The 55738-nt window shown below is 73.7% G+C and carries 56 protein-coding genes and 1 tRNA gene (1 of these 57 cut by a window edge); 23 read left to right on the plus strand and 34 right to left on the minus strand.

The annotated features are described in order from the left end of the window. Positions 1-184 precede the first annotated feature (184 nt). Positions 185-685, minus strand: a complete 501-nt coding sequence (locus A6V29_RS10835) for an NUDIX domain-containing protein (protein ID WP_137160291.1) — start codon at positions 683-685, stop codon at positions 185-187. 183 nt (positions 686-868) lie between these two features. On the opposite strand from A6V29_RS10835, the gene A6V29_RS10840 reads away from it, so the two are divergent. Next, on the plus strand, positions 869-1327 hold the full coding sequence (locus A6V29_RS10840) for a MaoC family dehydratase (RefSeq protein WP_137160292.1): 459 nt from the start codon (positions 869-871) through the stop codon (positions 1325-1327). 65 nt (positions 1328-1392) lie between these two features. Further along, the gene (locus A6V29_RS10845; RefSeq protein ID WP_137160293.1) at positions 1393-2508 is read left to right on the plus strand and encodes an NAD(P)/FAD-dependent oxidoreductase; all 1116 of its coding nucleotides are present in this window, start codon (positions 1393-1395) and stop codon (positions 2506-2508) included. A 21-nt stretch (positions 2509-2529) separates the two neighbouring features. Here A6V29_RS10845 and A6V29_RS10850 read toward each other — a convergent pair whose 3' ends face one another. The 3 genes from A6V29_RS10850 to A6V29_RS10860 are packed head-to-tail and all read right to left on the minus strand — an operon-like array spanning position 2530 to position 5251. After that, positions 2530-3171 (minus strand): GerMN domain-containing protein, encoded by a 642-nt coding sequence (locus A6V29_RS10850; RefSeq protein WP_170977829.1) that lies wholly within the window; start codon positions 3169-3171, stop codon positions 2530-2532. Continuing rightward, positions 3168-4541: a sensor histidine kinase gene (locus A6V29_RS10855; protein ID WP_137160295.1), complete on the minus strand. Its 1374-nt coding sequence runs from the start codon at positions 4539-4541 to the stop codon at positions 3168-3170. Before A6V29_RS10855 ends, A6V29_RS10850 begins: the two co-directional genes overlap by 4 nt. Beyond that, entirely contained in the window at positions 4538-5251 is a 714-nt protein-coding gene (locus A6V29_RS10860; RefSeq protein WP_137160296.1) for a response regulator, read from the minus strand. Before A6V29_RS10860 ends, A6V29_RS10855 begins: the two co-directional genes overlap by 4 nt. Positions 5252-5387: 136 nt before the next feature. Here A6V29_RS10860 and A6V29_RS10865 point away from each other — a divergent pair, with 136 nt between their 5' ends. Together A6V29_RS10865 and A6V29_RS10870 are read left to right on the plus strand one after the other, a co-directional pair. Beyond that, entirely contained in the window at positions 5388-5741 is a 354-nt protein-coding gene (locus A6V29_RS10865; RefSeq protein WP_137160297.1) for an STAS domain-containing protein, read from the plus strand. After that, entirely contained in the window at positions 5741-6004 is a 264-nt protein-coding gene (locus A6V29_RS10870; RefSeq protein WP_249933172.1) for an STAS domain-containing protein, read from the plus strand. Before A6V29_RS10865 ends, A6V29_RS10870 begins: the two co-directional genes overlap by 1 nt. A 90-nt stretch (positions 6005-6094) precedes the next feature. On the opposite strand, the gene A6V29_RS21275 is transcribed toward A6V29_RS10870, so the two are convergent. The 3 genes from A6V29_RS21275 to A6V29_RS10885 form a co-directional block, all read right to left on the minus strand. Further along, positions 6095-7069 (minus strand): hypothetical protein, encoded by a 975-nt coding sequence (locus tag A6V29_RS21275; RefSeq protein ID WP_502700082.1) that lies wholly within the window; start codon positions 7067-7069, stop codon positions 6095-6097. Positions 7070-7337: 268 nt separating this feature from the next. Beyond that, positions 7338-7595: a hypothetical protein gene (locus A6V29_RS10880; RefSeq protein WP_137160299.1), complete on the minus strand. Its 258-nt coding sequence runs from the start codon at positions 7593-7595 to the stop codon at positions 7338-7340. Then, a complete protein-coding gene (locus A6V29_RS10885; protein WP_137160300.1) occupies positions 7592-7783 on the minus strand; it encodes a hypothetical protein in 192 nt (63 codons plus the stop codon). Before A6V29_RS10885 ends, A6V29_RS10880 begins: the two co-directional genes overlap by 4 nt. Positions 7784-7868: 85 nt before the next feature. Between A6V29_RS10885 and A6V29_RS10890 the strand changes: the two genes are divergently transcribed. After that, complete coding sequence (locus A6V29_RS10890) at positions 7869-8348, plus strand: DUF2975 domain-containing protein (RefSeq protein WP_137160301.1); 480 nt, start codon at positions 7869-7871, stop codon at positions 8346-8348. After that, positions 8348-8599 carry a helix-turn-helix domain-containing protein gene (locus tag A6V29_RS10895; protein WP_137160302.1) on the plus strand — a complete coding sequence of 84 codons (252 nt, stop codon included), beginning with the start codon at positions 8348-8350 and terminating at the stop codon, positions 8597-8599. The genes A6V29_RS10890 and A6V29_RS10895 overlap by 1 nt, the downstream gene beginning before the upstream one ends. A gap of 39 nt (positions 8600-8638) precedes the next feature. Here the strand turns inward: A6V29_RS10895 and A6V29_RS10900 are convergent. From A6V29_RS10900 to A6V29_RS10975, 17 genes are all read right to left on the minus strand, one after another. After that, positions 8639-8726: transfer RNA gene (locus A6V29_RS10900), tRNA-Ser, on the minus strand. Between the two features lie 47 nt (positions 8727-8773). After that, positions 8774-9601 carry a thioesterase family protein gene (locus A6V29_RS10905; RefSeq protein WP_137160303.1) on the minus strand — a complete coding sequence of 276 codons (828 nt, stop codon included), beginning with the start codon at positions 9599-9601 and terminating at the stop codon, positions 8774-8776. 32 nt (positions 9602-9633) lie between these two features. Then, a complete protein-coding gene (locus tag A6V29_RS10910; RefSeq protein WP_137160304.1) occupies positions 9634-12285 on the minus strand; it encodes a putative bifunctional diguanylate cyclase/phosphodiesterase in 2652 nt (883 codons plus the stop codon). Positions 12286-12449: 164 nt separating this feature from the next. After that, on the minus strand, positions 12450-13481 hold the full coding sequence (locus A6V29_RS10915) for an ABC transporter ATP-binding protein (RefSeq protein WP_137160305.1): 1032 nt from the start codon (positions 13479-13481) through the stop codon (positions 12450-12452). After that, positions 13474-14538, minus strand: coding sequence for an ABC transporter ATP-binding protein (locus A6V29_RS10920; RefSeq protein WP_137160306.1), 1065 nt, complete (start codon positions 14536-14538; stop codon positions 13474-13476). Before A6V29_RS10920 ends, A6V29_RS10915 begins: the two co-directional genes overlap by 8 nt. After that, positions 14535-15533, minus strand: a complete 999-nt coding sequence (locus A6V29_RS10925) for an ABC transporter permease (protein ID WP_212719251.1) — start codon at positions 15531-15533, stop codon at positions 14535-14537. Before A6V29_RS10925 ends, A6V29_RS10920 begins: the two co-directional genes overlap by 4 nt. A gap of 16 nt (positions 15534-15549) precedes the next feature. After that, entirely contained in the window at positions 15550-16491 is a 942-nt protein-coding gene (locus A6V29_RS10930; protein ID WP_137160376.1) for an ABC transporter permease, read from the minus strand. Continuing rightward, a complete protein-coding gene (locus tag A6V29_RS10935) occupies positions 16488-18014 on the minus strand; it encodes an ABC transporter substrate-binding protein (RefSeq protein ID WP_137160307.1) in 1527 nt (508 codons plus the stop codon). The genes A6V29_RS10930 and A6V29_RS10935 overlap by 4 nt, the downstream gene beginning before the upstream one ends. Before the next feature lie 132 nt (positions 18015-18146). After that, complete coding sequence (locus A6V29_RS21610; RefSeq protein ID WP_249933164.1) at positions 18147-18575, minus strand: sortase domain-containing protein; 429 nt, start codon at positions 18573-18575, stop codon at positions 18147-18149. A gap of 483 nt (positions 18576-19058) precedes the next feature. Next, positions 19059-20204, minus strand: a complete 1146-nt coding sequence (locus tag A6V29_RS10945; protein ID WP_137160308.1) for a hypothetical protein — start codon at positions 20202-20204, stop codon at positions 19059-19061. A gap of 323 nt (positions 20205-20527) precedes the next feature. Then, the gene (locus A6V29_RS20935) at positions 20528-20683 is read right to left on the minus strand and encodes a hypothetical protein (protein WP_170977830.1); all 156 of its coding nucleotides are present in this window, start codon (positions 20681-20683) and stop codon (positions 20528-20530) included. 12 nt (positions 20684-20695) lie between these two features. Continuing rightward, entirely contained in the window at positions 20696-21490 is a 795-nt protein-coding gene (locus tag A6V29_RS10950; RefSeq protein ID WP_502700083.1) for a class E sortase, read from the minus strand. A 119-nt stretch (positions 21491-21609) separates the two neighbouring features. Continuing rightward, complete coding sequence (locus A6V29_RS10955; protein WP_137160309.1) at positions 21610-22752, minus strand: phage tail protein; 1143 nt, start codon at positions 22750-22752, stop codon at positions 21610-21612. Positions 22753-23047: 295 nt separating this feature from the next. After that, a complete protein-coding gene (locus A6V29_RS10960) occupies positions 23048-24262 on the minus strand; it encodes an acyl-CoA dehydrogenase family protein (protein ID WP_137160310.1) in 1215 nt (404 codons plus the stop codon). Between the two features lie 59 nt (positions 24263-24321). Then, on the minus strand, positions 24322-25179 hold the full coding sequence (locus A6V29_RS10965) for a MaoC/PaaZ C-terminal domain-containing protein (protein ID WP_137160311.1): 858 nt from the start codon (positions 25177-25179) through the stop codon (positions 24322-24324). After that, a complete protein-coding gene (locus A6V29_RS10970) occupies positions 25179-26546 on the minus strand; it encodes a 3-oxoacyl-ACP reductase (RefSeq protein WP_137160312.1) in 1368 nt (455 codons plus the stop codon). The genes A6V29_RS10965 and A6V29_RS10970 overlap by 1 nt, the downstream gene beginning before the upstream one ends. A gap of 71 nt (positions 26547-26617) precedes the next feature. Continuing rightward, the gene (locus tag A6V29_RS10975; RefSeq protein WP_137160313.1) at positions 26618-27928 is read right to left on the minus strand and encodes an acetyl-CoA C-acetyltransferase; all 1311 of its coding nucleotides are present in this window, start codon (positions 27926-27928) and stop codon (positions 26618-26620) included. A gap of 97 nt (positions 27929-28025) precedes the next feature. Between A6V29_RS10975 and A6V29_RS10980 the strand changes: the two genes are divergently transcribed. Together A6V29_RS10980 and A6V29_RS10985 are read left to right on the plus strand one after the other, a co-directional pair. Beyond that, entirely contained in the window at positions 28026-28721 is a 696-nt protein-coding gene (locus A6V29_RS10980) for a TetR family transcriptional regulator (RefSeq protein WP_249933166.1), read from the plus strand. Next, positions 28718-30775: an acyl-CoA dehydrogenase family protein gene (locus A6V29_RS10985; RefSeq protein ID WP_212719253.1), complete on the plus strand. Its 2058-nt coding sequence runs from the start codon at positions 28718-28720 to the stop codon at positions 30773-30775. Before A6V29_RS10980 ends, A6V29_RS10985 begins: the two co-directional genes overlap by 4 nt. A 53-nt stretch (positions 30776-30828) precedes the next feature. Here the strand turns inward: A6V29_RS10985 and A6V29_RS10990 are convergent, their stop codons facing one another. Then, positions 30829-33555 carry a SpoIIE family protein phosphatase gene (locus tag A6V29_RS10990; protein WP_137160315.1) on the minus strand — a complete coding sequence of 909 codons (2727 nt, stop codon included), beginning with the start codon at positions 33553-33555 and terminating at the stop codon, positions 30829-30831. Between the two features lie 176 nt (positions 33556-33731). On the opposite strand from A6V29_RS10990, the gene A6V29_RS10995 reads away from it, so the two are divergent. Together A6V29_RS10995 and A6V29_RS11000 are read left to right on the plus strand one after the other, a co-directional pair. Then, entirely contained in the window at positions 33732-34829 is a 1098-nt protein-coding gene (locus A6V29_RS10995; RefSeq protein WP_137160316.1) for an EAL domain-containing protein, read from the plus strand. 65 nt (positions 34830-34894) lie between these two features. Then, on the plus strand, positions 34895-35068 hold the full coding sequence (locus tag A6V29_RS11000; RefSeq protein ID WP_137160317.1) for a DUF1059 domain-containing protein: 174 nt from the start codon (positions 34895-34897) through the stop codon (positions 35066-35068). 40 nt (positions 35069-35108) lie between these two features. Here the strand turns inward: A6V29_RS11000 and A6V29_RS11005 are convergent, their stop codons facing one another. Next, positions 35109-36032 (minus strand): aldo/keto reductase, encoded by a 924-nt coding sequence (locus A6V29_RS11005; RefSeq protein WP_137160318.1) that lies wholly within the window; start codon positions 36030-36032, stop codon positions 35109-35111. A 275-nt stretch (positions 36033-36307) separates the two neighbouring features. Here A6V29_RS11005 and A6V29_RS11010 point away from each other — a divergent pair, with 275 nt between their 5' ends. Together A6V29_RS11010 and A6V29_RS11015 are read left to right on the plus strand one after the other, a co-directional pair. Further along, the gene (locus tag A6V29_RS11010) at positions 36308-36595 is read left to right on the plus strand and encodes an HU family DNA-binding protein (protein ID WP_137160319.1); all 288 of its coding nucleotides are present in this window, start codon (positions 36308-36310) and stop codon (positions 36593-36595) included. Positions 36596-36725: 130 nt separating this feature from the next. After that, on the plus strand, positions 36726-37982 hold the full coding sequence (locus tag A6V29_RS11015) for a serine hydrolase domain-containing protein (protein ID WP_137160320.1): 1257 nt from the start codon (positions 36726-36728) through the stop codon (positions 37980-37982). 105 nt (positions 37983-38087) lie between these two features. On the opposite strand, the gene A6V29_RS11020 is transcribed toward A6V29_RS11015, so the two are convergent. Next, a complete protein-coding gene (locus A6V29_RS11020) occupies positions 38088-38549 on the minus strand; it encodes a MaoC family dehydratase (protein WP_137160321.1) in 462 nt (153 codons plus the stop codon). Between the two features lie 70 nt (positions 38550-38619). On the opposite strand from A6V29_RS11020, the gene folP reads away from it, so the two are divergent. The 4 genes from folP to A6V29_RS11040 all read left to right on the plus strand — a co-directional run bounded on the left by folP (position 38620) and on the right by A6V29_RS11040 (position 42284). Further along, positions 38620-39480, plus strand: coding sequence for a dihydropteroate synthase (gene folP, locus A6V29_RS11025; protein ID WP_137160322.1), 861 nt, complete (start codon positions 38620-38622; stop codon positions 39478-39480). A gap of 181 nt (positions 39481-39661) precedes the next feature. Then, entirely contained in the window at positions 39662-40045 is a 384-nt protein-coding gene (locus A6V29_RS11030) for a VOC family protein (protein ID WP_137160323.1), read from the plus strand. Positions 40046-40176: 131 nt separating this feature from the next. Continuing rightward, positions 40177-40602, plus strand: a complete 426-nt coding sequence (locus A6V29_RS11035; RefSeq protein WP_137160324.1) for a PaaI family thioesterase — start codon at positions 40177-40179, stop codon at positions 40600-40602. An 86-nt stretch (positions 40603-40688) separates the two neighbouring features. Next, a complete protein-coding gene (locus A6V29_RS11040) occupies positions 40689-42284 on the plus strand; it encodes a 4-coumarate--CoA ligase family protein (RefSeq protein WP_137160325.1) in 1596 nt (531 codons plus the stop codon). Between the two features lie 54 nt (positions 42285-42338). Here A6V29_RS11040 and A6V29_RS11045 read toward each other — a convergent pair whose 3' ends face one another. Continuing rightward, entirely contained in the window at positions 42339-43283 is a 945-nt protein-coding gene (locus A6V29_RS11045; RefSeq protein ID WP_249933167.1) for an AraC family transcriptional regulator, read from the minus strand. A gap of 153 nt (positions 43284-43436) precedes the next feature. On the opposite strand from A6V29_RS11045, the gene A6V29_RS11050 reads away from it, so the two are divergent. Together A6V29_RS11050 and A6V29_RS11055 are read left to right on the plus strand one after the other, a co-directional pair. Next, entirely contained in the window at positions 43437-44111 is a 675-nt protein-coding gene (locus A6V29_RS11050) for an NAD(P)-dependent oxidoreductase (protein WP_137160326.1), read from the plus strand. 9 nt (positions 44112-44120) lie between these two features. Continuing rightward, positions 44121-45113: an NAD(P)H-quinone oxidoreductase gene (locus A6V29_RS11055; RefSeq protein ID WP_137160327.1), complete on the plus strand. Its 993-nt coding sequence runs from the start codon at positions 44121-44123 to the stop codon at positions 45111-45113. A 28-nt stretch (positions 45114-45141) separates the two neighbouring features. Here A6V29_RS11055 and A6V29_RS11060 read toward each other — a convergent pair whose 3' ends face one another. Then, complete coding sequence (locus A6V29_RS11060; protein WP_137160328.1) at positions 45142-46368, minus strand: cysteine desulfurase-like protein; 1227 nt, start codon at positions 46366-46368, stop codon at positions 45142-45144. A gap of 99 nt (positions 46369-46467) precedes the next feature. Between A6V29_RS11060 and A6V29_RS11065 the strand changes: the two genes are divergently transcribed. Both A6V29_RS11065 and A6V29_RS11070 read left to right on the plus strand, forming a co-directional pair. Then, positions 46468-47031 carry a bacterial proteasome activator family protein gene (locus tag A6V29_RS11065; protein WP_137160329.1) on the plus strand — a complete coding sequence of 188 codons (564 nt, stop codon included), beginning with the start codon at positions 46468-46470 and terminating at the stop codon, positions 47029-47031. Between the two features lie 198 nt (positions 47032-47229). Further along, positions 47230-48234: a type IV toxin-antitoxin system AbiEi family antitoxin domain-containing protein gene (locus A6V29_RS11070; RefSeq protein WP_137160330.1), complete on the plus strand. Its 1005-nt coding sequence runs from the start codon at positions 47230-47232 to the stop codon at positions 48232-48234. Between the two features lie 99 nt (positions 48235-48333). Here A6V29_RS11070 and A6V29_RS11075 read toward each other — a convergent pair whose 3' ends face one another. From A6V29_RS11075 to serS, 4 genes are all read right to left on the minus strand, one after another. Continuing rightward, positions 48334-49998, minus strand: coding sequence for a methyl-accepting chemotaxis protein (locus tag A6V29_RS11075; protein ID WP_137160331.1), 1665 nt, complete (start codon positions 49996-49998; stop codon positions 48334-48336). A 106-nt stretch (positions 49999-50104) separates the two neighbouring features. Further along, positions 50105-50908 (minus strand): HAD family hydrolase, encoded by an 804-nt coding sequence (locus tag A6V29_RS11080; protein WP_137160332.1) that lies wholly within the window; start codon positions 50906-50908, stop codon positions 50105-50107. Continuing rightward, a complete protein-coding gene (locus tag A6V29_RS11085) occupies positions 50901-51812 on the minus strand; it encodes an HAD family hydrolase (RefSeq protein ID WP_137160333.1) in 912 nt (303 codons plus the stop codon). Before A6V29_RS11085 ends, A6V29_RS11080 begins: the two co-directional genes overlap by 8 nt. Beyond that, positions 51809-53104 (minus strand): serine--tRNA ligase, encoded by a 1296-nt coding sequence (serS, locus tag A6V29_RS11090; protein WP_137160334.1) that lies wholly within the window; start codon positions 53102-53104, stop codon positions 51809-51811. The genes A6V29_RS11085 and serS overlap by 4 nt, the downstream gene beginning before the upstream one ends. 129 nt (positions 53105-53233) lie before the next feature. On the opposite strand from serS, the gene A6V29_RS11095 reads away from it, so the two are divergent. Genes A6V29_RS11095 through A6V29_RS11105 form a run of 3 tightly spaced genes read left to right on the plus strand, consistent with a single transcriptional unit; the run spans position 53234 to position 55408 of the window. Next, on the plus strand, positions 53234-54661 hold the full coding sequence (locus A6V29_RS11095; RefSeq protein WP_137160335.1) for a GuaB1 family IMP dehydrogenase-related protein: 1428 nt from the start codon (positions 53234-53236) through the stop codon (positions 54659-54661). Between the two features lie 7 nt (positions 54662-54668). Continuing rightward, complete coding sequence (locus tag A6V29_RS11100; RefSeq protein WP_137160336.1) at positions 54669-55016, plus strand: metallopeptidase family protein; 348 nt, start codon at positions 54669-54671, stop codon at positions 55014-55016. Positions 55017-55072: 56 nt separating this feature from the next. Beyond that, complete coding sequence (locus A6V29_RS11105; protein ID WP_249933168.1) at positions 55073-55408, plus strand: GroES family chaperonin; 336 nt, start codon at positions 55073-55075, stop codon at positions 55406-55408. 61 nt (positions 55409-55469) lie between these two features. On the opposite strand, the gene A6V29_RS11110 is transcribed toward A6V29_RS11105, so the two are convergent. Further along, positions 55470-55738 carry the 3' portion of a MarR family winged helix-turn-helix transcriptional regulator gene (locus A6V29_RS11110; RefSeq protein ID WP_137160338.1) on the minus strand. It continues 193 nt past the right edge of the window, so 269 of the gene's 462 nt are visible here — the last part of the coding sequence; its start codon lies beyond the right edge, outside the window; it ends in the stop codon at positions 55470-55472.

Consider the following 55738-nt stretch of genomic DNA (forward strand, 5'->3'; position numbering starts at 1 on the left):
GAGCAGCGCCGCGCAGAGCAGGACGAGGGGCAGCCACAGGCGCCGGCCGGCGTCGCGGGACGCCCGCCGCGCGGCGACCAGGCGGGGCGAGGCCGGCTCGGGGGCGCGATGGCGCGCGGGGCGGGACACGGGGCTCCTCGGAGAAGTTCGGGCTCCGCGCCGTTGTGCCCCGCGTTCGTCCGAATTACGCGTGCGGCCGTCTCCCCCGGCGTGTCGCCGGACCCTCGATCAGCACGCGCAGCCGCTCCAGCGAGGCCGCCAGGCCCGGGTGCAGCGGCACCGCGTGCAGGCCGTCCAGCGGCAGCCAGGCCGCGCCGTCGCTCTCGCCGTCCAGCCGCAGGTCACCGGGCTCGATCGGACGGGCGGGCCGGGCCAGGACCGTCGTGTAGGCCCAGCCGCCGTGGTCGTCGACTGACCTGTCCCCCAGGACGACGTCCTCGGGCCCGAGCCCCAGCTCCTCGCGGACCTCGCGCAGCGCGCCGACGTGCGGCTCCTCGCCGGCGTGCAGCGCGCCGCCCGGCGTCCCCCAGGTGCCACCGTGGTGCGACCAGAGGGCGCGCTGCTGCAGCAGCACCTCCGGACCAGCGGCGCCGTCCCGGTGCAGGAACAGCCCGGCCGCGCCCGCGCGGCCCCAGTGCTGGTGGCCCAGCGCGCACGAGGTCCACCCGTCGGTCGAGAACAGCACGGGTACCAGTCAAGCCGAGATCGGCGTCGCGCGCCGCTGTCCGGGAGCACGGACATGGTGCGGCGGAAGCTCGGTCTCTGCTTCCAGGGGGAAGCAGAGACCGACTCCGGCGGAAACCCTGACGAGGGCAGCACGTAGGTTCCAGGGAAAGCACCCCACCGCTGCGCCTGACGGAGGACCTCCATGAGCACCACCACGACCATGGCCGAGCTGGACGGGCTCGTCGGCACCGAGCTGGGCACCAGCGAGTGGTACGAGGTCACCCAGCAGCACGTGAACCTCTTCGCCGACGCGACCGGTGACCACCAGTGGATCCACGTGGACCCGGAGCGCGCCACCAAGGAGAGCCCCTTCGGCGGCCCGATCGCCCACGGCTACCTGACCCTCTCGCTGCTGGTCCCCCTGTTCGGCAGCGTGCTGCGGGTCACCGACACCGTCATGGGCGTCAACTACGGCCTGAACAAGGTCCGCTTCCCCTCCCCGGTGCCGGTGGGCTCGAAGGTGCGCCTCACCGCCACGCTCGCCAAGGTCGAGGAGATCTCCGGCGGCAAGCAGCTCACCTTCTCCTGCGTCATCGAGCGCGAGGGCGGCGACAAGCCGGTCTGCATCGCCGAGCCGGTCTACCGCTACTACGGCGGCTGACCCCCTCAGGGGCCAAAAGCGTGCTTTTGGCCCCTCATGGGGTGGGTGGGCCTAGCGTCGGCGGGGTGGAGCACTGGGACGTCGTCGTCGTGGGCGCGGGCCCGGCCGGCTCCGCCGCGGCGCTGGCCGCCCGGCGGGCAGCGCCCGGCGCGCGGGTGCTCCTGCTCGACCGCGCCGACTTCCCGCGGGACAAGGTCTGCGGCGACGGCATCGCGCCCGAGGCGATCGACGTCCTGGCCCGGCTGGGCGTCGACGCGGCCGCGCTGACCGACGGGTTCGCCCCCGTGCCGCGGCTGCGGCTGCGCTCCCCCGGCGGCGCGGCGGTCGAGCGGCCGATGCCCCGGCCGGCGCACGTCGTCCCCCGGCAGGTGTTGGACGCCCGCATCCTGGCCGCCGCGCAGCGCGCCGGCGCGGAGCTGCGCCGCCACCAGGTGCGCCGGCTCACCGTGCAGCCGGATCGGGTCGACGTCGACGGCGTCCTGACCGCGGACGTCGTCATCGGTGCCGACGGCGCGGAGTCCGTCGTGCGCCGCGCCCTCGGCCGCCCGCCCAACCGGCCCGACCGGATGGCCGTCGCGCTGCGCGGCTACGCCCCCGAGCTGCCCGGGCAGCGCGGCGTGCAAGTCATCGCCACGACCGAGCAGCGCTGGCCGGCCTACGCCTGGTCGTTCCCGCTCGGCGACGGCCGGGCCAACGTCGGCTACGGCGAACTGGTCTCCGGCGGCGCCAGCCGGGCGGCGCTCACCGAGGGCCTGCACCGGCTGCTGCCGGGCGTCGAGCCCGACGGGCTGCGCGCGCACCGGCTGCCGCTGTCCACCGAGCGGCCGCGCCAGCCCGACGGGCGGGTGCTGCTGGCCGGCGACGCGGCGTCGCTGATCAACCCGCTCACCGGCGAGGGCATCTTCTACGCGGTGCTCTCCGGCGCGTTGGCCGGCTCCGCCGCGGTGCACGGCCCCCAGGCCGGCCGGGCCTACCGCACCGCGCTGCGCCGCCGGCTGGGCCGGCACCTGCGGCACTCCACGGCCGCCTCGGCGCTCAGCCGGTGGCCGCGGATCATGGACGCCGCGTTCCGCGCCGCCGCGGCCGAGCAGCGGGTGTTCGACGACGTCGTCGACCTGGGGCTGGCCGACGGCCGGCTCACCGCGCGCACGCTCGCCGCCGCGGCCCGCCACCTCCGCTGACCCACACGAGATCTGGAGCCGTCAGTCCGCGGGCTCGACCGGCGGCTCGACCGGCTCGGGTGGTGGCGGAGCGGGGGACGACGGCACGAGGACGTCGGCGAAGTCCGCGGCGGTGAGCGGATCGGTGGTGAGCTCGCCGCCGGGCAGCGGTGCCTCGATCCGCTCCCCGTTGAGCTCGAGCAGCACCGCGCGGATGCCCGGCACGCTGGTGGCGGTCAGCACGATCTGCGCCACCGACCGGCGGCCGGCGACCCCGGAGGGCGCCTGGCCGGGAGCGGTGATCCGCACGGTGGCCACCCCGTCGCGCACGGAGCCCACCGACAGGCCCGCCTCCGGGGGCAGGGCGCTGGAGAGCTGCTGGTCCCGCTCGGCCGGGGTGGGGCCTTCGGCCAGCTTGTCCAGCAGCTCGGCCAGCCGCTCCCGGCGCGAGCCGCCGCTGAGCTCCCGGCCGCGGGGCACGAGCACGTCGCCCGGCGAGATCAGGTACACCCGCGAGGTGTCCGGGAGGTCGTCCGGCGGCTCCGTGGTCGCGGACGGGGCGCTGGGTTCGGCGAGGCCGTAGGGGATGTCCGACGACGGGATGGTCGACGGCGCACCACCCGTCGGGACCCCGCACCCGACGAGGAGCAGCCCCAGCGCGAGCACCACGCCCCGGCGGATCACGGGTCCACCGCCGGCAGCGACAGGGAGAAGCGGGCGCCGCCACCGGGAGCGTCGGCCACCCAGGCCGCACCACCGTGCCGGGACGCCGTCTCCGCGACGATCGCCAGCCCCAGGCCGGCGCCGGGCAGCGACCGGCGCGCGGCGCCGGCTCCGCGCGCGAACCGCTCGAACACCCGCTCCCGGTCCTCGACGGGAACGCCGGGCCCGGCGTCGTCCACGGTGACGACGACGGTGTCCTCGCGCCGGCGCACCCCCACGGCGACGGCGCCCCCGGCGTGCCGGTCGGCGTTGTCGAGCAGGTTGCGGACGGCGCGCTCCAGGCTGGTCTTGTCCCCGCGCACGATGGTCAGCTCCTCGGGGTCGGCGCTCAGGAGGTCAGCCGGCCGGCCGGTGACGGCCAGGACCTCGCGGACCAGGGCCGTCATGGGCAGCGGCCGGGCGGACTCCACCGCGGCCGCGTCGTCCAGCCGGGCCAGCTGCAGCAGGTCGTCGAGGGTACGACGGAACCGGCCCAGCTCGCCCTCGACCAGGGTCAGCGCCTGCTGCCCGCGGGGGCTGAGCTCCCCGCGGCGCGCGCCGAGCACCTCGACGCTGGTCACCAGGGTGGTCAGCGGGCTGCGCAGCTCGTGGCTCACGTCGCCGACGAAGCGCGCGTCCCGGTCGATCCGGGCCGCCAGCGCGTCCACCATGCTGTTGAAGCCACCGACGATGGCCACCAGGTCCGGGTCGTCGGTCGGGGGCAGGCGGGTGGTCAGCTCGCCGCCGGCGATGCGGGTCGCCGCCCCGGCCACCTGCTCCAGCGGCTGCACCGCCCGCCGTCCCGCCCACACACCGAAGCCGGCGCCGGCGACGGTCGCCGCGACCGCGGCCGCGCCGAGCACCACGGACAGGGTCCGGAGCACCTCCCCCAGCTCCTGCAGCGGCGCGACCTCGTAGTACTCGACCCCTGCCGAGTGCAGCGGGAGGCCGACCACGAGCGCGGGGCCCTCGACGGTCTCGATGAAGGCCGTGCCGGCGTCGCCACCGGTCACGATGCCGCGCAGCTGCTCGGGGACGTCCCGGGCGCCGACGTCGAGGCTCGAGGAGTACCAGGACTCACCGCTGCGGACCACCACGTCGGCCCCGCCCGAGGGCACCAGCTCGGCCAGGAGCTGCCCGACGTCGGCGCCGGCGGTGGCCAGCCGGCTGTTGAACACGTTGGCGTCGGCGAAGGCCTGCCGGGTGAGCGAGGACTCCCGCTGGTCGAGCAGGTAGCTGCGGGCCGCGAGGAACGTCGTCGCCACCAGGACGATCGAGACGAGCAGGGTCACCGCGGCGAACCCGAGGACGATCCGCGCCCGGAGCCCGCGCGGCCCGAGCGCGAGCCTCACTGCGGGTCCAGCCGGTAGCCCAGGCCGCGCACGGTGACGACGAGCCGAGGCGCGCTGGGGTCGGTCTCCACCTTGGTGCGCAGCCGCCGCACGTGGACGTCGACGATCCGCTCGTCGCCGAAGAACCCGTGCTCCCAGACCCGCTCGAGGAGCGCCTGCCGGCTGAACACCCGCCCGGGCGAGGCGGCGAGCTCGCAGAGCAGCCGGAACTCCGTGAGGGTGAGCGGCAGCTGGGTGGCGCCGCGGTGCACGGTGCCGCGGCCCTCGTTGAGCACCAGCGGGGCGTCCGGGTCGGAGTCGAGCACGATCTCGCCGGGGGCCGGGTCGGGGGTGCCGCTGCCGGCCCGGCGCCGCAGCGCCCGCAGCCGCGCCGTGATCACCTTGACCTCGAACGGTTTCGTCACGTAGTCATCGGCGCCGGCCTCCAGCGCCTCGACGATGTCCTGGCTGTCCGCGCGGGCGCTCACCACGATGATCGGGATGTCGTGGTCGCGGCGGACCTCGCGGATGACCGTCAGCCCGTCCATCGAGCCGAGCATGAGGTCGACGACCATCAGGTCGGGGGCGGCGACGGCGACCGCACGGAGGGCGTCCTCACCCGAGGCGGCCTCGGCGACGTCGTACCCCTCGTCCTCCAGCGCCCAGCGCAGGGCGGTCCGGATCGAGTCGTCGTCCTCGACGACCAGCAGACGCAACGCCACGGCCGCCATGCTGCCACCGGCGCCGCGCGGGACTCCGGGGCGGTCGGGGCCGTCATCGAATCGCAAAGCGACGGCCGGGTGGATCGCAACCTGGCCGGGCCAGGCTGGAGCCGTACCACCCGCTGTCGTCCGAGGAGCCCGTGCCATGACCGCCGCCCCCGTCCGCGCCGCCGCCCGCAGCCGGCTGGACGCCACGGGCGACCAGGTCACGATCGAGCTCGACGACGACCTGCTCGCCGACGGGCTGGCCGACGTGCGCTGGCTGCTGCACGACGCCCTGCTCGCCGGGGCGCGGCGGCTGGTGGTGGACCTGACCCGCGTCCAGAACCTCTCGAGCACGGCGGTGGCCAGCTTCCTGTGGGCGCACCGCATCTGCCGGGCCCGGGGCGGAACCGTCGTCCTCCGTGGCGCCAACCGGCGCACCCTCGACCTCCTCCGGCGCACCGGGCTGTGGCGCGTGCTGCGGCTGGAGACCCCCCGCGGAAGGAACGTGGCGTGATGATGTCGGAGACCGTCGACCTGCGGACCGGCCTGATCCGGGCCAGCGGACACCTCACGGCGCAGGGCGCCGATCTGCTCCGCGGAACCGCCGACTCTCTCCGCGAGGGCGGCCACCGCCGCGTCGTCCTCGACCTGGCCGGAATCCGGGAGGCCGACGACGCCGGCGTCGCCGAGCTGCACAGCCTGCGCGACCGCTTCGCCGCCGACGGCGCCGAGCTCGTCCTGCGGCACGCCACCCAGGTCACCGCCGAACCCGTCTGAGCGTCCGGGCCCGACCGGCCCGGCACGGGGGTGGGCCGGTCGCGCCCCGGCATCTCACCGCGGTGCCGTCACCTCACCGCAGCGCTCACCTCACCGCATCGCCGTCACCAGCGCGCACCGGGTGTCGCCCACCGGCTGGACGACGAAGCCGAGCTGCTCGAGCACGTCGGTGATCGCGGCGTTCATCAGCTGCTGGACCGCGTCGTCGGCGGTGCCGCCGCGCACCTGCTGCACGCTGAGCCGGTCGTGCGGGCGCCAGCTGACCAGCAGGCCGGTGGCGTCCTGGTCGGGGACCAGGCAGACGCCGCCCTGGGAGCGGGTCGCCCCGGCGTCGTGCAGCGGCAGCCCCGCCTCCACCAGCGCGGCGGCGACCTCCACCACCAGCGTGGTCAGCGGATCGGTGTCGGTGAGCAGCGTGTCCCACTCGGCCGGCAGCCGGTCGAGGTGCCGGCCCAGCTCGCCCAGCCAGGCCCGCTCCTCCGGCGAGGGCTTGGGGCGGACCCGGCCGTCGGCGCGGCGGACCCCGTAGACGGCGACGGCGGACAGCTCGTCGGCCAGCGCGGCCCAGTCGGCGTCGACGCGGTCGGCGAAGGGGCCGGCCAGCACCTGCGCGGACTCCCCGACCAGCCACCAGGCGGGGCCGGTCTCGGTGGCGGGGGCGGTCCGCGGGGCGGTCCTGGGGGCGCTCCGGTGCGTGGCCGCCGGGGCGGCGTTCGAGGTGGCGTCGGAGGCGGCGCGCGAGGTGGCCCGCGAAGTGGCCCGGGACCTGGCTCGCGGGGTCGCCCGCGACGTCGCCTTCGGCGCGGTGCGAACGGCGACGCCGCCCGCCCGGGCGGACCGAGGCCGTGCGGAACGCGCCTCGGGGGCCCGCTCGGGGGCCGCGCGGCGGCCGGCGGGGTGGTTGCCGGAACGCTGGGCAGCGGTCCGCTCCTGGGTCCGGGCGCCACCGCGCTCGAACTCGTAGCGGGCCGTCGAACTGGTGCCGAGGAGAACCACGATCCCGGTGACGAACAGGAAGCCCAGCACCACCACCGTCGGCCACACCAACGTCGCGCCCATGCTCACGCGAGAACCACCTCCGCGCCCCTGCCGCGACGGGGAAGTGTCGCGGACCAGTCAGACGCTAGGGCTCTCCGGGCTCGTCATCGGCACTCTGCGACCGGCCCATGACCGGCCCGTCACCTGATCGTTGTGGTGCCCCTCCCGGGCGGGTGGTGACCCTGCTCCCGGTGCACCGTCTTGTCGACAAACCGCAGCGTGACCTGCGCGGATGCGGTCACCGGGCGGTCGGTCACCTCTGCCGGCCGATCCGCGCGCGGCGTGTCGGAGGGCCTCAGAGGAGGTCGAGCCGCGCCATGTGCCGCCAGAGCTCCTGGTCGTCGCTGGACAGGTGGTCCCAGTCCTCGAAGCTGTTCGCGGCGTGCATCTCCCGCGCCCGGTTCTCCACCCGGGAGTCGTCCACCATCCGGGCGCGCGTCTTGAACACCGCGAGGTGCTGGATGACCGGGTTGGGGTCCTCCTGCTCCTCCTCGGAGATCTCGGCGAAGCCACCGGGGAGCTGTCGTGCATGGTCTGGCCGTGGTCGGGTCATCTCGCCTCCTCCGATACAGGATCGGCAGGATCGTCGGGCCGCTTGAGGCGAGCACGGGTGACGAGGACGACGGCGGTGATGCCGAGCAGCAGACCGATCCCCTGCAGACCCGGGGAGTCGTCGGCCTCGCCGAACACGAGGGCGGCCGCTCCGAGCGCGAGGAGCAGGGCGGCGGCGAGATGGCGCACGAGGTTCCTCCGTGGCTGGGCGGGTGAGGAGGACACGATCGCACAACCTATTGACTTTCGATAGGTCATCATCGACATTCGATACATGCTCGAAGTCCGACGGGTCGTCGTCCCTCTCCGCGTCTTCCTGGTGCTGCTGTTCGCCCTGCTGGTGATGCTGCAGACGTTCTCGCTGCCAGGGCAGTTCGCGCACATGGCCGAGGAGTCACCCGAGGACGCCCACCTCCGCTGGCCGCTGACGGCGCTGGCGGTGTTCTGGGTGCTGTGCGTGCAGGTCGTCGTCGTCTGCACCTGGCGGCTGCTCACGCTGGTGCAGCGCGACGAGATCTTCAGCGCCGGGGCGCTGCGCTGGGTCGACGGGATCGTCGCCGCGATCGCCGCCGCCTGGGTGGTGCTCGTGGGGGTGTTCCTCCTCGTCGGCTTCACCGCCGACGACCCCGGGCTGCCGCTGCTGCTCTTCCTGGTCGTGCTGGTCGGCGCGGTGCTCGGGCTGCTCATGGTGGTGATGCGGGCGCTGCTCCGGCAGGCCACGACGCTGCGCACCGACATGGAAGCGGTCATCTGATGCCGATCGTCGTGCGCATCGACGTGGAACTGGCCAAGCGGAAGATGAGCGTCGGGGAGTTCGCCGAGCGGATCGGCCTGACGCCGGCCAACGTCGCCGTCCTGAAGAACGGGCGGGCCAAGGCGGTGCGCTTCAGCACGCTCGAGGCCATGTGCCGGGTGCTGGAGTGCCAGCCCGGCGACCTGCTGGAGTGGGTGGACGACGAACCCGCGACAGAGGGCGCGGATGTGCACTTCTCCCGGCAGGAATGACGCATCCGCGCACACTGTCGACGGTGCCGGCCGAGCGAGCGGAGGGCGTGGGATTCGAACCCACGAGGAGCTGTGAACTCCTAGCGGTTTTCAAGACCGCCGCCATCGGCCACTAGGCGAGCCCTCCTGGCCCTCGCACTCTAGGCGTCAGCCCAGCCCGCTCGTGCCCGCCCGTCACACTTCCTTCACCGAGAGCGGCGCGCCGCTCGGGCCGCGGACCAGGATGCTCTGGGCGCAGGAGCCGAGGGGCCCCGCGTCGTCGTAGAGGTGGGCGCTGCTGGTGCCGGCGCCGAGCGAGCCGGTGTGGGCGGTCGTCCGGAGGCCCAGCCAGCTGCCCGACATGGGCCGGAAGGTGTTGATCGTCGTGTCGGCGTTGATCGCGTAGACGGTGCGGGCCGGCGGGGGTCCTCCCCGGGCGTTGCGGGCGAGGTGGGGCGTCGCGTAGGTCCAGTCCGCGATGGCGGCGACCGTGACGAAGCTGGAGGTCTCCTCCCCCTCCACGACCGGCGCGGTGAGCCGGAACCACACGACGTCGCCGTCGACGTGGACGTCGATGGCGTGGTGGAAGCCCGGCCGCTCGGGGCCCGCCTTGGTGAAGGGCGACTCGCCGACGTGGTCGGGCGCCGGAGGGAGCGGGTGCTCCGCGGCCTCGGGCTCGTCGACGGCGAGGTCGGCCGTCCGCATCCGGAGCGCGGTGCCCCGGACGAACAGCTCGTCGTCGGCGTACATGGCGATGTCCACGAAGTCGATGTTCTTCCCGCCTCGGGCGGTCGCCGTCTCGACCCGGAGGGGGGCCATCGGCGCGGCCCGCATCATGTCGACGGTCAGCCGGACGACCTGGCGGTCCACCGTGCTGGGGTGGCGCTCGGCGGCGCGGCCCATGGCGGCGAGCATGGCGCTGCCGTGCAGCGTGCCGGGGTACCAGGGTCCCGTCGTCAGCGGCCCGGGGACGAGGAGGTCGCCGTCCCGGCGGAACAGGGCCTCGGCACCGGGGTTCACCACCGGGTCAGCCTAGGTGGTCGGCCCGGACGCCCTCATGACGACGGTGCGACGGCGTCCCGGCGCGCGCACGCGGCCGCCTCGGCGGGCAGCGGCCGCGACAGCAGGTAGCCCTGGGCGAAGTCGCAGTTCTCGGTGCGCAGCCACTCGAGCTGCTCCGGCTCCTCGACGCCCTCGGCCACCACGGTGAGCCCGAAGGTGTGCGCCGCGCGGATGATCAGCGCCACCAGCTCGGCCTGGCCCGGAGCAGCGGAGGAGATGAAGCTGCGGTCGATCTTCAGCGTGTCCACCGGCATGCCCGCGAGCTGGCCGATCGAGGTGTAGCCGGTGCCGAAGTCGTCGAGCGCGATCGTGACGCCGAGGGCGCGCAGCGCGGCCAGGTGGCCGAAGGCGGCGGGCTCGTTGACGAGCACCGTCTCGGTCACCTCGAGGATCAGCAGCTCCGCGGGCAGGCCGGAGGCGGCGAGGGCGTCGGTGACGTCCTCGACCACCCGCGGATCGGCGAGGTGCCGGCCGGAGATGTTCACCGCGACGGTGAAGTCCCGGCCGTCGCCCTCCTGCGCACGCCACTCGGCCACCTGACGGGTCGCCTCGTGCAGCACCCAGCGGTCCAGGTCGCAGATCAACCGGCTGGCCTCGGCGACCGGGATGAAGTCGTTCGGCGGCACCAGGCCGACGCCGGGGCGGTTCCAGCGCACCAGCGCCTCGTAGCCCTCGAGCCGGCCCGTGCCCAGCTCGACGACCGGCTGGTAGTGGACCTGCAGCTCGCCATCGGCCAGACCCGCGACGAGCGCGGCCTCGAGCTCGGCGTGGGCGTGCAGCTGGGTGCGCAGCGCCTCGTCGAAGAGCTCGGCGCGACCGCGGCCGCCCGCCTTCGCGCGGTACGCGGCGGTGTCGGCCTCGGCGAACAGGGCGTCGGCGTCGACGGCGGCGTCCCTGTCGACGGCGATGCCGACGCTGGCGCCCACCCGGAGCTCCCGGCCGCCGTCGACGATCGGCGCGCTGACCGCCGCGATGAGCCGGTCGGCGAGGTCGAGCAGTTCGCGCTCGCCCGCCGTCCGCTCGACGAGGACGACGAACTCGTCCCCGCCCAGCCGGCACACGACGTCACCCGGGCGCAGCGCGGCGCGCAGCCGCCCGGCCACCTCCTGCAGCACCACGTCACCCGTGGCGTGCCCGTGCCTGTCGTTGACCGCCTTGAACCCGTCCAGGTCGACGAACAGCAGGCCGGTCATGTCGCCCGAGCGGCGGGCGCGGTGCAGCGCCGCGGTGACCAGGATCCGGGCCTGGGCGCGGTTGGGGAGCTCGGTGAGCGGGTCGTGCGCGGCCTGGTGGGCGAGCGCGGCCTGCAGCTGCTCGCGCTGGCGGACCGACTCCACGAGCTGCTCCACCGAGGCGTGCAATAGCTCACCCAGCGGGCCGGGCAGCGCCTCGGCCAGCACGGGGGCCGACAGGTCACCGCGGGTCACCGCACCGGCCTGGGCCTGAATGCGGCGCAGACCGGCGACTGTCGCCGCGAGCGCCGCGGAGACGGTGCGCGCCTCGCGCGGTCCGCCACCGGTGATGTCGACCAGCTGTCCGTGGCTGATCTGCTCGGCCTGGTCGGCGAGCTGCCCGAGCGCCCGGGAGACGGCGCGTCCCACGAGGACGGCGCCGGCCACCGAGGCGAGCACCAGGCCGACGGCGACGGCGAGGAGCAGGTCCCGGCGCTGGTTGGCGGCGTCCCGGTCGGCGGCCGACAGCGACTGCGCGGAGTCGACCGCCGCATCGAGCAGGTCGGTCAGGGCGGCGTCCCGCTCCATGGTCTGCGCGACGAGCGTGATCAGGTCCAGGACCGGCATCGGACCGGTGGCCGTTCCGTCGTCGTACGCGTCCAGCACGGTGTCGATCGCCACCATGTCCGGCGAGGCGGCCAGCTCCTGCCACTGCTGCTGCAGGGAGGGTTGGGAGAGGTCGGCCAGCTGCTGCTGCGCGGCCAGGTACGTCCGCCAGCTGGCCTGCCAGTCCGGCGACTCGACCGAGGCGGAGCCGATGAGCTGGCCGGCGACGAACTCAGGCACGACCCGGCTGGCGATCGTGGCGGTGTCGGCGATGAGCTGGACGTCCTCGGCGGCCGCCCGCGTCTCGGCCGGCGCCTCCTCCGACCCGGTGTTCCGCGTCGCGGCACGCTGCTCGTCGGCGAGGTCGTCGGCCAGCCGCCAGAAGTCGGCGTAGATCTGCCCGATGTCCGGGTCGCCGCCGTCCACGGCGGCACGCAGCACCGTGAGCCGCCGCTGGACCTCTCTGGCGGTGTCCTCGCCGTCGGCGACGGCGGTCAGCCGGCGGAGCGCCTCGTCGGTGACGGCGCGGCTGTCGACCATCACCCCCTCGGCCAGACCTCGCTGGTCGAGCAGGGCGTCGGTGTCCGACGACCGCATGGTGCCGCTGGCCGTCGCGTTGATGACGGCGAGGGAGAGGGAGGGGACGATCTCGCGGACCACCGCGCTGCGGGTGGCGTGCAGGCGGGAGAGGCTGCCGATCGCGGCCTCCGACCGCACGGCGACCTGCGACTCCTGCACGGCGACGCGCACGATCGCCGTCGTCAGTGCGACGACACCGACGAGGGGCACGAGCACCAGGGCCGTGTGGTACGCCCACAGCGGGATGCCGCGCCGTCGTCGGGTCGCAGGCCCCCGCTTGGTCCGCATGCCCCGTCAGTCGGCGCGTGGGCCGGCGTCCTTGAACGCGATCTCCCTCCTTGGAGCGACACCGGCGGAGGGGGGCGGCGACGATCAGGGAACCTGATCCGAGCGCCTCCTCCCTCGCGGTGGGCGGTGAGGGAGGACGCTCGGAGGTGAGGGAGGACGGCGGTTCAGGGCTCCGCGGTCACGCCCTCGGGGGTGCGGGTCACCGGCGTGCCGACGACGCCGTGCAGGTGGCACGCCGCCTGCTGCCCCGGCGCCCCCACCGGCTGCAGCGCGGGATCGACGTCGTCGCACGGCTCGAAGACGTACGGGCAGCGGGTGCGGAACCGGCACCCGCTCGGGACGGCGGACGGCGAGGGGACGTCGCCGGTGAGCACCGTCCGCTGCCGCTCCCGCTCCAACGCGGGGTGCGGCACGGGCACCGCCGAGAGCAGCGCCTGCGTGTACGGCATCTGCGGATCGCTGCCGACCGCCGCGGCGGGGCCGATCTCGACGATGCGCCCGAGGTACATCACGGCGATCCGGTCGGCGATGTAGCGCACCGCCGACAGGTCGTGCGAGATGAACAGCAGGGTGAGCCCGAGCCGGTCCTGCAGCCGGCGCAGCAGGTTGAGCACCTGCGCCTGCACGCTCACGTCCAGCGACGCGATCGCCTCGTCGCAGACCAGGAAGTCCGGCTCCCCGGCCAGCGCGCGGGCGATGCCGACCCGCTGCCGCTGCCCTCCGGAGAACTCGTGCGGGTACCGGGCCGCCACCCCCGCGTCCAGCCCCACCAGCTCCAGCAGCTCGCCGATCCGGGCGGCCTTCTCGCGGCCCTTCCGCAGCCCGTGCACCTCCAGCGGCTCGCCCACCGTCTGCGCGACGGTGCGCCGCGGGTCCAGCGACGCGAACGGGTCCTGGAACACCATCCCGGCCCGGCGCCGCAGCTCCTTGAGCCGCCGGCCGTCCAGCCCGGTGATGTCGGTGCCGTCGAAGGAGATCGAGCCGCCGGTCGCGGGCACCAACCGAAGCAGCGCGTTGCCGAGCGTCGACTTCCCGCAGCCGGACTCGCCCACCAGCCCCAGCGTCTCGCCGCGGCGGATGTCCAGGTCCACGCCGTCGACGGCGCGCAGCACGCCGCCGGCCTTCTTCCGCACCCCGCGCCCGCCGGTCGGGAAGTGCACCTCCAGACCCCGGGCGGAGACCAGCACGTCATGCATGGCCGCCCCCGCGGGGACTTTCGGTACCGAAAGCCTCAAGGCCTTCGGTACCGAGAGTCCCCTCGGCGCACCAGGTCGCGGCGCGGTGGGGCAGCGCACCGGACGACGGGCCGATCGGCACGAGGGGCGGCTGCTCGGTCTCGCAGCGGACGTCGCCACGCACCGGGCAGCGCGGCCAGAACACGCACCCCTCCGGCAGGTCGGTGGGTGCCGGCGGGACGCCGGGCACCGTCGCCAGCTCGGGCAGCGAGCCGTCGGGCAGGGGGCGCGCGAGATCGGGCAGCGCGCCCAGCAGCCCGCGGGTGTACGGGTGCGCCGGGTGCTCCAGGACGTCGTCCACCGTGCCGTCCTCGACGCAGCGGCCGCCGTACATCACCAGCACCCGGTCGGCGATGCCCGCGACCACCCCCAGGTCGTGGGTGATCCAGATGACGCCGGTCCCCCGCTCCTGCTTGAGCTTCTCGACCAGGTCGATGATCTGCGCCTGCACGGTGACGTCCAGCGCCGTCGTCGCCTCGTCGGCGATGAGCAGTTCCGGTGAGTTCGACAGCGCGATGGCGATGATGACCCGCTGCCGCATGCCGCCGGACAGCTCGTGCGGATACCGGTCCAGCGCCCCCTCCGGGTCGGGCAGGCCCACCTCGCCGAGCAGCTCGGCGGCCCGCCGGCGGGCGGTGGCCTTGTCGACGTCGCCGTGCGCGCGGATGCCCTCGACCAGCTGGCGGCCGACGGTGAGCACCGGGTTGAGCGAGGTCATCGGGTCCTGGAAGACCATGCCCGCCCCGGCTCCGCGCACCTCCCGCAGCCGGGCAGGCTTCATGGTGAGCAGGTCCTCGCCCTGCAGCAGCGCCCGGCCGGTCACCGTCGCGATCCGCGCCGGCAGCAGCCCGAGCAGGGCCAGCACCGAGACGCTCTTGCCGCTGCCGGACTCCCCGACGACGGCGACCGTCTCGCCGGGCCCGACGCTGTAGGACAGCCCGTTGACGACGTCGGCCGGTCCCCGCGGGGTCCGCAGCCGCACCCGCAGGTCCTCGACCTCCAGCACCGGCCGGGTCACCGGCCACCTCCCGCCATGAGCGTCCGCTGCCGCGGGTCGAGCACGTCGCGCAGCCCGTCGCCGAGCAGGTTGAAGCAGAGCACGGTCAGGAAGATCGCCATCCCGGGGAAGAACGCCAGCCACCAGGCGTCCTGGATGAAGGCGCGGCCCTCGGCGAGCATCCGCCCCCACGAGGGGTTCGGCGGCTGGGTGCCCAGGCCGAGGAAGGACAGCGCCGCCTCGGCCAGCACGGCGAACGCGAGGCTGATCGAGGTCTGCACGATGATCGGCGGCGCGGCGTTGGGCAGCACGTGCCGGGTGATCAGCCGGAAGTCCGAGGCGCCCACCGAGCGGGAGGCCCGGACGTACACCTCCTCCCGGACGGCGAGCACGCTGGCCCGCGTCACCCGGGCGAAGATCGGGATGTAGACGATGCCGATCGCCATCGCGGTGTTGCCCGAGCCCGGCCCGCGGACGGCGAGGATCGCGATCGCCAGCAGCACCGCCGGGAACGCGAAGAACATGTCCATGACCCGCATGAGGACGTCGTCGACCCAGCGCCCGTAGTACCCGGCGAGCAGCCCGATCAGCGTCCCGATGACCAGCGCGATGGCGACGGCGAGGAACCCGACCCGCAGCGAGACCCCGGCGCCCAGGATCACCCGGGACAGGATGTCGCGGCCGAGGTCGTCGGTGCCGAACGGGTGCTCCCAGCTCGGCGGCTGCAGCCGGTCGGGGACCGAGGTGACGTTCGGCCCCTGCGGCGCGAGCGCCTCGTCGAAGATCGACATCAGCACGATCCCGATCAGCACCATGGCGGCGACGGCGGCCGTCGGGTTGCGCGCCAGCAGGCCGAGCGTCTCCCGCCAGCGCGGGCGGGCCGGGCGCAGCGTCGTCGGCCCTCCCGAGGGGCCCATTTCGTGCTCGTGGCCCTGGAGGGGGCCGGTGCGGGAGTCCTTCGCGTCGCCCTGCGCGGCGACCGGGGTGTCCGGCGGGGGCAGCGGCTGGCCGGTCATCGCAGCAGGCCCGATGTCATCGCCGGATCCTCGGGTCGATCGCGGTGTACAGCAGGTCGACGACCAGGTTGATCACCAGGAAGACGACGGCGAACAGCAGGATCGCCCCCTGCAGCACCGGGTAGTCGCGGGCCTGGACCGCCTGCAGGGCGAGCTGCCCCAGCCCCGGCCAGGCGAAGACGATCTCCACGACGACCACCCCGGACAGCAGGTAGGCCAGTTGCACGCCGGTGACTGTCACCAGCGGCAGCAGCGCGTTGCGCAGCACGTGCCAGCCGAACACCTGCCGCTGCGGCAACCCCTTCGCCTGCGCCGTCCGCACGTGGTCGGAGCCCAGCGCCTCCAGGACGCTGGACCTGACGAACCTGGTGATCACCGAGCCGGAGACCAGCCCGGTCACCAGCGCCGGCATGACGAGCCGCTGCAGCCAGCCCAGCGGGTCCTCGCCGAGCGGCACGTAGCCGCCCGACGGCAGCCAGCCCAGCGTCCCGGCGAAGACCAGGATGAGCACGATCGCCATCCAGAAGTCGGGCACCGAGATGCCGAACTGGCTGATCACCGTGGCGAACCTGTCGACCAGGGAACGCGGCCGCAGCGCCGAGATCGTGCCGAGCGGGATGGCGATGAGCAGCGCCACGAGGATCGAGGCGAAGGCCAGGGCGAGGGTGGCCGGCAGTCGCTCGGCGATGAGCGAGGTGACGGTGTCCCCGCTGCGGAAGCTCACGCCGAGGTCGCCGGTCAGCGCCCCACCCAGCCAGCTGAAGAACTGCGTGATCAGCGGCTGGTCGAGCCCGGAGCGCTCGCGCAGCGCGTCGTAGGTCTCCTGGTTGAACCGGGTGCCCAGCGCGAGCCGCACCGGATCGCCCGGCACGAGGTGCACCAGGGCGAAGACGATGACGCTGACCCCCGCCAGCACCACCACCGATTGGCCGGTGCGGCGGAGGAGGTACCCGGTCAGGGCAGCTCCACGTTCTCGAAGTTGATCGCCTTGTCCGCGCGGATCTGGTAGCCCGACAGCCCGGGCGCCCACGCCTGCACGACGTCGGGGTTGTAGAGGTAGAGGTAGGAGACGTCGTCGACGATGAGCTGCGCGGCCTGGTCGTAGATCTCCTTGCGCGCCTCGTCGTCGGTCTCCGTGGAGCCCTGCACCAGCAGCTCGTCGACCTGCGGGTTGCTGTAGCCCTGGTAGTTGTTCGGGCCGTCGGTCTGGTGCTGCTCCTGGTAGTAGGCCGCCGGGTCCAGGTTGCCCAGCCAGCCCAGGTAGAAGGCGTCGAAGTCGCCCTCGCCCTGGCGGTCCAGCCAGGCGGCGAAGTCCAGCGTCTCGATCTCCACCTGGACGCCGATCTCCTCGAGCTGGCTGGCGATGACCTGCGCCGCCGTCACCGTCTCGGGGTACTCGTCGGTGACCATGAGCCCCATGGTCAGCGGGGTCGCGACGCCGGCCTGCTCGAGCAGCTGCCGCGCCTGGTCGACGTCCCGCTCGAACGGCTCGTAGTCGTAGTAGAAGAAGCTGTCCTCGGGGATCGCGGTCTGGTTGGGCTCGGCCGCGCCGAACCAGGCGGCCTCGGCCACCGCCTCGCGGTCGATCGCGAAGGAGATCGCCCGCCGGACGTCTCGGTTGTCGAACGGCGGCCGGTCGTAGTTCATGGACATGTACCAGTAGTCGACGCTCGGCGTGGTCTGCAGCGCGACCGAGTCGTCGTCGGCCAGCGCCTCGATCCGCTGCGGCGGCACGTTGTCGGTCCACTGCACCTCGCCGTTCTGCAGCGCGGTCAGCGCCGCGGCCGGCTCGGTGATGTAGCGGAACTCGACCCCGCCGATGCTCGGCTCCCCGCCCCAGTAGTCCTCGAACGCGGTCAGCGTGGTGCGGCTGGCGTCGGACCCTTCCAGCCGGAACGGACCGGTCCCGTTCGCCTCGGTCTGCAGGTCGAGGTCCTCGGCGGCACCCTCGGGGAGGATCGCCATCCCCTTGAACGAGCCGATCCGCTCCAGCAGGTTCGGGGTCGGCTGGGAGAGCGTGATGACGACGGTCTGCGGGCCGTCGGCCTCGACGGACTCGACGTTCTGGAACCTGAAGGAGTTGCTCAGCTCCTCGTCGATGATCCGGTTGTAGGAGTAGACGACGTCGGCGGAGTCGAACTCGCTGCCGTCGTGGAAGGTGACGTCGTCGCGGAGGGTGAACGTCCAGGTCAGCTGGTCGTCGCTGGTCTCCCACGACTCGGCGAGGCTGGCCTCCATCGTGAGGTCCTCGGCGCTGGGGGCGACCAGGGTGTCGTAGACGTTCTCCAGCACCTGGAAGCTCGCGTACGCCGTCGTGACGTGCGGGTCCAACTGGTCGGGCTGGGCGCTGACGGCGGCGACCAGCGTCTCGCCGTCGCCACCCCCTCCCCCGCCGCCCGTGTCGACGGACTCACCACCTCCGCAGGCGGTGAGCAGCAGGGCGCCGGTGGCGGCGAGGGCGAGAGGTCGGGTGGCGCGCACGGTGGCCTCCGGAGCATCGAGGTTCGTCGTCCGCCCTCGACCATTCCCCCGTTCGCGCAGGTCGGCCAGCCGAGATGCGCCCTGCGCCACATCGTTGCGGCTTCGCAACCTCCGCCGCGACGTTCCGTTTGCTCAGTCGATCGTCGGTTGGCTGCTCGAGCTGTCGTGGAGAGCGGTGGGTCCGTACGGGTGCTGCGCCTTGCTCAGCGGCCCGCCGTCCAGCCGGGCGTGGATGACCAGCCGCTGCCGCGCGGAGTACTCGGGGTGGCAGGTGGTCAGCGTCAGGTAGGCGCCGGTCGCGGGCGCGCTCGTCGCGGCGTCCGGCGTCGGCGAGATGACCTCGATGTCGGTCGGCCGGACGATCCGCCGCCCCGGGATGCCGCTGGGGTCGGCACCGAGATCACCCGTCGCGGCGTCGCCGAGCACCCGGTAGACGAACCAGCTGTCCACCGTCTCGACGACGATCGGGTCTCCCGCCTGCAGGAGGTCGAGCTCCAGGAACGGGGACCCCTTGCCGACCCGGTGCCCGGCCAGCGCGACGTTGCCCTGCTGCCCCGGCATCGCGGTGCCGGCGTAGTGGCCGGGTCCCTGGCCAGCACCTCGTCGCTGGTGCCTTCGAGGACGACGCGCGCGTAGTCCTGCCCCAGCCGCGGGATGCGCAGGACGCCGAAGGCGTCGCCGATCTCGATGCGGGTGATCGACGGCGGCCCCTCGGCGGCGCGCTCGCCGACGCGATCCCACTCCTCGTACAGCTCCTGGCTGAGCCGGTCCTGCTGCCGATCGGCCACCACGTCGGTGACGACGAGTTCGTAGCCCACGAACAGCAGCGCGACCAGGCCTCCGGTCACGAGGAGCTCGCCGACGGTCCGGACGATCGCCGGCCAGCGCGGCGGGCGCGTCCGGGAGACGACCTGCGGCGGGTCCAGCCCGTCCGCGGGTTCGGTGTGCGTCATGTACCTCGTCGTCCCAGTGCTCGACGGGCGGGCCTGCCGGGACCCGGGATCGAGCCGGAGGGCTCGGGTCCCGGGTCCGCGAGGGGATGGGTCAGGCGGCGGCGCGGCGACGGGCCACGACGATCAGACCTGCACCCAGGCCGAGGGCGGCGAGACCACCGATGACCGGGACGGCGACGTCGGCGCCGGTCGCCGCGAGGGTCGCCTGCGCGGCAGTCACCTGCCCGACCGTCGCGACACCGCCGGCGGACACCGTGATGGGCAGGGTGACGTGCCTGAGAGCACCGTTGGAGTCGTGCCCCGACGCGACCAGGGTGTGGGCGCCCGCCGCCAGCCCGGCCGGGACGGTGACCTCGACGGAGAACGCGCCGTCCGGACCGGCGACGATCGTGGTCAGCACCTGGGGCGTGGAGTAGACGGAGACGGTGACGGTGGACCCGGGCGCGTAGCCCTGACCCGTGACCCGCACCTTGGCACCCGGCTGGACGGCCCCGGGGGCCGCGCCGGTCATCGTCAGGTCACCGTTCTTCGCCGGCACCGACGCGGGCGGGGCGAGCGCCGGGATCTTGCCGGTACGCGCCGCGGCGACCGACTCCTCGCCCTCGTTCCCCTTGGCGTCGATGGCGCGGACCAGGAACAGGTAGTCGTAGCCCGCGATCGGCATGACCGAGCAGGTGAGCGCCGAGGTGAGGCACGACTCCACGTACCCGTCCTCGCCGACGACGGCGTCCACCTGGTAGCCGGCCAGCGGATAGGTGCCCGTGGACGTGGGCGCGGTCCAGGAGACGACGAGCATGCCGTCGACCAGCTCCGCCGTGGGGACGCCGGGCACGCCCGGGCGCACGAAGGGCGTGCCCTTGGCCTCCGCCGACCAGTCGTAGCCCGGTGCGCCCACACGCACCGTGTACTCGGTGCCGTTCACCAGCGGGTCGCCGCTCGCGAGCTGGTCGATCTCGAAGACGGCGTCGAAGCCGTTCGCCGGCTCCGGGTCGACCGCGGGGATGGGGTCGCTGCCGTTGATCGAGTACTCCCAGCTGGTCGGCACGGGATCGTCGTCGGAGTCGTAGCTGACGAAGACGACCAGGCCCTGGTCGACGCCTTCGACGGCCTGGATCGTGGGCGCGGGGTAGCCGGCGGCCTGGGCCACCCCGGTCGCGCCCAGCAGGGCCGTTGACAGTCCGATCGTGGCGGCGGCCAGGACGCCGAGCGCACGACGGGGTGATGACGTGAGCTGCACGTCCTGCTCCCTCTGAGGTTCCCGGAGTGCCGGGGAATGGGCGGCCGGTGCTCCGGACCGGGGAGCACGACACCACGCGGACGCCGCCCGCGCCATGCGCGGAGCGCACCGTTACGAAACTGACATGTCCGCACGAAGGTGCAGGTCACCGGCGGGCGTTCCGGAGCCGGAACCCGACGAAGCGCCGCCCGTCGCGTTGTCCGATGTTGTCGACGCCGCCGCCCTCTCGCAGTTGATCATCGTCTGCGTGCAGCTGGCCGCGGCGCGCCGTGCCGTGTCGCGTGCAGCGAGACGATGATCAACTCGGGAAGGAGGCGCCGAACTCAGTCGACCGTCACCTCGTTGAACGGCAACCGCGGCTCCACCCACGGGAAGACGACGAACAGCAGCAGCGCCACCACCGCGAACACGAGCACGAGGGCCTGCGCCGTCTTCAGTGCCGTGCCGCCGGGCAGGTGCCGCCAGATCCAGCCGTACATGCTCGTCTCCTGTCAGCGCTCGTAGAGGGCCGCGGGCCCGTCCGGCCACTCCACCTTGCTCAGCGGTCCGCCGTCCAGCCGGGCGTGGATGATCAACCGCTGCCGCGCGGAGTACTCGGGGTGGCAGGTGGTCAGCGTCAGGTACGCGCCGGTCGCCGGCGCGCTCGCCGCGGCCTCCGGCGTCGGCGAGATGACCTCGATGTCGGTCGGCCGGACGATGTGCCGTCCGGGGATCCCGCTGGGGTCGGCGTCCAGGTCACCGGTCGCGGCGTCGCCGAGCACCCGGTAGACGAACCAGCTGTCCACCGTCTCGACGACGATCGGGTCACCGGCCTGCAGGAGGTCGAGTTCCAGGAACGGCGACCCCTTGCCCACCCGGTGCCCGGCCAGCGCGACGTTGCCCTGCTCCCCCGGCATCGCCGTCCCGGCGTAGTGGCCCGGGCCCTGCGCGAGCACCGTCTCGCTGGTGCCCTCGAGGATCACGCGGGCGTAGTCCTGGCCCAATCGCGGGATGCGGATGACACCGAAGGCGTCGCCGATCTCGACGCGGGTGAGCTCCTGCGGCTGCACGTCCGCCCGGTCCCACTCCTCGTACAGCTCCTGGCTGAGCTGCTCCTGCGTGCGCTCGGCGATCACATCGGTCACGAGCAGTTCGTAGACCACGAAGAGCAGCGCGACCAGACCTCCGGTCACGAGGAGCTCACCGGCGGTGCGGATGACCCCCGGCCAGCGCGACGGACGAGTCCGGGCGACGACCCGCGGAGGGGGCGGTGGCCCCACTCGATCCATGGGCTCGGTGTGTGTCATCTGCCTCGTCGTCCTGGTGCTCGTCGCACTCGGGGTGCCCGTCGTACTCGGTGCTCGTCGTGCCGGGGACCCGGACCCCGAGCCGAAGGGCTGGGGGTCCGGGTCCGCGAGGGGATGGATCAGGCGGCGGCGCGGCGGCGAGCCACGACGATCAGCCCGCCGCCCAGCCCGAGAGCGACGATGCCACCCAGCACCGGAAGGGCGACGTCGGCACCCGTGGCGGCGAGGGTCGCCTCCGCGGCCACCGTGGCGACGCCCGCGTCGGACACCGTGATCGGCAGGTTGACGTAGCGGAGCACGCCGCTGGCGTCGACGCCGGAGGCGACCAGCGTGTGGTTGCCCTTCGCGAGCCCGGCCGGGACGGTCACCTCGACGGAGAACTTCCCGTCGGGGCCGGCGACGGCCGTCGTCAGGACCTGGGGGGTCGAGTAGACGGCGATCGAGACGGTCGAGCCAGGGGCGTAGCCCTCACCGCTCACTGTCACCTTCGCACCCGGGGCGACGGCGCCGGGCTGCGCGCCGGTGATCGTCAGGTCGCCGTTCTTGGCCGGCACCGAGGCCGGGGTGGAGATGGCCGGGATCTTGCCGGTCGGAGCCGCGGCGCCGGCCTCGTCCCCCACGTTGCCCTTGTCGTCCACGGCCGAGACGAAGAAGTGGTACGACCAGCCCGGGACCACGGGGACGGTGCAGGTGAGCGCAGCGGTACGGCACTGCTCCGCGTGGCCGCCCCCCTCGCCCATGGTCACGCCGGCGCCGACGACGTACTCCTTGATCGGGTAGGTACCCACGACGGTGGCCGCGGTCCACGTGAGAGTGGCTGTGCCGTTGCCGAGCTGCACGGTCGGGACGCCGGGCACACCCGGGCGCGCGAACGGCGTGCCGCTCTTCGGCGCGGACCAGGGACCCGCGTGGTCCTCGTCCTCGACACCGCGGACGACGACGTCGTACTCGTCACCGTTCGCGAGCCCGTCGATCTCGAAGACGGCGTCGAAACCGCTCTGGTCGTCGGGGTCGGTCACCGCCGCGACGGGCGTCGTCCCGCCGTCCAGCGAGTACTCCCAGCTCGACGGGTAGATGCCGTCCGCGTCGGCGCTGACGAAGACCCGCAGGCCTTCGTCGATGCCCTCGACGGCCTCGATGGTGGGCGTGCCGATGCCGGCGGCCTGGGCCACCCCGGTGACACCGAGCAATGCCGTGGACAGCCCGACCGTGCCGGCGGCCAGGAGGCCGAGCGCACGACGGGGTGATGACGTGAGCTGCACGTCGACTCCCTCTGTGGGTTCCCCGGAGCGCCGGGGCGGGCGTCCGGCGATCCGGACGCGACAAGAAACCACGGCGCGCCCTCCTGCCCACGCCACGCCACGCGTCCGCAGTACGCGTGTTGCACAGCGCAACGAAAATGACGTCCCGGGGTGAACGCGCAGCTCACGAGGGTGCGATCTGAACCCGAAACCCCGACGAAGCGGAACGCTCCGGTTGTCGAATGCTGTGCCCGAGGGACCCGGGAACGACGACGGCCGCCGTCCCCAGGGTGGGGGACGGCGGCCGACGCGGACGTCAGCGGATGTGCACGCCCGAGATGGTGCGCGCGATGACCAGCCGCTGGATCTCCGAGGTGCCCTCGAAGATCGTGTAGATCTTGGCGTCGCGCGCCATCCGCTCGACCGGGTAGTCGCGGGTGTAGCCGTTGCCGCCCAGGATCTGCATCGCCTGCTCGGTCACCCGCACGGCGGTCTCGCCGGCGACGAGCTTGGACATCGAGCCCTCGGCCGCGGTGAACTGCTGGCCGTTCTGCGCCATCCACGCGGCCCGCCAGACCAGCAGCCGGGCGGCGTCGATGGAGGTCCTCATGTCGGCGAGCATGAAGGCGATCGCCTGGTTCTCGATGATCGCGCGGCCGAACTGCTCGCGCTGCTTGGCGTACTCGAGCGCGTACTCGTAGGCCGCCCGCGCGACGCCGACGGCCTGCGCGCCCACCGCGGGCCGGGTGCGCTCGAAGGTCGCCATCGACGGCTGGGTGCGGCCGGTCTTCGCGCCCTCCCGGGCGCGGGCGAGCCGCTCCTCGAGCTTCTCCCGGCCGCCGAGCAGGCAGTTCCCCGGGATCCGGCAGTCCTCGAGCACGACCTCGGCCGTGTGCGAGGCCCGGATGCCGTGCTTGAGGAACTTCTGCCCCTGCGACAGCCCCTTCGTGCCGGGCGGGACGATGAAGCTGGCGTGCCCGCGGGCCTTGAGCTCCGGGTCGACGACGGCGCTGACGACGTGGATGTCGGCGATGCCGCCGTTGGTCGCCCACGTCTTCGTGCCGTTGAGCACCCACTCGTCGGTCTTCTCGTCGTAGACCGCGCGGGTGCGCATCGCGGCGACGTCGGACCCCGCGTCGGGCTCGGACGAGCAGAACGCGGCCACCTTGGGCTCGGCCTCGGTGCCGAACATCTGCGGCACCCACTCCCCCACCTGCTCGGGCGTGCCGTTCGCGCTCACGCCCGCGGCGGCCAGCGCCGTGCCGACGATCGCGAGGCCGATGCCGGCGTCACCCCAGAAGAGCTCCTCCAGGGCGATCGGCAGCCCGAGCCCGGACTCCTCGAAGGACTGCGCGGCGAAGAAGTCGATCGAGTACAGGCCGACCTTGGCCGCCTCCTGGAGGATCTCCCAGGGGGTCTCCTCCCGCTCGTCCCATTCGTGGGCCGCGGGACGGATGACGTCCTCGGCGAACTGGTGCACCCACTTCTGCAGCTCGATCTGGTCCTCGGTCAGCCCGAACGACACGGCCATCAGGTGGAACCCCTCTTCATGTCCTGGTTTGCCTACCGGGCCCGTGCGGACCCGCTGTCTCAGCGCGTGCGGATCGTCCCGACCAGGTGGTCGGTGCCGGCCGTGGCGTTGCGCACCGCGACGTCCCAGCCCTCCGCCACCTGGGCGGTGGACACCTCGACGGTCGAGGGGAGGAACAGCGGCTTCCTGAAGGCGACGTCGACGTCGATCGCGTCCGGCAGCCGGCCGGCGAGCGTACCGAGCACCCGGGCCTTGACCCACATGCCGTGCGCGATCGCCCGCTTGAACCCGAACGCCTTCGCAGTCAGCCCCGACAGGTGGATCGGGTTCACGTCACCGGAGACCTTCGCATAGCGGCGCCCGGCGTCGTCCGGGACCCGCCAGGTCGCGGCCACCCGGCCCAGCGCGCCCACGGGCACGTCGAGGTCGGCCTCGGGCGCTCCGGCGGGCGCCGTCGCACCGCGGGAGAGGTAGGTCGAGCGGGAGCGCCAGACCTCCTGCCCGGCGACAGCGACGCGCGCGCACAGGTCGACGCTCGCCCCGCTGCGGTGGTTGGCGAAGCGCTCGGCCCACACCTCGAGGTCCAGCGCCTCGTCCGCACGCACCCCGCGCAGCACCTCGATCCGGTTGCGGACGTGCACCAGGCCCGGCAGCGCCAGCGGGAACGCGCGGTCGGTCATCAGCGCCATCTGCAGCGGGAAGGTGAGCATGTGCGGATAGGTCGCCGGGAGGACGTCGCCCAGCGGCAGCCGGCACACCCGCGTGTACGCCGCGAGGTGGTCGCGGTCGACGGTGACTCCGTGCCGGGCCAGGTGCGTGTCCGGCAGGTCGCCGCCCCGGCCGCGCGCGGTGACGGCGGCCTTCGCGTACAGCGCGCCCAGGTTCGGTGCGTCGTCCAGCACCGTGGTGGCGGGCATCAGGCCCCCAGCAGCGACTGGCCGCAGACCCGCACGGTCTGGCCGTTGACGCCCGCGGCACCCGGCTGCGACAGCCACGCGATCGTCTCGGCGACGTCGACCGGCAGCCCGCCCTGCTGCAGCGAGTTCAGCCGCGCGCCGATCTCGCGGGTGCCGAACGGCATCTTCGCCGTCATCTCGGTGACGATGAAGCCCGGCGCGACGGCGTTGATCGTGGCGCCGCGCTCGGCGAACTCCGGCGCCCAGGCGCGCACCATGCCGATGACGCCGGCCTTCGACGCGGCGTAGTTCGTCTGGCCACGGTTGCCGGCGATGCCCGACTGCGAGCTCACCGCCACCACGCGCGCGCCGGGGTTCAACGCGTCGCTGTCGAGCAGCGCCCGGGTGATGTCCAGTTGCGCCTGCAGGTTGACGGCCATGACGCTGTTCCAGCGGGCGGCGTCCATGTTGACCAGCAGCTTGTCGCGGGTGATCCCGGCGTTGTGGACGACGATGTCGGCGCCCTTCCTCCCGCCCGCGGAGTGCCGCTCCTTCAGGTGCTCGACGAGCCGCTGCGGGGCGTCGTCGGCGGTGATGTCCAGCTGCAGCGCCGTCCCGCCGATCGCGTTCGCGACCTTGGCCAGGCTGTCGCCGGCGGCCGGGATGTCGACGGCGACGACGTGCGCGCCGTCCCGGGCCATGACCTCCGCGATCGCCGCCCCGATGCCGCGCGCGGCTCCGGTGACGACGGCGACCTTGCCGCCCAGCGGCCTGTCGTCGTCCTGGCCCGTGGGCACGTCGGCGGCCGACAGGGTGACGCCCTGCCCGTCGACGTAGGCCGAGCGGCCGGAGAGGAAGAAGGTGAGCGGGGAGGCGACCGAGGCCTCGGCGCCCTCGGGCACGTAGATGGCGTTGGCCGTCGAGCCGTCGCGCAGCTCCTTGCCGATCGAGCGGGTCAGCCCGTCGATCGCCTGGCGGGCGGCGGCCTGGGCCGGGGAGTCGGCGGCGGCCGGCGGGTCGGCGAGGACGACGACCCGGCCGCTGGGCCGCAGCCGCTTGAGCGCGGGGGCGAGGAAGTCGTGGGCGGCGGCGAGGTCGGCCGGGCCGGTCAGCCCGGTCGCGTCGAGGACGATCGCGCCGTACTTCTCGCCGTCGGTGTCGCCGTCGGCCGTGACCGGCGAGAGCACCGTGACCCCGGCGTCCCGGAGCACCGTCGTCACCGTGTCGCGCAGCCGGCCCTGGCCGGCCGAGCCGACCACGACCGGGCCCGGCAGCAGCGGCTGCCCAGGCTCGTACCGGCGCAGGACGGCGGGCCGGGGCAGGCCGAGCTGCTTGGTGACGGTCGTGCCGACGCCGGAGTTGACGAAGTTCGTGTACCAGTCAGCCACGGGGAGCTGTTCCCTTCGATCGGGTGCCGACCGAGGGGCCGAAATCGTGCTTCTGGCCCCTCGGGGCGGGGTCAGGACTCGAGGATGGCGACGACGCCCTGGCCGCCGGCGGCGCAGATGGAGATCAGGCCGCGCTTGCCCGGACCCGCCTCGTGCAGCATCTTCGCCAGCGACGCGACGATCCGGCCGCCGGTCGCGGCGAACGGGTGCCCGGCCGCCAGCGACGAGCCGTTCACGTTCAGCTTCGACCTGTCGATCGAGCCCAGCGGGGCGTCCAGGCCCAGCTTCTCCTTGCAGAACGCCGGGTCCTCCCACGCCTTGAGCGTGGCGAGCACCGTCGAGGCGAACGCCTCGTGGATCTCGTAGAAGTCGAAGTCCTGCAGGGTCAGGCCGTTGCGGGCCAGCATCACGGGCATCGCGTAGACCGGCGCCATGAGCAGGCCCTCGCCGCCGTGCACGTAGTCGACGGCGGCGGTCTGCGCGTCGACCAGGTGGGCGAGCACCGGAAGCCCCTTGGTCTGCGCCCACTCGTCCGAGGCCAGCAGCACCGCCGAGGCCCCGTCGGTGAGCGGGGTGGAGTTGGCCGCGGTCATCGTGGCGCCCTCGCCCTTGCCGAAGACCGGCGTGAGCTTCGCCAGCTTCTCCAGCGACGAGTCGGGCCGCAGGTTGTTGTCCCGGGTCAGGCCGAGGTACGGCGTCACCAGGTCGTCGAAGAAGCCGCGCTCGTAGGCCGCGGCCATGTTGCGGTGCGAGCGGACGGCGAGCTCGTCCTGCTCCTCCCGGCCGATCTGCCACTCCGCGGCGGTGATCGCGGCGTGGTCGCCCATCGCCAGGCCGGTGCGCGGCTCGGCGTTGCGCGGGATCTCCGGCACGAGCTGGCCGGGGCGGATCCGCGCCAGCGCCTTGAGCCGGTCCTGCAGGGTCTTGGCGCTGTTCAGTGAGATGAGCACCCGGCGCAGGTCGTCGCCGACGGCGAGCGGCGCGTCGGACGTGGTGTCCACGCCACCGGCGATGCCGGACTCGATCTGGCCCAGCGCGATCTTGTTGGCGACGAGCACCGCGGCCTCGAGGCCCGTGCCGCACGCCTGCTGGACGTCGTAGGCCGGGGTGGTGGCCGAGAGCGTGGAGCCGAGCACGGACTCGCGGGTCAGGTTGAAGTCCCGGGCGTGCTTGAGGACGGCGCCGGCCACGACCTCGCCCAGCTGCTCGCCCTGCAGCCCGAACCGGGCGACCAGCCCGTCGAGGGTGGCGGTGAGCATGTCCTGGTTGGACGCCTGCGCGTAGGCGGAGTTGGACCGGGCGAACGGGATCCGGTTCCCGCCGACGATCGCGGCTCGACGGACACCGGTGGGGCGCGGAGCAGCGTTCGGGGTGGCAGCCATGGAGACCTCCGGGGGTCGGTTCGACGCGTGGCCGGTACCGAGGGTACGCGGTACCGTCATTCACATGAAAGCCGAGGCGGTGAGACGCTCGTCGCAGGTGCGTGTACCGGCAGACAAGATCGCCCAGGGCGATCAGCGCCGCGAGTCGAAGGCGCGTGATCGCCGCGATTCCCGCTGGGACGAGCACCGCCGGGCCCGCCGCGAGCAGCTCGTCGACGCCGCCGTCGCCGCCGTCGGCAAGCACGGCGCGGGCGTCGGCATGGAGGAGATCGCCGCCGAGGCGGGGACCAGCAAGACCGTCGTCTACCGCCACTTCACCGACCGCACCGACCTGTACCTCGCCGTCTGCAGCCGGGTCGCGGGCTCCCTGCTGGCCGAGCTGCGCGCGGCGATGGACCGCAGCGACACCCCGCGCGGCACCCTCGCCGCGGCGGTCGAGACGTACCTGGCGTTCATCGAGGCCGACCCGGAGCTCTACCGGTTCGTCGTCCACCCCCAGGGCCACAATCGTGCTTTTGGCCCTGATCCGATCGAGGGACTGTCCGACCTCGTCGGCGACCAGGCGACGGCGATCCTGGCCGAGGCGCTGCAGCAGGCGGGGCGCGAGCCGGCCGCCGCGCAGCCCTGGGGGCACGGCGTCGTCGGCATGGTCCGGGCCGCCGCCGACTGGTGGCTGCGCGCCGGCCGCCCCATGCTCCGGACCGAGCTCGCCGCGCATCTGACCGACCTCGCCTGGGCAGGACTGTCCGGCGTCGTCACCACCGAAGCAGGCCCCACGGAGGAGGAACTGTGACCAGCACCCACCCCTCGACGGCCGCCGCCGTCGACCCGGCCCGGATCACCGAGGTCATGGACGGCCGGTGGGCGCACATCCGCCGCGACGCCCGCGAGAACCTGCACGACCCCGACTTCCTGCCCGTCTACGGGGAGTCGATGGCCGAGGCCCGCGCGCGGGTCACCCGCGCCGCGAAGAAGCTCGCCGCCTCCGGCCAGGTCGGCTACGGCTTCCCGAAGCAGTACGGCGGCGAGGACGACATGGGCGGCTCGGTCACCTCGATCGAGATGCTGGCCTTCGGCGACCTCTCGCTCATGGTGAAGGCCGGCGTCCAGTGGGGCCTGTTCGGCGGAGCGATGCAGCTGCTGGGCACCCAGGAGCAGCACGACAGGTACCTGGCCGACGCGATGAGCTTCGACCTGCCCGGCTGCTTCGCGATGACCGAGACCGGCCACGGCTCCGACGTCCAGCAGCTGCGCACGACGTGCACCTACGACCCGGCGACGCAGTGCTTCGACCTGCACACCCCGCACGAGGCCGCGCGCAAGGACTACATCGGCAACGCCGCCCAGGACGGCCGCATGGCGGTGGTGTTCGCGCAGCTGATCACCCAGGGGAAGAACCACGGCGTGCACGCCTGGCTGGTGCCGATCCGCGACGCCGACGGGAACCCGATGCCGGGCGTGACCATCGGCGACGACGGCCCGAAGGCCGGCCTGTCCGGCGTGGACAACGGCCGGCTGACCTTCGACCACGTGCAGGTCCCGCGGGACATGCTGCTCGACCGCTACGGCCAGGTCGCCGAGGACGGCACCTACACGTCGAGCATCGAGAACGAGACCCGCCGCTTCTTCACCACCCTGGGCACGCTGGTCCGCGGCCGGGTCAGCGTCGGCGGCTCCGCGGCGTCGGCGACCAAGCTGGCGCTGGACATCGCGGTCCGCTACGGCGAGGTGCGCCGCCAGTTCGCCGCCCCCGGCGAGGACCGCGAGATCAGGATCAACGACTACCTCGTCCACCAGCGCAAGCTGCTGCCGGCGCTGGCCACCACCTACGCGCTGCACTTCGCGCAGGGCGCGCTCGTCGAGGCGATGCACGACATCCAGTCCGCCGTCCACGTGGAGGGCAAGGAGGTCGACGAGCAGGCGCAGCGGGAGCTCGAGTCACGTGCCGCCGGGCTGAAGGTCGCCCAGACCGCCCACGCCACGAAGACCATCCAGATGTGCCGGGAGGCCTGCGGGGGCGCGGGCTACCTGCAGGAGAACCGGCTGCCGCACCTCAAGGCCGACACCGACGTCTTCACCACGTTCGAGGGCGACAACACCGTCCTGCTCCAGCTCGTGGCCAAGGGCCTGCTCACCGGCTACCGCGACGCGTTCGGCTCCCTGGAGGGATGGGGCAAGGTCGGGTTCGTCGCCGACCTCGTGCGCGAGACGGTGCTGGAGCGGACGGCGGCCCGCGCGCTGATCGCCCGCCTCGTCGACGCCGTCCCGGGTGTGGACGACGTCCCGATGCTCGAGCGCGGCTGGCAGCTGAAGATGTTCGAGTTCCGCGAGAAGCACTCGCTGGAGGGCGCGATCCGGCGGCTGCGGAAGAACTCGACGACCGACGGCATGGAGCCGTTCGACATGTTCAACGACGTCCAGGACCACGTGCTCAAGACCGCGCAGACGCACATCGACCGGATCGTGCTCGAGGCGTTCGTCGACGCCGTCGACCGCACGACCGACCCCGCGACCCGCGAGCTGCTGGACAAGGTCTGCGACCTCTACGCGCTGTCGGTCATCGAGGCGGACAAGGCCTGGTTCCTCGAGCACGGCCAGCTCACCCCCGCCCGCGGGAAGCTGCTCACCGCGAACGTCAACCAGCTGCTCAAGGAGCTGCGGCCGCACATGATCACGCTGGTCGACGCGTTCGCCATCCCCGAGGGGTGGAAGGCGGCGAAGATCCTCGAGGAGGAGGCCGACCGCCAGGAGGCGATGGCCGCCCGCGACGCCGAGCTGCGGGCGCAGAACGCCGAGAACACCCCGGAGGGCACCGCCACCGACCTGGACGTCCCGCCCGGTCAATGACCCGCGACCGGGGGGCCAAAAGCGTGCTTTTGGCCCCCCGGGCGCGGGTCGGCTCAGGCCAGGCGGACGGCGAGGACGGCGACGTCGTCCTCCGCGTCGGGGAGGAACATCTCCCCCAGCACGCGGTCGCACAGCTCCTCCAGCGGCAGGCCGGCGTTCTGCCGCAGCACCGCGAGCAGCTCGGCGGTCCCGGCGTCGATGTCGCGGTCGCGGCGCTCGACCAGCCCGTCGGTGTAGAGCAGCACGGTGGCGCCGGGGCGCAGCGGCTCGGTGCGGTCCGCGCGGACCGCTCCCGGGTCGACGCCGAGCAGCAGGTCGGTCGACGAGCCCTCCAGCAGCCGCACCTCGCCCCCGGCGTCGACGACCACCGGCGGCGGGTGGCCGGCGCTGGCCCACCGCAGCAGCACGCCGCCCACGGGCCCGGGCTCCAGGTGCGCCACCAGCGCGGTCGCCATCGTGTGCAGCGCCAGCCCGCGCAGCGCCCGGTCGAGCTCGCCGAGCACCTCCGCCGGGCCCGCCCCGCTGGAGAAGCTGATGCCGCGCAGCAGCCCGCGGACCTGACCCATCGCGGCGGCGGCCCGGGTGTCGTGCCCGACGACGTCGCCGATCGCGAGGACCGTGGTGCCGGTGGACTGCTGGAACGCGTCGTACCAGTCGCCGCCGATCTCGGCGCCCTCGGCCGCGGGCACGTACCGCACGACGATCTCGCAGTCCTCGAGCCGCGGCGGCTCGGTGAGCATGCTGCGCTGCAGGGCGTCGGCGAGGTCGCGCTGCTGGCCGAACAGGCGGGCGTGGTGCAGCGCCATCCCGGCCCGGCGGCCGATCTCGACGGCGGTCTCGACGTCGGCCGGTGAGTGCGCGCCGCGCTCGGCGCCGTTGAGCAGGCACAGCACGCCGACGGTCTGGCCCCGGCTGGTCAGCGGGACGGCGACGGCGGACCGCGGGTCCAGCGCCATCAGGGCGGCGCGCGCCTCGGTGTCGGGGAGCGACAGCGCGATGCGCTCGGGCGTCAGCTCGGTCAGCACCAGCGGCTGCCCGGTGCGGAAGACCAGCCGCGGCGCCCCCTCGGCGCCGACCGTCTGGACCATCTGCCGGACGTAGTCGGCGACCGCGCCCGCCCGCGAGCGATCGCGGTGCGCGCTGGCCGACTCGTGCAGCCGGCCGTGCTCGTCGGTGGTCACCAGCCAGCACCAGTCGCCCAGCCGGGGGACGACGAGCGACGAGAGCCGCTGCAGCTGCTCGCCGATGTCGAGGGTGCTCGCCAGCACGCGCCCCACCTCGGCCAGCAGCTCCAGCCGCTGGTTGGCGTCGGTCATCGCGGCGACGGCGGCGGCCCGGTCGGCGTCGGCCTGCAGCCGGGAGATGCTCAGCGCCATCTGCGCGGCGAGCCCCTCGAGCAGGCGGAGCTCCTCGTCGTCGAAGGTGTGCTCCGTCGTCCAGTAGACGACGAAGCTGCCGAGCAGCCGGCCCTCCACCAGCAGCGGCAGCGTGGCCAGCGCCCGGGCGCCGAGCACCTCGCTGATCCGGGCCATCGCCGGGAACCGCTCCACCGCCTCCTCGGCGCTCGGGAACAGCACCCGCTCGCCGGTGCGGGCCGTGTACTGGACGGGCAGCGCGTCGTCGAGCTGGAGGACGAGCATCCCGTCAGCGGTCACCTCGGCCGCCGTCTGCGCGCGGACGGCGTCGGCGACCTGGCGGCCCAGGTACACCCCGGCCGTCACCCCGTCCCGGGCCAGGACGGCGATGCCGCCGGAGACCGCGCCGAGCACCTCCGCGCCGCGGAGGGTGATCTCGGCCAGCTCCCCGATCCCGGTGGCGTTGGCGACCTCCGCCGCGACCGCCGTCACCGCCGCGCTCCGCTGCACCGCGATCAGCCGCGCCTCGGCCTGCGCGCGCGCCTCGGTGACGTCGAGGACGGTGCCGAGGATCCGCTCGGGCTCGCCGTCGGACCCGCTGAGCACCCGACCGCGGCAGACGATCCAGCGGACGGCGCCGTCGAGACGCCGGATGCGCAGCTCCACCGTGTACTGCGCGCGGGCCTCGATCGCCTCCTGCATGACCTGCTCGCTCGGCTCGCGGTCCTCCGGGTGCACGTAGCCGGCCATCAGCTCGTCCAGGGGCAGCCGCACGGCGCCCTCGTGGCCGAAGATCACCCCGCTGCGCTCGTCCCAGTCCATGAGGCCGCGGCGCAGGTCGACCTCCCAGATGCCGACCGAGCTGGCCTCCAGGGCGATGCCCAGGCGGCGCGTGGAGACGGTGACGTCGGCCTTGGCCGCGGCGAGCTCCAGCTCCGCGACGACGGAGGCCGCCAGCTGGCGCAGCAGCTGGGCCTCGTCGTCGCTCCACGCGCGCGGCTCGGCGTCGTAGAGCGCCAGCACCCCCACCACGTGCCCGGACGCCGACAGCAGCGGGGAGCCCAGGTAGGCGCCCACCTGTCCCGAGGTCACCGCCGGGAGGTGGGCCACGCGCGCGTCGGCCGGCGCGTCGGGGACGGCGAGCGGGACACCGGTGGCGACGACGATCGCCGAGAGGGCGCCGGTCAGCAGCGCGGGTCCGCCGACCACCCCGGGCGGCAGGCCGTGCCCGCCGACGACGGTGTCCTGGTCGGTGAACAGGGTGACCTTCGCGTGGCCCGCGCCCACGAGCCGGGCGGCCAGGCCCGAGAGCCGGTCGTAGGCGGCCGGCCCGGGCACCTCGGAGAGCAGCCGCCGGGCGGCGGCGACGCGCAGGGGATGGGCGAGGACGTCGTCGGGGGACGGGACGGTTCGCGGGCCGGGCACGCGTCCCCCTCTCTCGTGGCGGTCCCCGAGGTGGGCACCGAACGGATCATGGTTGCACGGCGGTCCACCCGCGCCGCCGTCCGTCAGCCGGTGGGGGGACGCGCCGCCCTGCCCCGGCCGGGTGACGTCGCCCACGGCGGGTCAAGAGCTGGTCCGGACGAGCCGATCCCCTGCCCATGCCCGGCACCCGCACGGCCGGCCTGCCGGACTGCCGTCCGCTGCTGGCCGACCACGACGACCTGACGCTGGTGTTCCAGCCGATCGTCGACCTCGCCACCGGAACGGTGGCGGGGTACGAGGCGCTGGCCCGGTTCCCGGGCGCCGCCGGGCCGGACGTCTGGTTCGCCGCGGCCGCCGAGGCCGGCGTCGCCGCCGAGCTGGAGGCGCTGGCGATCCACAAGGCGCTGGCCGTCGTCCCCGACCTGCCGGCCGACACCTTCCTGACCGTGAACGTCAGCCCGCACCTGCTCGGCACCGCTCCGGTCCAGGCGGCGCTCGCCGTGCGGGCGGACCTGCACCGCGTCGTCGTCGAGCTCACCGAGCACACCCCCGTCGACGATCTGGACGCACTGCGCGCCCAGATCGCGCTGCTGCGCGGCCGCGGCGCGCTCATCGCCCTGGACGACGCCGGCAGCGGCTACTCCGGCCTGCAGCAGATGGCCGCGCTGCGCCCGCAGCTGGTCAAGCTCGACCGGGCGCTGGTCGCCGACGCCGACGCCGACCCCGTGCGCATGGCGCTGGCCGAGATGGTCGGCGAGTTCGCCGGCCGCATCGACGCCTGGCTGCTCGCCGAGGGCGTCGAGACCGCCGCGGAGCTCGCCGCCTTCGCCCAGCTCGGCGTCCCGCTGGCCCAGGGCTGGCTGCTGGGCCGCCCGGCCCGGACCTTCGAACCGCTGGACCCCGACGTGCAGCGGCTGGTGCGCGCCCAGGTCGCCCGGGCGCGACTCACCGAGAGCGTGGCCAGCGTGGTCCGCCCGGTGCGCCAGTACGCCGAGGGCGAGGAGCTCCCCTCCGTGCCGCCGGCGCTGCTGCTCGGGCCGCACGGCGTCCCCACCGCGCTGCTCCTGGCCGACCTGCGCACCGGCGAGGTCTACACCGCTCCGGTCACGCTGCGCGTGCACCCGTCGACCGACATCCAGGAGACGCTGCAGCGGGCGCTGACCCGGCCGCCGGCGCACCGGTTCGAGCCCGTCGTCTGCACCGATCCCAGCGGTTCCGTCCTCGGCATGATCCGCGTCGAGGACCTCGTCGGCGCCCGCCGCAGGAGCCGCTGAACCCCAGACCCTCCCTGCATCCGAGCAGCGGAGCCGTACCACCCACCACCCAAGGAGCACCGTTCATGAAGCGATTCGCGTGCGGCGACGTCATCCCCGGATGCGGCGCCACCTTCACCGCCGCCGACGAGGCCGGCATCTTCGCCCAGGCCGTTCCGCACGCGGCCGCCGAGCACGGGATCGACGAGGTGACCCCCGAGCTGGAAGCCACCGTCCGCGGCCTGATCCGCACCGTCTGAACCCCGCCCGGGTGCCGGCGTCCACCTCGGGCGCCGGCACCTAGGGGGCGCTGGCGTCGTCCAGGGCCTTGCGCTCGGCGTCGGTGAGCACCAGATCCCGCATCGGCAGCAGGTCCGCCAGCTGCTCGACCGACCGTCCCGAGGCGATCGGCGCGACCACGGTCGGCTGGTCGGCGAGCCAGCGCAGCGCTACCGCCGGCATCGGGACCTGGTGCACCCGGGCGATCTCGCCGAGCGCCGTCAGCACCCGGTCACCGCGCTCCCCGACGTACGCCGAGGCGCCTTTGGCCCGCGGTGAGTCCACCTGCTCCCCCGCCCGGTACTTGCCGGTGAGGAAGCCCTTGGCCAGCGCGAAGTACGGCAGCGTGCCGATGCCCTGGTCGCGCACCGCGTCGCGCAGCTCGCCCTCGTAGCCGGCGCGCTCCATCAGGTTGTAGTGCGTCTGCAGCGCCACGTACCCGGTCACGCCCAGCCGCTGCGCGGTCTCCCGCGCCTCGGTCAGCCGCGCCGCGGAGTAGTTCGACGCCGCGACGTAGCGCACCTTCCCGGCCTGCACCAGCTCGTCGAACGCCGTCAGCGTCTCCTCCAGCGGCGTCGTCTCGTCGTCGTAGTGGGCGTAGTAGAGGTCGATCCGGTCGGTCTGCAGCCGGCGCAGCGACTGCTCCGCCGCCGTCCTGATCTCCCCGGCCGCCAGCGGGTGCTCCTTGTCCATGCGGGACGCCTTGGTGGCCACCACGATCCGGTCGCGCACGCCACGCGCGGCCATCCAGTCACCCAGGATCTGCTCCGAGGCGCCGTTGCCGTACGACTCGGAGGTGTCGACGAACGCCGGCTGCGGCTCCACGGCGTCCAGGAAGCGGTCGAGGACGGCGAAGGACGTCGGCGCGTCCGCCGTCCAGCCGAACACGTTGCCGCCGAAGCAGAGGTCGCTGACGGCCAGGTCGGTCCCGGGGAGCTGCGGCATGGCTCCCACGCTAGGCGGACCCGGCGGACGCGGCTCGGCGGCCGCTGTGGTGGATGTGACCTGGGAGCCGCCGGACACGGCCGAAAACCCACCCCCCTGGCGGATCCCGGGGGCGACGTGGCACCGTGCCCGGGGTCCGGCTCTCGCCCGGCCGGTCCTGGGCCGCGCCGTTGGCGCGGAGCGGGACACCCCGCCGGCGCGACCCGCGTCCCGGGGCCGAGGACGAGCCGGCCAGGTGCCGCAGGCACCAGCCATCCCGACTGAAAGGTTTCTCCATGAACAAGGCCGAACTGGTCTCCGCCATCGCCAAGCGCGCCGACGTGCCCGCCTCCACCGTGGACGCGGTCATCGCCGGCCTCCAGGACGAGCTGGTCGACGCCATCACCCGCGGTGACAAGGTCGCCGTCTCCGGCCTGCTCACCGTCGAGCGCACCCAGCGCTCCGCCCGCACGGGCCGCAACCCGCAGACCGGCGAGGCGATCGAGATCGCAGCCGCGAACACCGTCAAGGTGACCGCCGGCTCGAACCTCAAGAAGGCTGCGGCGGCCGTTCCGGTCTCCTGACCGACCCGCTCGGCTGACCGCCGTCGGGCGTCGCGCCGCCCCCGTGTGGTCCGGGCCACAGAGCCATGGGCCAGGATGCGGGGCAGGCGCCGCCCGACGGCGGACGGCGCACAGGGCAGCGGAGGTCCACGTGGGCAGTGATCTGACCGTCAGCACCGACCCGGCCGAGGTCGGGTTCGACGCCGGCCGCCTGGAGCGGCTCGACCGGCGGCTGGCCCGCTGGGTCGACGACGGCCAGCTGCCCGGCTTCCTCGTGACCGTGGCCCGCCACGGCAAGCTGGTGCACGTCGGCAAGGGCGGCCTCCGGGACATGGAGGCCGGGCTCCCCGTCGAGGACGACACCCGCTGGCGCATCTTCTCGATGACCAAGCCGATCACCTCGGTCGCGGCGATGATGCTGTACGAGGAGGGGGCCTTCGAGCTCACCGACCCGATCAGCAGGTGGCTGCCCGAGTTCGCCGAGACCCGCGTCTACGTGGCGGGCTCCGCGCAGAAGCCGGTGACCGTGCCGCAGATCGAGCCGATTCGCGTGTGGCACCTGCTCACCCACACCTCCGGGCTGACCTACGGCTTCCACCACGCGCACCCGGTGGACGCGATCTACCGCGCCATGGGCCACGAGTGGGGCACCCCGCGCGGCGCCGACTCCGCCGAGGTCTGCCGCCAGTGGGCCTCCGCGCCGCTGGTGTTCCAGCCGGGCAGCGAGTGGAACTACGGCGTCTCCACCGACGTCCTGGGCCGGCTGGTCGAGGTGGTCTCCGGGCAGACGCTGGGCGAGTTCTTCGCCGCGCGGATCTTCGCGCCGCTGGGCATGCGCGACACCTCGTTCGGACTGCGCCCCGAGGACGACCCGGAGTCAATGGCCCGCCTCTACCTGGCGACGCCGGGCACCCCGGGTGGCCCGTCGTCCGGCATGACCTTCAGCGAGGCGATGGACCGCGGCGCGCACAAGGCGCCGGCGTTCGAGTCCGGCGGCGGCGGGCTGGTCTCCACCGCGGGTGACTACCTGCGGTTCGTCGAGATGCTCCGCCGCGGCGGCTCCTACGACGGCGGGCGCCTGCTCAGCCCCCGCACGATCCGGCAGATGCGGACCAACCACCTGCCCGGGAACGTGGACCTCGCGACGTACGGCCGGCCGTTGTTCGCCGAGACCCCCATGCGCGGCGTCGGCTTCGGGCTCGGCTTCTCGATGGTGCTGGACCCGGCGGCGTACGGCGTGGTCTCCAGCCCCGGCGACTACAGCTGGGGCGGCGCGGCGTCGACGGCGTTCTACGTGGACCCGGTCGAGGACGTGACGGTCGGCTTCTACACGCAGCTGCTGCCCTCGAGCACCCTGCCGATCCGCAACTACCTGCGCCAACTGGTCAACCAGGCCCTCGTCGACTGACCCGCGGCCGGGATCAGGTGACCTGATCGTGCAGCGTCCTCCCTCACGTCCCACGGTGAGGGAGGACCGTCGGGGATCAGGTCACCTGATCATCGCGGAGGCGGGTCAGACGTAGCGGCGGGAGACCGTCGTTGCGACGCAGGCCGGCTTGCTGCCGCCCTCGATCTCGATGGTCGCCGTCACGACCATGTGCAGGCCGCCGTCGATCGGCGTCACCGAGTCCAGCGTCGCCCCGGCCCGGATCCGGCTGCCCACGGGCACCGGCGAGGGGAACCGCACCTTGTCGCTGCCGTAGTTGACGCCCATCCGGAAGCCGGTGGTCTCGAGGATCTGCGGCATCAGCATCGGCAGCATCGACAGCGTCAGGTAGCCGTGCGCGATCGGGCCGCCGAAGGGGCTCTCCTTCTTCGCGCGCTCCGGGTCGACGTGGATCCACTGGTGGTCGCCGGTGGCCTCCGCGAACTGGTTTACCCGCTCCTGCGTGACCTCCACCCAGTCGCTGTACCCGAGGTGCTGCCCGACCAGCGCCTGGACGCCCTCGACACCGTGCGCCGTCGTCTTCGCCATGTGCTCTCTCCCCTTCCGAGCGGTCTGATTGGCTGACCCCATCACATCGGCCTCGTCGAGGGGGAACGGGTTGCTCCGGATCGGTGGGCTGGACGTCCCGGACGGCGGCTTCGTCCTCATGGCGATCGTGAACCGGACACCCGACTCGTTCTACGACCGGGGCGCCACGTTCGCGATGGCCGCGGCGCTGGGGCGGGTGGACCAGGTCGTGGCCGAGGGCGCGGACATGGTCGACGTCGGCGGGGTCAAGGCGGCGCCCGGTGACGACGTCGACCCCGCGGAGGAGATCCGCCGGACCGTCGACCTGGTCGCCGCCATCCGCGCCGCGCACCCGACGCTGCCGCTGTCGATCGACACCTGGCGGGCGGAGGTCGCGCGCGAGGCGCTGGCCGCCGGCGCCGACGTCGTCAACGACGCCTGGGGCGGGGTGGACCCGGACCTCGCCGCCGTGGCCGCGGAGGCGGGTGCCGGCCTCGTGTGCACGCACGCCGGCGGGCTGCCGCCGCGCACCCGGCCGCACCGGGTGCAGTACGACGACGTCGTCGCCGACATCGTCGCCCGGACGACGGCGCTGGCCGAGGCCGCCGTCGCCGCGGGGGTGGACCGCGAGCGGGTGATGATCGACCCGGGGCACGACTTCGGGAAGAACACCCGGCACTCGCTGGAGGCGACGCGGCGGCTCGACGAGATGGTCGCGACGGGCTGGCCGGTGCTGGTGGCGCTGTCGAACAAGGACTTCGTCGGCGAGACGCTCGGCGTCCCGCTGGAGGAGCGGCTGACCGGCACGCTCGCGGCGACGGCGGTCAGCGCCTGGCTGGGGGCGCGGGTGTTCCGGGCGCACGACGTCGCCGCGACCCGGCAGACGCTGGACATGGTGGCCTCGATCCGGGGCACCCGCCCGCCGGTGCGGACCGTCCGCGGCCTCGCCTGAACGCGGCGACGATCAGGTGACCTGATCGTGGCGCCTCCTCCCCCACGGTGTGCGCTGAGGGAGGACGCTGCACGGGGAGGGAGGACGGCGTCGCGGCGGCCTGCGAACGTCTTCCGCGTCCCCCATCGACGGGTCTAGCGTGCGCCGCGTCAGAGAGGCCACATCCCCCGAGGAGGCCGCCATGAGCGGTCGGGTCGTGCACTTCGAGGTCCCGTTCGACGACGCGGACCGCGCGCGCAGCTTCTACGCGAACGCCTTCGGCTGGCAGCTCCTGGAGATGCCGGAGATGGGCTACACGATCGTGACGACGGGGCCCAGCGGCGACGAGGGGCCGACCGAGAAGGGCTTCATCAACGGCGGCATGCTCTCCCGGTCGGACTCGGCCGCCAGCGGACCCGTCCTCGTGCTGGACGTGGAGAGCATCGACGAGTCGCTGCGCCGGATCGGTGACCTGGGCGGCGCCACCGTCGTCGGGCGGACCCCTGTCGGCGACATGGGCTTCGCCGCCTACTTCACCGACCCCGAGGGCAACGTGATGGGCCTCTGGGAGACCGCCACCGGCTGACGCCGCCCTCCCCCTGATGATCAGGGAACCTGATCATCAGGCGTCCTCCCTCAGTGTCGGACGTGAGGGAGGCGGCAGAACGACCAGGGAACCTGATCGTCATCGCCCCAGCGGCGGTTAGGTTGCCGGGCATGGCCGCCACGGGATTCCTCACCGCCGACGAGCTCAACGACCTGCTCCCGGGCACCTTCCCCGGACTGCTCGGCATCGTCGTCGACACCCACGAGCCCGGGCGGCTGTCCAGCCACCTCGACATCCGCCCCGAACTGCTCGCGCCCAACGGCTACCTGCACGCCGGCACGGTCGTCACGCTCGCCGACACCTCCTGCGGGCTGCCCACCCGCGCCCTGCTGCCCGAGGGGTCCAGCGGCTTCACCACCATCGAGCTCAAGAGCAACCACCTGGGGACGGCGCGCGAGGGGCGGATCACCTGCACGGCGACCAACGTGCACGCGGGCCGGACGACGCAGGTGTGGGACGCCGTGGTCTCGAACGCCGCGAACGGGAAGACGATCGCGCTGTTCCGGTGCACCCAGTCGGTGCTCTGGCCGCGCTGACCCGGAGGTCCGCCCGGTCAACCCCCTCGTGACGGGCGCCACGCCGGATGTGAGACTGGCGCCACACCAGCATCGAGGAGGAACCCGTGGCACTGGCCAGCCCGTATCCCGAGGTCGAGATCCCGAACACGTCCGTCCCGGAGGCCGTCCTCGCCGCCGGCAGGGAGCGCCCCGATGCGCCCGCGCTGGTCGACGGGCTCAAGGGCGACGTCATCACCCACGGGCAGCTGGCCCAGTACGTCGACCGCGTCGCGGCCAACCTGCACGCCCGGGGCCTGCGGAAGGGCGACGTCGTCGCCGTCTTCTGCCCCAACACCCAGTGGTTCCCCGTGGTCTTCCACGGCATCGCGGCCGCCGGCTGCGTGATGAGCCCGATCAACTCGCTCTACACGCCCGACGAGATCGCCTTCCAGCTCAAGGACTCCGGCGCGAAGATCCTGATCACGATCTCGCTGTTCATGGACCGGGCGACGGCGGCGGCCGAGAAGTCCCCGGTCGACGAGATCATCGTCCTCGACGGCGCGGAGGGGCACGCCAACCTCTTCGACCTGCTCGGCGCGGACGCGCCCAGCGTCACGGTCGACTTCGACCCGGCGAACGACCTGGTCACGCTGCCCTACTCCAGCGGCACCACGGGGCTGCCCAAGGGCGTCATGCTCACCCACCGCAACCTGGTCGCGAACGTGACCCAGTGCCTGCCGCTGCTCAAGACGACGGCGGACGAGCGGATCATCGCCGTCCTGCCGTTCTTCCACATCTACGGCCTGACCGTGCTCATGAACCAGGGCCTGGCGCTCGGCGGCACCGTGGTGACCCTGCCCCGGTTCGAGCTCGAGGACTTCCTCCGCACCATCCAGGACCACAAGATCACCCGGGCGTTCGTGGCGCCGCCCATCCTGCTGGCGCTGGCCAAGCACCCGATGGTCGACCAGTACGACCTGAGCTCGCTGACCTCCATCCTCTCCGGCGCCGCGCCGCTGGACGAGCAGCTGGCGCTGGCGGTCGAGCAGCGGCTGCGGGCGAAGGGCGGGGAGGTCATCGTCGCCCAGGGCTACGGCATGACCGAGCTGTCGCCGGTCTCGCACACCTCCCCCGACCCCGGCGCGCTGCCCCCGGGCTTCACGGGCGAGGTGCCCAAGGGCTCGGTCGGCTTCGCGATCCCGAACACCGAGTGCCGGCTGGTCGACCCGGCCACGGGTCAGGACGCCGCCCCGGGCGAGCGGGGTGAGCTGTGGGTCCGGGGGCCGCAGGTCATGAAGGGCTACCTCAACAACGAGGAGGCCACCCGGTCCACCGTGGACGCCGAGGGCTGGCTGCACACCGGCGACGTCGCCGTGGTCGACGAGCACGGCATCTACACCGTCGTCGACCGGGTGAAGGAGCTGATCAAGTACAAGGGCTACCAGGTGGCCCCCGCCGAGCTCGAGGCCGTGCTGCTCAACCACCCGGAGATCGCCGACGCGGCGGTCATCGGCGTCCCGGACAAGGAGAGCGGCGAGGAGCTGCCCAAGGCCTACGTCGTCCGCGCCGCGGGCTCCGACCTCTCCGAGGAGTCGGTCATGGCCTTCATGGCCGAGCGGGTCGCGCCGCACAAGAAGATCCGCTTCGTCGAGTTCATCGACGAGGTGCCGAAGTCGTCGGCGGGCAAGATCCTCCGCAAGGAGCTCAAGGCCCGCGCCTGACGCACCGCCCCGTCGGCCCGGCCCCGCGACCGCGTGGGGCCGGGCCGGCGCGCGTCAGTCGACGGCCCGCACGGTGACCGGGGGCACCCCGGTCACCCGCTTGTAGGCCCGGGAGAACGCCGCCTCGGACTCGTACCCCAGCCGCCGGGCGACCTCGCCCACCCGCGCGCCGCGGGCGAGGTCGGCGGTGGCCAGGTGCATCCGCCAGCGGGTGACGTAGCGCAGGGCCGGCTCACCGGCCAGCTCGGTGAACCGGGCGGCGAACGCGGACCGGGACATCCGCGCCTCCGCCGCCAGCCGGTCCAGCGTCCAGGCCGCGCCCGGCTCGCGGTGCACCCGGGCCACCGCACGCCCGACCTGCGGGTCGCGCAGCGCGCGCAGCCAGCCCGGGCCGTGCTCGCCGCTGTCCAGCCAGCCCCGGATCGCCTGGACGACGACGACGTCGGCGAGCCGGGTGACGACCGCCTCCGCTCCCGGCCGGTCGTGCCGGACCTCGTCGGCGATCATCCCGAGCAGCACGGTCAACCAGCCGCCCCGCGCGGCGTCGGCGGTGTCCACGAGCAGCACCGGCGGCAGCAGCCCCAGCAGGTGCCCGGCGCCCGGACGCTCCGGCTCCAGCACACCGCACACCAGGCGGGCCGGTGCGCCACCGCCGTCCAACCGCAGCACGGAGTAGTGCTCGCCCAGGTACTCCTGCGGCAGCAGATCGGCACGGCCCTCGATCCGCGCGCCGGCGTCGCTGCGCAGCACGTGCCCGCGGCCGTGCGGCACCAGCGCGAGATCACCGGAGCGCAGCGGGTGGGTCTCGCCGTCGACCTCGAGCAGGCAGCTCCCCTCGGTGACGAGGTGGAAGCTCACGCAGGCCGGCAGCGCCGGCATCTCCACACCCCACGGAGCACTGCCCTCGGCCCGGCAGTAGAAGGTCCCCCGCATGCGCAGGTCCCCCAGCACGGGTCCGAGGGGGTCGACGGGCGCCCACGGGGCGGCGGGGTCGGGCACCGGCTCAGTCTCGTCGTGGACGACCGGCGGCGTCCAGATGCACTGGACGAACGGTCATGAAATCCGGACGCTCGACCGTTCTTCGCTGCCGGTCGTCCCGCGACGCTGGACCGTGCCGGTCGCAGGGGCCGGCGCCGAGCAAGGGAGCGAGTCATGCAGGTGCTGGTCGTGGGTGCGACGGGTGGATCGGGCCGGGCGGCAGTGGCCGCTCTGGCCGCGGAGGGGCACGGGGTGACCGCGCTGGCCCGGCGGGCGAGCACGGAGCTGGCCGGGCTGCCGGGCGTCCGGCCGGTCGACGGCGACGCCACGGTGCCCGACGACGTCGACGCCGCGGTGCGAGGCCAGGACGCCGTGGTGGTGACGCTCGGGATCACGGAGAGCGCGCTGCGGGTCCGGCTGCGGGGCAGCTCGGGCACGCCGGCCGACGTCCGGTCGCGGGGCACGGCCGCGGTCGTCGCGGCCATGCGACGGCACGGGGTGCGGCGGCTGGTCGTCCAGTCCTCCTACGGCGTGGGCGAGACCCGTCACCTGCTGCCGTTGTCGGCGCGGCTGGTCTTCGCCTTGCTGCTGAGGCCGCAGATCGCCGACCACGAGGTGCAGGAGGACGTCGTTCGCAGCAGCGGGCTGGACTGGACGCTGGTGCAGCCGGTCTACCTCACCGACGGCGACGAGCCGGCGGTGCTCACCACCGACGGCTCGGTCGAGGGGATGAAGGTCTCGCGGCGCGCGGTCGGCGGGGTCCTGGCCCGGCTGGCCACGGGTGGCGACGACGTCGGCCGCTGCGTCGCGGTCTCCGGCGGCGTCCCGGTGGCCGCGGGCGCGGCCTAGGGTCGGGGCATGCGTGCGGTGACGATCAGCGAACCCGGCGGCCCCGAGGTGCTCGGCTGGGCGGAGGTGCCCGACCCGGTCTGCGGCCCGGGTGAGGTGATCGTCGACGTCGCCGCCACCGCGGTGAACCGGGCCGACCTGCTCCAGCGTCAGGGCTTCTACCCGCCGCCGAAGGGCGCCAGCGAGATCCTCGGGCTGGAGTGCAGCGGCGTCATCAGCGAGGTCGGCGAGGGCGTCGAGGGCTGGTCGGTCGGCGACGAGGTGTGCGCGCTGCTGTCGGGCGGCGGGTACGCCGAGCGGGTCGCCGTCCCGGCCGGCCAGCTGCTGCCCCGGCCCGCGGGCGTCGAGCTGGCGACGGCGGCCGCGCTGCCCGAGGTCGTCTGCACCGTGTGGTCCAACGTCTTCCTGCTCGCCGCGCTGCGCCGCGGCGACAGCTTCCTCGTCCACGGCGGTTCGAGCGGCATCGGCACCATGGCCATCCAGCTCGCCGCCCGCGCCGGCGCGCGCGTGTTCACCACGGCCGGGACGGCGGCCAAGCTCGACGTCTGCCGGGAACTGGGCGCGGAGGTGGCGATCAACTACCGCGAGGAGGACTTCGTCGAGCGGGTGCGCGAGGCGACCGGCGGCCGCGGGGTCGACGTCCTCCTGGACAACATGGGCGCCAAGTACCTGGACCGGAACATCGACGCCCTCGCCACGGGCGGCCGGCTGGTCGTGATCGGCATGCAGGGCGGCAGCAAGGCGGAGCTGAACCTCGGCAAGCTGCTGGCCAAGCGCGCCGCGGTGCACGCCACCACGCTGCGTTCCCGGCCGGCGACCGGGCCCGGCGGCAAGGCCGAGATCGTCGCCGCGGTCCGCCACGACGTGTGGCCGGACGTCGAGCGCGGCTCGGTGCGACCCATCGTCGACCGCCGACTGCCGATGTCGCGGGCCGCCGAGGCACATCGGGTGGTGGAGGCCAGCGAGCACGTCGGCAAGGTGCTGCTCCTGCCGGCGGACTGACGCAGGACCAGCGGCTGACCAGCGCGGGCTAGCGCACCGCCGAGCGGGCCCGGAGGGCGGCGACGGCGTCGATCACCAGGCCGACCTCGTCCGGGGTGTTGTAGTGCAGCAGGCCGATCCGGACCGCTCCGCCGCTCTCGGTCACGCCGAGGGCGTCGAACAGCTCGCGGGCGTAGGCGTCGCCGTCCCAGACGCAGATGCCCTGCCGGTTGAGCTCGGCGGCGACCTGGCGCGGGCGCATGCCGTCGACGCGGAAGGCGAGGGTCGGCGTCGTCCGCTCCGGGCGGCCGATCACCTGGACGTGCCGCATGGCACGCAAGGCCTGGTCCAGCCAGCCGAACAGCTCGCCCTCGTACCGGGCGACGGCGGCCATCGAGGCGCGCAGCCGCTCGCGGCGCGACCCCGGCGTCTCCCCCGACAGCGCGGCCAGGTGGTCGACCGCCGCGGAGACGCCGGCGTACAGCTCGTGCGGCGCGCTGCCGGCCTCGAAGCGGTCGGGCACCTTGTCCGACGACGGCACGAGCTTGTCGGGGTGGAGGTGGGCCAGCAGCTGCGGGTCCGCGACCACCGCGCCCACGTGCGGCCCGCCCCACTTCGACGCGGAGAGCGCCAGGAAGTCCGCGCCGAGAGCCGTGCGGTCCAGGTACAGGTGCGGGGCGGCGTGCGCGGCGTCGACGTAGACCATCGCGCCGACGGCGTGCGCCCGGTGCGAGATCTCGGCGACCTCGGGGCAGGTGCCGATCGCGCTGCTCGCCGCGGTGAGCGCCACCAGGCGGGTCCGGCGGGAGAGCAGGTCGGCGTACTGCCAGGCGGGCAGCTCCCCGGTCTCGATGTCCACCTCGGCCCAGCGCACCTCGACACCCCGTTCCGCGGCCACCTGCACCCACGGGCGGATGTTGGCATCGTGGTCCAGCCGGCTCACCACGATCTCGTCGCCCGGCCGCCAGGTCTTCCCGATCGCGCGCGCCATCGTGTACGTCACGGCGGTCATGCTCGGGCCCAGCACGACGCCGGCGGGGGCTCCGCCCACCAGGTCGGCCAGCGCCGACCGCGCCCCGCTCACCAGCGCCTCGGCCCGCGCGGAGGCGGCGAACACCCCGCCCCGCTCGGCCAGCGGGATGCGCAGCGCGTGCCCGACCGCGCGGGCGACGTCCTCGGGCACGAGCGAGCCGGCCGGGCCGTCGACGTGCACGTATCCGTCGGCCAGGGCGGGGAAGAGGCCGCGGACCCGAGCGACGTCCAGCCGGGCCTCCATGCCTGCGCACCCTAGTTGCCCGCGCCTCCTCCACGGGGGTGGACGGGGCGGCGCCGGACTCGCGGTGAGGCGTCGGCGGGCGGGGGGCAGGATGGGGCCATGACGGCACCCGGGAACAGCAGCGAACGTCGGCAGCAGGTGCTCGTGGTGGGCCCCGACGGGCAGCCGGTGGGCGCCCTCCCGATGGCCCCCTCGTCCGGCACCGGCGAGAACGGTGACGACGGCGACGACGGCGCGCTGCAGGTGAACGAGATGGTGGAGCAGCCGGCCAAGGTCATGCGCATCGGCACGATGATCAAGCAGTTGCTAAAGGAGGTGCGGGCCGCGCCCCTCGACGAGGCGAGCCGCAACCGGCTGCGCGACATCCACGCCTCGTCGATCCGCGAGCTGGAGCAGGGCCTCGCGCCCGAGCTGCGGGAGGAGCTGGAGCGGATCACGCTGCCGTTCAGCGAGGACTCCACGCCCACGGACGCCGAGCTGCGGATCGCCCAGGCCCAGCTGGTCGGCTGGCTGGAAGGTGTCTTCCACGGCATCCAGACCGCGCTGTTCGCCCAGCAGATGGCCGCGCGGGCGCAGCTGGAGGAGATGCGCCGCAAGGCCCTCCCCGGCGGCCTGCCCCAGCAGCAGCCCGACGCGCGCCCCGGCGGCGGCCAGTACCTCTGAGGCCGTCGGCCGCCCTCCCCGCCCGCCCCCGCGGCTGGGATCAGGTCACCTGATCATCGAGTGTCCTCCCACGTGGTGCGCGCTGAGGGTGGACGCGCTACGACGAGGGAGGACGCGGCGGGCTGTGGGTGAACAGGGTTCGTCCACAGATCGGTCCACGCCGTTCTGCCCCGCACGCCGTCGCCCGATCGTGGCCGCGTGCATCCCGACCTCGCCTTCGCCATCCGTCGACGCGGCGGCGTCTTCACCGTCGCCGACGCCCGCCGCGCCGGTTACCGCCCCGACGAGGTCCGCGCCGCCGTCGGCAGCGGCGCCTGGTACCGGCTGCGGCGCGGTATCTACGTCACCGCGCAGACCTGGGCCGAGGCGACCGACGACCGCTCGCGCCACGTCCTCCACGCGCTCGCCACGCTCACCGCGCTCGGACCCGGACCCGTCCTCAGCCACACCTCGGCTGCGCGGTTCCACGGGTTCCTACTCCCCCGTGGCGTCGACACCGACGTCCGGCTCACCCACCCCGACCAGTGGCGGACCGGCCCGGGCTACCGGATCACCGCAGCCACGTTGACCGCGGACGACGTCCTCCGCGCCGGCGCCCTGTCCGTCACCTCGGCCGCCCGCACCCTCGTGGACTGTGCCCGAGAGTGGGACCCGGCCGACGCCGTCGTCGCCATGGACGCCGCGCTCCACGCGGAGCGGGTCCGGCGCCGGGACCTGGTCGCCACGGTGATGGCGCAGAGCCACTGGCTCGGTATCGGCGGGGCGGCCCGGGCGGTCCAGCTGACCGACGGGCGGGCGGAGTCTCCGCTGGAGACCCGGGGCCGGCTCGGTCTGCTGGCAGCCGGTTTCCGCAGCTTCGAATCGCAGGTGGAGCTGCACGGCCCCGCGGGGTTCGTCGCCCGGCTCGACGGCTGGTTGGACGACCTGGGGGTGGCCGTCGAGTTCGACGGCTTCGTGAAGTACGCCGATCCGCGGGACCAGCGCACTCCGGCCGAAGTGGCGTGGGACGAGAAGCGGCGCGAGGACCTCATCCGCGATCTCGACGTCCCGGTCGTGCGCATCGTGCAGGCCGACCTGCCGCGACTGGAGCGGCCGATCCGGCGGCTGGACGAACTGCGGACCCGGCCCCTGCCCGGCCCGCGTCGATACCGCATCGTCCGTACACCGGAGCCCGGTTCCGACGACGGCGACGCGGCCGCCTGAGCCCCTCCTCCCTCAGCGCCGAGCGTCCTCCCTCACCGCACACCACGAGGGAGGACGCTCGACGATCAGGTCACCTGATCCCAGCCCGGAAGAACGGGGTCAGACGGAGAAGCGGGCGATGGCCTCCTGCAGCTCACCGCTCATCCGGGACAGCTCTCGCGCGGCCTGCTGCGCCTCGGCCACCCGCTGGTTGGTCTCCTGCGTACCAGCGGCCAGCCCGGAGATCGCGGCGGCGATGCCCTGGGTGCCGCTGGCGGCCTCGGCCACGTTGCGGTTCATCTCGTTGGTGGTCGCCGTCTGCTCCTCGACCGCCGCGGCGATGGTCGCCTGGAAGTCGTTGATCTCGCCGATGACCGTGGAGATCTGACCGATCGCGTCGACCGCGCCGGCGGTGTCGGCCTGGATGGCCTCGACCCGCTGCGAGATGTCCTCGGTGGCCCGGGCGGTCTCCTGCGCCAGCTCCTTGACCTCGCTGGCGACGACGGCGAAGCCCTTGCCGGCCTCCCCGGCCCGCGCCGCCTCGATCGTGGCGTTGAGGGCCAGCAGGTTGGTCTGCTCGGCGATGCCGTTGATCAGCTTGATGACCGTGGCGATCTCCTGCGAGGAGTCGCCCAGCTTGCCGACGGTCCGCGTGGTGTTCTCCGCGACCGACACGGCCTGACCGGCGATCCGGGCGGCCTCGGTGGCGTTGTGCGCGATCTCGCGGATCGCAGACTCCATCTGGGAGGAGCCGGTGGCCACGGTGTCGACGCTCGAGGCGACCGCGCCGGCCGAGGAGACGACCTCGTCGGCCTGGCCGGCAGCGGTCTCCGCGTTGAGCCGCATGCCCTCGCTCACCGAGCTGAGCTGGGAGGACGCCGCCGCGAGGCGGGTCGAGGAGTCGTTGACCAGCACCAGCACGTCGCCGATCGCGTCCAGCGTCTCGTCCAGGGACGCCGCCATGTCCTGCAGCTCGGCGCCTCCGGTCCGGCCGGCGCGCACGGTCATGTCCCCGGCCGCGACCTGGCCGAGCACCTCGCGGATCCGCTGGACCGGCCGGGTGACGCCGCGGGAGACGACGGTGGCCAGGACGACGCTGATCAGCAGCCCGGCGGCCATGATCGCGAGGGTGAGGTTGCGGGCCGCGGCGTACGCGTCGGCCGCCTCGGCGGCAGTCGTCGAGGCCTCCTGCGCCGCGGCGGCGGTGGCCGCCTCGATCGACTCCTTGATGATCGTCTCGTTCTCGCCCATGAGCGCGAGCAGTTCCAGGGCACGCGCCGGGTTGGCGGCGATGAAGCCGGGCTGCGAGAGCTCGGCCAGCGCGGGCAGGTAGGTCTCCACGGCCGTGGCGAAGGCGGTGAACGCCGCGCGCGCGTCCGCGGACAGCGGCATGGCGTCGACGGCGGCGGTGCGGTCGGCCAGGATCTGCATGTACGCCGCGGCGTTCTCCTTCGCCGTGGCGATGGTGGTCTCCGGCAGCAGGGTGACGTTGGACCGGGCGACGTTCGCCGACAGCTGCCACCAATCGGCCTCGAGCCGGCGCAGGCCGTCCAGCGGGACGGCGCCGCGGTCGTAGACCTCCTGCGCGTTGTCGCTCAGCTGCGCCATCCGTTGGATGCCGAAGGCGCCGACGCCGATGGTGGTCAGCGCGACCACGAGGATCGCGGCGAGCATCCGGGTCCGCAGGCCGATGCGGGCGGTGCGGGCGGGGTCCGGCTGGAGCGGCGTCGTGCCGTCGCCGGTGCCCTCACCGGCCGGTGCGTCCGGGTCGTACGCCTGCTCCATGCCTGCCTGCTCTCCTGAGTGCCGAACGATGCGGGTGGGACCTCGCAGTCCTTTCGGCACCGCCGCGGCTTTGTTGAGCCGGTGTCTCGATCGCCGGGGAGAGTCGTTACACGGAGGCCAGGAAGGCGGCGACGCCGTCCTCGTCGTTGCCGTCGGTCACGTCGGTGGCGACGGCGAGCAGCGCGGGATGGGCGTGCGCCATCGCGACCGCCCGCCCGCCGCCGGCGCGCACCCACTCGAAGGCGGCGATGTCGTTGGGCATGTCCCCGAAGACGACGACGTCCTCCGGGCCCACCCCGTGCTCGGCGGCGACGCGCTCGATGCCGGAGGCCTTGGTGACGCCGAGCGCGGAGATCTCGGCGAGCGCGTCGGGGCCGGAGTGGGTGACGGTGGCCCGGCCGCCGACGACCTCCTCGACCAGGCCGACGAACTCGTCGCGCGGCAGCTCCTCGTGCCGGGCCAGCAGCTTGGCCACCGGTTGGGCGACCATCTCCTCGAGGGTGGCCACCGCGACACCGGGCGCGTTCACGTCCCAGCGCGGCCGGTAGATCGGTTCGTGACGGAACTCCAGCCCGTACTCGACCGCGAACCAGGTGTCCGGCTGGCGGCCGCGCAGCTCGTCGGTGACCGAGCGGAGGACGTCGGGATCGACCGGCTCCTCGTGCAGGATCTCGAAGCTCGCCAGGTCCAGCAGCACCGCGCCGTTGCAGCAGACCGCCGTCCCGTGCTCGAGGACCCTGCGGATCCGGTGCATCCAGCGCGGCGGCCGGCCGGTGGCCAGCACGACGGGGACGCCGTCGGCGCGCCACCGGTCCAGCTCGGCGAGGGTGGCGTCGCTGACGGTGTCGTCGCTGCGCAGCAGGGTGCCGTCCATGTCGCTGGCGATGAGCCGGGGCTTCCAGTCAGACACCGGGAAGCACCGCCTCCAGGTAGCGGGCGACGCCGTCGGCCCGGTGCCCGCTGGTGAGGTGCGGCGTCAGCGCCCGGACCTCGGGGTGCGCGTTGGCCACCGCGACGGCGCGGCCCCCGGCGTCCTGCACGGCGGCGAGCATCGGCAGGTCGTTGGGCATGTCGCCGAAGACGAGGACGTCGCCGAACCCGACGCCGTACCTGTCCAGGGCCATCTGCAGCCCGCTGGCCTTGGTGATCCCGGGCGGCAGCACCTCGATGAAGCCAAGGCCGGCGTGGGTGACCTCGGCGTCGGCCGGGTCGACGACGGCCCGCGCGTGCGCGAGCAGCTGGTCCTGGTCGAGGGTGTCCGAGCGCAGGAAGACCTTGAGGACGGCGCCCTCCGGCATCACCTCGCCGCGCTCGAGGACGTGGGAGAGCTCGGGATAGGGCCAGTCGAACCCGTTCTCCACGCGCAGCCGGGTGCGCACCTCGCCCTGCTCCGCGGCGTCCTCCACGGCGATCGTGACGTCGCCGGCGACGCCTTCGATCGCCTCGATCACCCGGACGGCGTGCTCGCGGGGCATCGCGACCGTCCGCAGCACCTCCTCGCGCTCGAGGTCGACGACGAACCCGCCCTGGCTCAGCACGGCGATGCCGCGGCCGCCGAGGGCGTCGTGCACGGTCTCGAGCAACCGGGGGCCGCGGCCGGTGACGCCGACGACGGGGATGCCCGCCGCCCAGCACGCGTCGAGGGCCTCCCGGGTGCGGGCGCTGACCCGGCCGTGCTCGTCGAGCAGCGTGCCGTCGAGGTCGCTGGCCACGAGCTTCGGCCGCCACGGGTCGAGCTTCCCGAGGTCGACCACCCGGTCCGCGCCCGGCAGGATCCCGTGCGGCCGGATGGCCCGTGGCGGGCGCGCGGTCATGCGCTCGGCACTGCCGCGGCGAGGGTCATGCCCGGGGTGAGCACCTCGACGCCGCCCAGCCACGGGCGCAGCGCGACCGGCACGTGCACCGAGCCATCGGCGCGCTGGTGCACCTCGAGCAGGCAGGCGATCGTGCGGGCGATCGCGCAGAGGGTGCCGTTGAGCGTGGCGGCGGTCTGGTTCCTGCCGTCCGCGTCGCGGTAGCGGATGTTGAGCCTCCGGGCCTGGAACGTGGTGCAGTCCGACGTCGAGGTGAGCTCCCGGTAGGTGCCCTGGGAGGGGAACCACGCCTCGATGTCGTACTTGCGCGCGGCGCTCGTGCCCAGGTCACCGGCGGCGATGTCGACCACCCGGTAGGGCAGCTCCAGCGCCTGCAGGAACTCCTCCTCCCACTGCAGCAGCCGGAGGTGCTCGGCGGCGGCGTCCTCGGGTGCACAGAAGGTGAACATCTCGACCTTGTCGAACCAGTGCACGCGGATGATGCCGCGGGTGTCCTTGCCGTAGGACCCGGCCTCGCGGCGGAAGCAGGACGACCACCCGGCGTAGCGCTTCGGCCCGCTCGCGAGGTCGAGCACCTCGTTCGCGTGCATCCCGGCGAGGGCGACCTCCGAGGTGCCGACGAGGTAGAGGTCGTCGCGCTCGATCCGGTACACCTCCTCGTCGTGCTCGCCGAGGAAGCCGGTGCCCTCCATCGCCTCGGGCTTGACCAGCGCCGGGGCGACGACGGGGGTGAGACCGGCGGCCACGGCCCGGCTGATGGCCAGCTGGGCGAGCGCGAACTCGAGCAGCGCGCCCGGGCCGGTGAGGAAGTAGAAGCGGGAGCCCGACACCTTGGCGCCGCGCTCCATGTCGATCGCGCCCAGCTTCTCGCCGATCTCCAGGTGGTCGCGCACCTCGAAGTCGTAGGCCGGCACCTCACCGACGGTGCGCAGGGTGACCGCGTCGTCCTCACCGCCGGGGGGGACCTCGTCGTGGACGACGTTGGCGAGCTTCAGGTGGACCTCGCGCAGCGCGGCGTCCGCCTCGCGCTGGGCGGCCTCGGCGTCCTTGACCTCCGCGGCGAGCGCCTTGGCCTTCTCGAGGACCGCCGGCCGCTCCTCCGGGCTCGCCTTCTTCACCGACTGGGAGACGGCCTTCTGCTCGGCGCGCAGGTCGTCGGCCCGCTTGACCGCCTCGCGGCGGGCGGCGTCGGCGGCCAGCAGCGCGTCCACGAGGGACTCGTCGGCGCCCCGGGCCCGCTGGCTGGCACGGACGACGTCGGGGTTCTCGCGCACGAGTCGCAGGTCGATCACGCGCACAACACTAGGTGAGCCGCCCCTGCGACGGCCGCGTCCACGGGAGCCGCCTGCGATGGGCACGCGTCGGCGCAGCCGGCGGACGGCCGTTGGCCGCGGTGTCGTCCGGAGGACGACAATGGACACATGCGCTTCCTGCAGCGGCCCGAGCACGACCTCACCTACGCCGACGTCTTCATGGTGCCCAGCCACTCCACCGTGGGCTCCCGGCTCGAGGTCGACCTGACCACGCCGGACCGGGTCGGGACGACGATCCCGCTCGTCGTGGCCAACATGACGGCGATCTCCGGCCGGCGGATGGCGGAGACCGCGGCCCGTCGCGGTGGCCTCGCCGTGATCCCGCAGGACATCCCGGTCGACGTCGTCTCCGAGGTGCTGTCCTGGGTCAAGGCCCGCCACCCGGTCTACGACACCCCGATCACGCTGGCGCCCACCTCGACGGTCGGCGAGGCGCTGTCGCTGCTGACCAAGCGCGCGCACGGGATCGTCGTCGTCGTCGAGGACGGCTCCCCCGTCGGCGTCGTCACCGACGGGCAGTGCCAGGGGGTGGACAGGTTCACCCAGCTGTCCGAGGTGATGACCCGCGACCCGCTCACCGTCCCGGCCGGCACCGACCTGCCGAAGATCTTCGACGTGCTCTCCGAGGAGCGGGTCAGCGCCGCGCCCGTGGTGGAGGGCGACCGACTGGTCGGCGTCATCACGAAGAAGGGCGCGCTGCGCTCGGCGATCTACACCCCGGCGCTCAACGCGCAGGGCGAGCTGCTGACGTCGGCCGCCGTCGGCATCAACGGCGACGTCGCGGGCAAGGCGGAGGCGTTGCTGGCCGCGGGAGTGGACGTGCTCGTCGTCGACACCGCGCACGGCCACCAGGAGAAGGCGATCGAGGCGCTGCGCGCGGTCCGCTCGGTGGCCGGCTCGGTGCCCGTCGTCGCGGGCAACGTGGTGACCGCGCAGGGCACGCGCGACCTCATCGAGGCCGGCGCCGACGTCGTCAAGGTGGGTGTGGGCCCGGGCGCCATGTGCACCACGCGGATGATGACCGGGGTGGGGAGGCCGCAGTTCTCCGCCGTCGAGGAGTGCGCCGCCGAGGCGCGCGCCCACGGCAAGCACGTGTGGGCCGACGGCGGCGTCCGGCACCCGCGCGACATCGCCCTGGCGCTGGCCGCGGGCGCGGCGAACGTGATGGTCGGCTCCTGGTTCGCCGGCACCTACGAGTCGGCCGGCGACATCCACGACGACGGCTCGGGCCGGCTCTACAAGGAGTCGTTCGGCATGGCGTCGGCGCGCGCGGTCAAGGCGCGGACGGCGTCGGCCTCCGGCTTCGAGCGGGCGCGGGCGGGCTTGTTCGAGGAGGGCATCTCGTCGTCCCGGATGTACCTGGACCCGGCCCGCCCCAGCGTCGAGGACCTGATCGACCAGATCGTGGCCGGCGTGCGGTCCTCCTGCACCTACGCGGGGGCGCGGACCGTCGACGAGCTGCACGAGCGGGCCGTGCTCGGCGTGCAGAGCTCGGCCGGCTACGAGGAGGGCCGGCCGCTGCCGACGTCGTGGTGACGACGGCGTGAGGCCACTCCCGCTGCCGGTCTTCGAGGCGCTGGTCGCCGACGCCCTCGACCAGGTGCCGCCCGAGCTCATGCGGCTCATGGACAACGTCGTCGTCCTCGTCGAGGACCGGAACCCCGACGAGCCCGAGCTGCTCGGGCTCTACGAAGGGTTCGCGCTGACCGAGCGCGGCTGGGACTACGGCGGGGCGCTGCCCGACCGGATCATGATCTACCGCGAGGCGATCTGCGACATCTGCGAGACGGCCGAGGAGATCGTCGAGGAGGTCACGATCACCGTCGTCCACGAGATCGCGCACCACTTCGGCATCGAGGAGGACCGCCTCCACGAACTCGGCTGGGGCTGAGCAGGGCCATAAGCACGCAAATGGCCCTTCCGGGAGCCCGGGTAGCGTTCCGGGACGTGCCCGAGAACATCGCCGCCACCGGCAAGCTGCCGATCAAGATGCTGCACGACCGCATCCTGGTCGCGCTCCGCAAGGAGGACGGCGACCGCCGCTCGAGCGGCGGCATCCTCATCCCCGCCACCGCGCAGGTCGCCAAGCGACTGGTCTGGGGCGAGGCCAGGGGCGTGGGCCCGACCGTGCGGCAGGTGAAGGTCGGCGACCAGGTGCTCTTCTCCCCCGAGGACCAGCACGAGGTCGAGGTGCACGGCGAGGACCTGATCATCCTGCGCGAGCGCGACGTCCACGCCGTCGCCGCCGAGCGCATCGAGGAGTCGACCGGCCTCTACCTCTGACGCGCGATCGTGCGCTCATGGACCTCTCGGCGCTCGAATGAGGGCCGTCAGCGCACAACGATCATGATTCCCGGGCGTGGCGGGTGACGACGTCGGTCATGTCCAGCAGGAACCGGTGGACGACGGCGAGCTCCTCGTCGTCGTAGCCCTCCATCGCGGCGGCCAGATCCGCGGCCAGCCCACCGAAGTGCTCGCCGCCGGCGGCCATCGCCGAGTCCGACATCTCCAGCACCACGCGCCGGCGGTCGACGTCGTCCCGGATCCGGCGCAGGTGCCCGACCCGCTCCAGCCTGTCGACCAGCGCGGTCACCGAGGCCGAGCGCAGCTCCA

Source organism: Blastococcus sp. CCUG 61487, assembly GCF_005222955.1.
In the GTDB taxonomy this organism is placed as follows: Bacteria; Actinomycetota; Actinomycetes; order Mycobacteriales; family Geodermatophilaceae; genus Blastococcus.

Bases quoted from the DNA above. Each gene is read 5' to 3' on its own strand.
- A6V29_RS10840 (WP_137160292.1), top strand. From the start codon at position 869: ATGAGCACCACCACGACCATGGCCGAGCTGGACGGGCTCGTCGGCACC.
- A6V29_RS10860 (WP_137160296.1), bottom strand. From the start codon at position 5,251: ATGGCGGCCGTGGCGTTGCGTCTGCTGGTCGTCGAGGACGACGACTCG.
- A6V29_RS10865 (WP_137160297.1), top strand. From the start codon at position 5,388: ATGACCGCCGCCCCCGTCCGCGCCGCCGCCCGCAGCCGGCTGGACGCC.
- A6V29_RS10870 (WP_249933172.1), top strand. From the start codon at position 5,741: ATGATGTCGGAGACCGTCGACCTGCGGACCGGCCTGATCCGGGCCAGC.
- A6V29_RS10880 (WP_137160299.1), bottom strand. From the start codon at position 7,595: ATGACCCGACCACGGCCAGACCATGCACGACAGCTCCCCGGTGGCTTC.
- A6V29_RS10890 (WP_137160301.1), top strand. From the start codon at position 7,869: ATGCTCGAAGTCCGACGGGTCGTCGTCCCTCTCCGCGTCTTCCTGGTG.
- A6V29_RS10895 (WP_137160302.1), top strand. From the start codon at position 8,348: ATGCCGATCGTCGTGCGCATCGACGTGGAACTGGCCAAGCGGAAGATG.
- A6V29_RS10910 (WP_137160304.1), bottom strand. From the start codon at position 12,285: ATGCGGACCAAGCGGGGGCCTGCGACCCGACGACGGCGCGGCATCCCG.
- A6V29_RS10915 (WP_137160305.1), bottom strand. From the start codon at position 13,481: ATGCATGACGTGCTGGTCTCCGCCCGGGGTCTGGAGGTGCACTTCCCG.
- A6V29_RS10925 (WP_212719251.1), bottom strand. From the start codon at position 15,533: ATGACCGGCCAGCCGCTGCCCCCGCCGGACACCCCGGTCGCCGCGCAG.
- A6V29_RS21610 (WP_249933164.1), bottom strand. From the start codon at position 18,575: ATGCCGGGGCAGCAGGGCAACGTCGCGCTGGCCGGGCACCGGGTCGGC.
- A6V29_RS20935 (WP_170977830.1), bottom strand. From the start codon at position 20,683: ATGTACGGCTGGATCTGGCGGCACCTGCCCGGCGGCACGGCACTGAAG.
- A6V29_RS10950 (WP_502700083.1), bottom strand. From the start codon at position 21,490: ATGACACACACCGAGCCCATGGATCGAGTGGGGCCACCGCCCCCTCCG.
- A6V29_RS10960 (WP_137160310.1), bottom strand. From the start codon at position 24,262: ATGGCCGTGTCGTTCGGGCTGACCGAGGACCAGATCGAGCTGCAGAAG.
- A6V29_RS10965 (WP_137160311.1), bottom strand. From the start codon at position 25,179: ATGCCCGCCACCACGGTGCTGGACGACGCACCGAACCTGGGCGCGCTG.
- A6V29_RS10975 (WP_137160313.1), bottom strand. From the start codon at position 27,928: ATGGCTGCCACCCCGAACGCTGCTCCGCGCCCCACCGGTGTCCGTCGA.
- A6V29_RS10995 (WP_137160316.1), top strand. From the start codon at position 33,732: ATGCCCGGCACCCGCACGGCCGGCCTGCCGGACTGCCGTCCGCTGCTG.
- A6V29_RS11000 (WP_137160317.1), top strand. From the start codon at position 34,895: ATGAAGCGATTCGCGTGCGGCGACGTCATCCCCGGATGCGGCGCCACC.
- A6V29_RS11005 (WP_137160318.1), bottom strand. From the start codon at position 36,032: ATGCCGCAGCTCCCCGGGACCGACCTGGCCGTCAGCGACCTCTGCTTC.
- A6V29_RS11010 (WP_137160319.1), top strand. From the start codon at position 36,308: ATGAACAAGGCCGAACTGGTCTCCGCCATCGCCAAGCGCGCCGACGTG.
- A6V29_RS11020 (WP_137160321.1), bottom strand. From the start codon at position 38,549: ATGGCGAAGACGACGGCGCACGGTGTCGAGGGCGTCCAGGCGCTGGTC.
- A6V29_RS11030 (WP_137160323.1), top strand. From the start codon at position 39,662: ATGAGCGGTCGGGTCGTGCACTTCGAGGTCCCGTTCGACGACGCGGAC.
- A6V29_RS11035 (WP_137160324.1), top strand. From the start codon at position 40,177: ATGGCCGCCACGGGATTCCTCACCGCCGACGAGCTCAACGACCTGCTC.
- A6V29_RS11050 (WP_137160326.1), top strand. From the start codon at position 43,437: ATGCAGGTGCTGGTCGTGGGTGCGACGGGTGGATCGGGCCGGGCGGCA.
- A6V29_RS11055 (WP_137160327.1), top strand. From the start codon at position 44,121: ATGCGTGCGGTGACGATCAGCGAACCCGGCGGCCCCGAGGTGCTCGGC.
- A6V29_RS11060 (WP_137160328.1), bottom strand. From the start codon at position 46,368: ATGGAGGCCCGGCTGGACGTCGCTCGGGTCCGCGGCCTCTTCCCCGCC.
- A6V29_RS11065 (WP_137160329.1), top strand. From the start codon at position 46,468: ATGACGGCACCCGGGAACAGCAGCGAACGTCGGCAGCAGGTGCTCGTG.
- A6V29_RS11075 (WP_137160331.1), bottom strand. From the start codon at position 49,998: ATGGAGCAGGCGTACGACCCGGACGCACCGGCCGGTGAGGGCACCGGC.
- A6V29_RS11085 (WP_137160333.1), bottom strand. From the start codon at position 51,812: ATGACCGCGCGCCCGCCACGGGCCATCCGGCCGCACGGGATCCTGCCG.
- A6V29_RS11095 (WP_137160335.1), top strand. From the start codon at position 53,234: ATGCGCTTCCTGCAGCGGCCCGAGCACGACCTCACCTACGCCGACGTC.